Source organism: Serratia montpellierensis (assembly GCF_020858655.1).
Taxonomy (GTDB): Bacteria; Pseudomonadota; Gammaproteobacteria; order Enterobacterales; family Enterobacteriaceae; genus Serratia; species Serratia montpellierensis.
Genome location: NZ_VOSN01000018.1, coordinates 57022 through 113254, shown reverse-complemented (window position 1 = coordinate 113254; position 56233 = coordinate 57022). Strand labels below are relative to the sequence as shown.

Below are 56233 nucleotides of genomic sequence, written 5' to 3'. Positions count from 1 at the left end.
CACCTCCACGATCATCGCGGCCCCTAACCCGCCGGCGGCGCAGGCGGTGGTCAGGCCCAGCCCGCCACCGCGGCGTTTCAGCTCACGCAGCGTCTGGGTGATCATGCGCGCGCCGGTGGCGGCAAACGGGTGGCCATAGGCGATGGAACCGCCCAGGACGTTGAATTTTGCCATGTCCACCTCGCCGATCGCCTGGCTGCGGCCAAGCTTCTCGCGGGCGAACTCTTCGCTGGCGAACATCTTCAGGTTGGCCAGCGTTTGCGCGGCGAAGGCTTCATGCATGTCGATGAGCGTCAGATCGGCCAGACCGATGCCGGCGCGATCCAGCGCCAGCGGCGTAGCGTAGGAAGGCCCCAGCAGCATGTCTTCCCACACGTCGATGGCGGCGAAGGCAAAGCTGCGCAAATAGCCCAGCGGCTGCAGCCCCAGCTCTTTGGCGCGCGACTCGCTCATCATCAATACCGCCGCCGCGCCGTCGGTCAACGGCGTGCTGTTGGCCGCGGTGACGCTGCCGTGCTTGCGATCGAACGCCGGTTTCAGCTTGGCGTAGGACGCCAGGCTGGAGTCTTTGCGGATGTTGTTGTCTTCAGAAAGCTGTGCACGGTACGGTGGTACGTAGGCGGTCATCACCTCATCGCGCAGCCACCCCTCCTGCCAGGCCTTGGCCGCCAGCTCATGCGAACGGTGCGCCAGCGCATCCTGCGCTTCACGGGTGATGCCGTGGCTTTTCGCCATCTGTTCGGCGGTATCGCCCATGCGCAAGCCGGTGGAATACTCCGCCACCGCCGGTGGCACCGGCATCAGATCGCGGAATTTCAGCCGGCTGAACAGTTTGAGACGCTGCGACAGCGTACGCGCCTTGTTGACGTCCACCAGCGTGCGTGCCAGCGCCTTGCTGACGCCGATCGGCAAGACGGAAGACGAGTCCGCCCCGCCGGCGATGCCGACGCTGATGCTACCGGCCATGATGCTCTCCGCCACGTTGGCGATTGCCTGGAAGCTGGTGGCACAGGCGCGCGACACGCTGTAGGCGTCAGTATGGACGCTCATGCCGGTGCCGAGCACGATTTCACGCGCGATGTTCGGCGCCTCGGGCATTTGCACCACCTGGCCGAACACCAGCTGCTCGATAAGCTGCGGATCGATGCCGCTACGCGCCAACAGCTCGCTCACCGCCGTTTTCCCTAAATCCACCGCCGGAATGCCGTGATAGGCAGTCGCCTGTTTGGCAAAGGGGGTACGCAGTCCATTCACAATCGCAATGCGGTCACCATGACGGGTCACCAACGGCAGTGCCTTACTCATAAATGCTCCTGAAGAAAATAACGTCAGCGCAATGGGCAGAAAGAGGTCTGACCTGATGAGGTCATTGTTAACCAAACGGTTACATTTGGCAAACCGGCAGAGATCAAAACTGCGAGCAGGCGCACTTTCTATCGGGGGGCGACGTAGGGAAGGCAATCCCCGGCGCGCGGCAGGCGGCGCCGGGGGTAAAGCGGGGATTAACGCAGGCCGAGCTGGAAGATCAGGGTTTCCGCCTGGCAGGCGAAGGTGAAATCGGCCTCCAACTGCACGCCGCCGTCAACCGGTTTAATGCTACTGCTGATGTCACAAGGGTCGGATTCTACCGCGCGCGCCTTTTCGCTCAGTGCCGCCAGCATCGCTTCCGCATCTTGTTGATTGCTGAACACCTGGCTGTAGGACGCGGTGCAATCGGTGTTATCCATCACGGTGCCGACATCCACGCAGCAACACGCGGCGGTTTCCTGGGCGCTGCATTTATTAATTGCATCTGACATGATTGGTTCTCCTCAAGGGCCTCGGTTATCAGCCCAAATTGCCGTTTTACTCACCGGCACAAAGCCACAAAATTCTGCAGGTATTTTACGCTTCCGCGCCGGCAATCACTAGCACTTACTTTTACTGTGTGTTTTAAGTGATGGAAATCACAAATAAAAATGAGCGCCTGCTAAGGAATGGTAAGAATTTTGTTATTTACCGCTGGCTTTTTGTTAAGCAGATCTCTTTTTTGATATCAGGTTGGAAATATTTCAAAAACAAACTTGCAACATTTTCACAGGTCAGACCTATACTTCAGCCACTGGTCTGATTTGTCTGAATGATAACGGACCCTACAATCCCGCGCTCCTTGTTACCTTGCGTAACATAGTTTAAATAATAAACACATAATGAGGTTTTGGTCATGAGCCAGAAAAACCTATTGACTAAATCAGCTCTCGCAGCTGCAGTGGCAATTATTTCATCAAACGTGTCTGCCGCAGGATTCCAGCTGAATGAGTTCTCAGCAGCTGGTTTAGGACGTTCGTATTCTGGCGAAGGCGCCATGGCGGATACGGCGGCCTCCGCGAGCCGCAACCCGGCATTGTTGATGATGTACACCCGCCCGGAACTTTCCATCGGCGCGGTCTTTATCGACCCGGATGTAGACATCACCGGCAAATCCCCTTCCGGCGCCAGCCTGGATGCGAAAAATATCGCGCCAACCGCCTGGGTGCCGAACCTGCATTATGTTCACCCGATTAACGATCAGTTCGCCGTAGGCGGATCGGTCACCAGCAACTACGGTCTGGCGACCGAATTCAACGACGGCTACACCGCAGGCGCTTATGGCGGCAAAACCGATCTGGAAACCCTGAACCTGAATCTGAGCGGCGCTTACCGCCTGGATCAACACTTCAGCTTCGGTCTGGGCTTCGACGCCGTATACGCCAGAGCCAAACTGGAACGCTACGCCGGCGAATTGCCGAAGCTGCTTGCCGGTCAAGGCCTGCAAACCGGTCAATTAACGCCTCAGCAAGCCGGGATGATCGCTCAAATTCCTGGCGATACTCAGATTTCTCACCTGAAAGGCGATAAGTGGGGCTTCGGTTGGAATGCCGGCCTGCTGTACGAAGTGGACGAAAACAACCGTTACGGCTTCACCTACCGTTCTGAAGTGAAAATCAAGTTCGACGGCGACTACAAAAGCAGCCTGCCTGCACAGTACAACCCAATTACCCAGGCGCTGGGCGTTGGTCTGCCGTGGGGCACCAGCGGCAGCACCATCCCGGGCTCTCTGGATCTGAACCTGCCGGAAATGTGGGAACTGTCCGGCTACAACAAAGTGGCGCCGCAGTGGGCCATCCACTACAGCCTGGCGTACACCAGCTGGAGTCAGTTCCAGGAGCTGAGAGCCACCGGCAGCAACGGCCAGACCCTGTTCCAGAAGCATGAAGGCTTCCGCGATGCCTACCGCATTGCGCTGGGTACCACTTACTTCTACGACGACAACTGGACCTTCCGCGGCGGTGTCGCCTTCGATGACAGCCCGGTGCCGGCACAGAACCGCTCTATCTCCATTCCTGATCAGGACCGCTTCTGGGTCAGCGCAGGTACCTCTTACGCGTTCAACAAAGACGCGTCGGTCGACGTCGGTGTGTCCTACATGCACGGCCAGAAAGTCACCATCAACGAAGGCCCTTACACCTTCAACTCGGTGGGCAAGGCCTGGCTGTACGGTGCCAACTTCAACTACCGCTTCTAATCTCGCTTGAGAAAGAAGCCAAAGCGCCCCTCGGGGCGCTTTTTCTTTGCCTACCGTTTGCCACCGACATAAAAAAACCCGCCTGACGGCGGGTTTTCATTGGCATAACGCCTGTGATTACTGCGAGTCGATCTCGTCCAATTCCCCCTGAATCGCCTTGGCGTTCGGATTCTCTTCCGGCTTGAGCGAGCCGCCGTTGGCGATGAAATCGTGGCGCTGGAAGTAGGCCTCGCGCACCATGACATAAGGATCGGACGAGTTGCGCAGCAGGCCGTCGGAATCCAGCAGCTGAGCGCGGGTTTCGATACCCTCGACCACCCATTTGCCCGCCGACATCCAGAAGGTCAGGTAACTCAGCATCGGATACAGCGTATCCGCAAAGTCGCCGCCGTCTTCACGCAGGGTAAAGCTGCCGTAGCCCGGCAGCATCACGTACGGGCCGTAACCCACATCGTAATGCCCCAATGTGCTGCCGAAGCGATTCGGTTCTTCGCGCGCCAGTTTCGGGTTGGCCATGCCGGCCACGTCGATTAGGCCGCCCATCCCGAGCAGGGTGTTCAGGAAGAAACGGTTAAAGTGGATCATCCCGCGGTAAGGATCGCCCTTCAGGAAGGCGTTGACCATGCTGGCCGGCTCTTCCAGGTTGGAGGTGAAGTTGCTGATGCCGTTACGCGCCGGCATCGGCACGTAGTCGCGCCAGGCCACCGCGACCGGGCGCAGGATATAAGGATCCAGGACGTTGTAGTTGAAATCGAACATCGTCCGGTTAAATCCTTCCAGAGGATCGGAACGCCCTTGCGGATCATTGTCTGGCGCGCTGGCACAGCCCACCAGTAATACCGTTGCGAATGCCACCCCAGTCAGGCGAAAGTTCATATTTTTCTCCATAAAAACACGTTCGGTCTTATTTTTCAGCGACCTGCTTGTTTATCTGAACGCTAACCTGCTCTTTACCGCTGAATGTCTGCAGCGAGCTTTCGCCGAACCAGTCCCCCGGCTGCGGCGTGGCCAATCCGTCCTGTGAGAGGCGCACACGCACCTGCACCTGATGCTGTGCCGAGAGTAAACGCTCGGGCATCATGGCGTTGCTGTCATCCAGCGAGAAAGACAGCGGAAAACGGCTCAGCGGCAATTGTTTTACCGCCACCGGCACCGGGCTGGCGCCGTCGGTGACCGAGATGACCAGCGTCCCCTGCGGCGGCAGGGCTTTCGCCGCCTGCGGTGACAGCGAAACGGTCACATTGAGTTTAACAGTTTCTCCGCCGGCCTGGGCTTTTGCTTGTGCAATGCTGCGCTTTATCACTTCCGCACGCGGATCGTTGGCCGGCAACAGTTGCAACATCACCTGCCAGGCGCCGATCGCCTGCTTGAAATCGCCCTGTTCGAAGGCATTGAACGCCAGCAGGCTCAGCACCCGCGGATCGCCGTGATTTTCCGCGATCATGCGCCGCAACAGCTGCGTCGCCTGCTTGTTATCCTCCGGATCGTTGGAGCGCGTCAAGACCTCGGCATAGCCGAGCCGCACTTCCAGACTATTCGGATCCAATTGATAAGCATGAGCAAACGCCTGCGTGGCGGTAGTGGCATTGTTCAACGCCATGCCGACGCGCCCCAGCATCATCCAGTCGTTGATATTGCGATCGTCCTGCTGCAGCGCGGTACGCAGCCCCAGCCCGAGACGGGCGATCTCTTCCATGCTCAGCGGTTTGGCGCGCTCATTGGCGACGCGCTCGCGCAATTCCGGCATTTGCGCCTGCACCAGACGCCAATCCAGCACCTGCGCCAACCCGCCGGTTTTCAGATAAAAGCCAACGGTCACCGCCAGCAATAACAGCACGCCCGGCACCAGCGCCCAGCGGTTGATCGGCTTCGCCTGCGCCGCCTGCTCGACGGGAATGTCGTTCAGCAGGTTCTGTTGCAGCTCTTTCACCAGCTCGGGGCGCTCGGCCACCACGCCTTGTTGCTCGTCCTGCTCCAGCTCGCTGAGGCGATCCTGATAAAAAGCCTTGTTCAACGCATCGCGCGTGGCGGCGCTCTGCTTGCCGTGGCGCATCGCCGGCACCACCAGCAACGCGGCGGCGCCGGCCAGCAACACGCAAATAATCAGCCAAAAAGCCATTAGGGTTTCTTCCTGTCAGTCTCTTGCAACAGCGCCGCCAGGCGCTGCCGTTCCCGTTCGGAGAATTCATCATCCGCCGCCGCATCGGGCCGCCGACGGGTGCGCAGGATCACCACCGCCCCGCCGATCAGCACGAACAGCAGCGGGCCGATCCACAAGATCAGCGTCGCCGGCGTTACCGGCGGCTCGTAGGTGACGAAGTTGCCGTAACGCGCCACCATGTAATCGATGATCTGCTGCTTGCTTTGCCCCTGCATCATCAGCTCGTACACCTTGGTGCGCATGTCGGCGGCGATGATGGCGTTGGAATCGGCAATGCTGTTGTTTTGGCATTTCGGGCAGCGCAGCTGTTCGGTCAACTCGCGATACTGCTGCTCCTGCTCGACGGAGTTGAAGCGATAGGTATCGATCGCCGCGGCGGCGCTCCAGCTCAGCAGCGCGGCGCACAGCAGGACAATCAGCCTCATGCCTCACCCCCGTACTTTTTATACAGCGGCAGCACTTCCTGCTGCCAGACCCGCTCATTCATGTCGCCGGCGTGGCGATAGCGGATAATCCCCTGGCCGTCGATAAGGAAGGTCTCGGGCGCGCCGTACACCCCGAGATCCAACCCCAGCATGCCGTCGCCGTCGTACAGGCTGAGGGCATAGGGATTGCCGAGGGAATTGAGCCAGGTCACCGCCTTGGCGCGATCGTCTTTATAGTTCAGGCCAACCACCCGCACGCCGCGCGCCGCCAGCGTATTGAGATACTGGTGTTCCGCGCGGCAGGTCGGGCACCAGGTGGCCCAGACGTTGAGCAAGATCGGCTTGCCGTCGCGCAGCACCGCCTGATCGTAGGTTTTGCCGGGCTGATCCAGCGATTCCAGCCTGAAGGTCGGCACCGGTTTGCCGATCAGCGCCGACTCCAGCATGGTCGGATCTTCGCCGCCGGCGTTGCGCGTCAGTTGCACCATCAGCGCCGCCACCAGCAGCAGGAAGAGGACCAACGGGATAAACAGCAGTTTACGCTTCATGGTTGCGCCTCCAGCTTGCCTTCGCGCTTGAGTTTTTTGCTCATGCGGTAACGCGGATCGAGGATGCACAGCAGGCCGCCGATCGCCATAAAGACGCCGCCGAACCAAATCCAGCGCACGAAGGGTTTGTAATACAGGCGCACCGCCCAGGAGCCGTCCTCCAGCTCCTCGCCCAGCGCCGCGTACAGATCGCGGCTGAAACCGCCGTCGATCGCCGCTTCGGTCATCATGCTGCGCGCCACGCTGTAGTAGCGTTTCTCCGCGTGCAGCGTCGCCTCCGGCTTGCCGTTGCGCGTGACGTCGATGATGCCGACGCCGCCGCTGTAGTTCGGGCCGCGGATGTCGTGCACGTCGCGGAACACGAAATGATAGTTGTGGATATCCACGCTGTCGCCGGCCTTCATCCGCACGTCGCGCTCCACGCTGTAGTTCTGGCTGAAGGCGATGCCGATCACCGTCACCGCCACGCCGAGGTGGCCGAGCACCATGCCCCAGTGGCTGCGGGACAGCTGTCGCAGGCCGCGCCAGAAGCCGTGCCGGTGGGTGGCGCGCTCATGCAACTCCATCAGCGTCAGGATGATCACCCACAGCGCCATGATCAGGCCCACCACCGTCATGCCGGCGATGCTGTCCTGCAGCAACCACGGCAGCAGAATCGACAGCACCAGCGTCGCCAGCAGCGCCACGCCGAGGCGCCGCCACAGCTTGCTCGGCTCATCGCGGCGCCAGCGCACCAGCGGCCCGATGCCCAACAGCAGCGCCAGCGGCGCCATCAGCCAGGTGAACATGGTATTGAAGAACGGCTCGCCGATCGAGATGCTGCCCAGCCCCAGCTGTTTGTGCACCAGCGGCAGCAGCGTGCCCAACAGCACCACCAGCATGGCGGCGATCAGCAACACGTTGTTGCCGAGCAGGAAGGTCTCGCGCGAGAAGGTTTCGTGCTGCACCCGGCTGCGCACCTGGCCGCCCTTGACCGCGTACAGCAGCAGCGAACCGCCGATCACGATCACCAGATAGGCGAGAATAAACATGCCGCGCGCCGGATCGGAGGCGAAGGAGTGCACCGAGACCAGCACGCCGGAGCGCACCAGGAAGGTGCCGAGCAGGCACAGCGAGAAGGCGGTGATCGCCAGCAGCACCGTCCAGGCTTTGAACGTGCCGCGTTTCTCGGTCACCGCCAGCGAATGCATCAGCGCGGTGCCGGCCAACCACGGCATAAAGGAGGCGTTTTCTACCGGATCCCAGAACCACCAACCGCCCCAGCCTAACTCATAGTAGGCCCAGGCCGATCCGAGCACGATGCCGAGCGTGAGGAACACCCAGGCGGCGGTGGTCCACGGGCGTGACCAGCGCGCCCAGGCGGTGTCGAGCCGGCCGGCCATCAGCGAGGCAATGGCGAACGCAAAGGCGACCGAGAAGCCGACGTAGCCCATATACAGCAGCGGCGGGTGGAAGATCAGGCCGATATCCTGCAACAGCGGGTTGAGATCGCTGCCGTCGATCGGGAAATTCGGCAGCGTGCGGGTGAACGGGTTGGAGGTCATGATGATGAACAGCAGGAAACCGGCGGTAATCATGCCCATCACCGACAGCACCCGCGCCACCGCATCCTGCGGCATCGCCCGGCTGCACAACGCCACCGCCAGCGACCAACAGCTCAGCAGCAGCACCCACAGCAGCAGCGACCCCTCATGCGCCCCCCAGGTGGCGGCGATGCGGTAATACACCGGCAGTTGGGTATTGGAGTTGGTGGCCACGTAGGCGACGGTAAAGTCGTTGACCACGAAGGCATGCACCAGGCACAGGAACGCCAGCGCAATCGCGGCGAACATGCCGTAGGTCAGCGGGCGGGCCACCGCCATCATGCGGCTGTCCTGCCGCGCCGCGCCCCACTGCGGGTAAATGCTCAGCAGCAGCGCAATCGCCAGCGCCAGGCACAGCAGAAAACTGCCCAGTTCCGGCATCATGACTTAGCGCCCTCCGCCTGCGGCGCGTTATACGCTTCCGCCGGCCCTTGGTGATTCTCTTTCATCGCGTCGGCCACTTCCGGCGGGGTGTATTTCTCGTCGTGTTTGGCCAGCACTTCGCGCGCATTGACCACGTTGCCCTCGCCCAGCACGCCCTGCGCTACCACGCCCTGCCCTTCGCGGAACAGGTCCGGCAGAATGCCGGTGTAGGTCACGCCGATCGCGCCGCGCGCGTCGTAAATCTTGAAGCTGACCTGCAGCGTATTGGGATCGCGTTTCACCGAGCCGGGCATCACCATGCCGCCGATGCGCAGCCGCTGGCCGACCTCGGGCTTCTCATGATTTTCGCCCTTGCCCTGCAGGATTTCACCCGGGGTATAGAACAGATCGATGTTGGAGCGCAGCGCGTACAGCATCAGAGTCGCGGTCAGCGCGATGCCGATCAGCACAACGATCGCCAGATAAAGGCGGCTTTTACGACGTGGATTCACAATGATTTCTCCCGCGGTGCGGCGGATTTTTGTTTTGATTGTTGCGCATGGCGAATGCGCCGCTCGCGCGCCTGACGGCGGCCGATCTCGGCGAGCAACTGCCGCCGCTGCCAGACGGTGTGCGCCACCAGCCCCAACAGCGAAATCAGCGTGGCGGCGACCGCCAGCCAAACATAGAAGGCATAACCGCCCATGGCGAAAAACGCCGACCAGGAATCGAACGCGGCATTCATGACTGACGCTCCTTATTCACCAGCCCGGCGACCCACGGGCGCTGGCGCTCCTGGAACAGGATCAGATTGCGCAGGCGCATCAGCGTCAGCGTGACGAACAGCAGCAGGTAACCGAGGATCGCCCAGCGCAGCGGGGTACGCATGCTGGGTGCGATAGACTGCTGCATATTGGTCGAGCCCTGATGCAGCGTGTTCCACCATTCGACGGAGAAATGGATGATCGGGATATTCACCACGCCCACCAGCACCAGAATTCCGGCGGCGCGGCCCGCCAGGCGGCGGTCTTCAAAGGCGTTATACAGCGCGATGACGCCCATATAGAGGAACAGCAGCACCAACTCGGAGGTCAGACGCGCATCCCACACCCACCAGGTGCCCCACATCGGCTTGCCCCAGGCGGAGCCGGTCACCAGCGCGATAAAGGTGAACACCGCGCCGATCGGCGCCATCGCCGCCACCACGGTATCGGACATTTTCATCTGCCACACCAGGCCGATAAACGCCGCCACCGCCATCGAGGCATAGATGCCCATCGACCACATGGCCGCCGGCACGTGAATATAAATGATGCGGAAGCTGTCGCCCTGCTGATAATCCTTCGGTGCGAAACCAAAGCCCCATGCCCAGCCAAGCAGCAGGCAGACCGCCGCCGCCAGCCCCAGCCAGGGGATAAAGCGGCCGCAGACGTGATACAGCCGTTCAGGCCGCGCCAGTTGATGTAACCATTTCCACATTGTCGTCAGTGCTCACGGTAATTTTTATGCGTCGGCCACTCCGAGCGATCGAAACGGCGCAAATCTTCTACGGGGTACGCTCTTGTCGGCCTTGCCCCGTCGGTTCATTCAATACGTTAGCTAGTGCACGCTCACCCGCAGCGCCGCTGCGGTGGCAAACGGCGCCAATGTCACGCTGCCCGCCAGCATCGCGCCGAGTATCGCCAGGTAGCCGTCGATCGGCATGCCCATCGAGGCAGCGTCGATCGCGCCGGTGGCAAAGATCAGCACCGGGATATACAGCGGCAGCACCAACAGGCTGAGCAGCACGCCCCCTTTGCGCAGGCCGACGGTCAACCCCACGCCGATGGCGCCGATCAGGCTCAGCGTCGGCGTACCGAGCAGCAGCGTCCCCGCCACCGCCAGCCAGGTTGGCATATCGAGCGACAGCAGCAGCGCCACCAGCGGCGACAGGATCAGCAGCGGCAATCCCGTCACGACCCAGTGAGCACACACTTTGCCCAGCACCGTCATCGGCAGCGGCGTCGGCAGCAGCAACAGCTGCTCCAGCGAACCATCGAGGAAGTCGTCGCGAAACAGCCGCTCCAGCGACAGCAGCGAGGCCAACAGCGCCGCCACCCACACGATGCCCGGCGCAATGCGCGCCAGCAACTGCGGCTCCGGGCCAATCCCCAACGGGAACAGCGTGATCACAATCAGGAAAAACCACAGCGGGTTGACGATCTCCGAACCTTTACGGCAGGCGATCTTCAGTTCGCGGCGCACCAGGGTCAAAAACATCACAGGCTCCCCGCGTCATGTTCCGCCAAACGAACTTTCCCCACCGTTTGGCTGACGCCGGCCAAATCCTGATGGGTGGTCAACAATACCATGCCGCCTCGCTGTGCATGTTGTTCAAAAAGGCTAATCAACTCGGCTACGCCCTGTTTGTCGATCGCCGTCAGCGGCTCATCGAGGATCCACAGCGGCGCCGCGCTGAGCCACAGCCGCGCCAGCGCCACGCGCCGCTGCTGCCCGGCGGAAAGCTGCGCCACCGGCAGATCTTCGTAACCCACCAGCCCCACTTGCTCCAGGGCGCGCCAGATGGCCGGATGATCGGTTGTACCGCGCACCGCTTGATAAAACTGCAGATTTTCGAAGGGCGTCAATACGGCTTTGATGCCGGGCTGATGGCCGATAAACAACAAATCTTGCTGGTAACCCGCACGATCGCGCAGCGTGTTGCGCCCGTGCCAGGACACCTCGCCGCCGTCCGGCCGCGCCAGGCCGGCGAGAATGCGCAGCAAACTGGTCTTGCCCGCACCGTTCGGCCCTTCTACCTGAATGATATCGCCCGGCTGAACTGAAAAGCTTAGCTCGCTAAACAGGATGCGCTCATCGCGCACGCAACTCAGACTTTTGGCTTCCAGCATCGGGGAACTCATATTTTTCTTTGGGATAGCGAATCATAGCATAAGCCTTTCCCCACACGCAGCCCGCGGCGGGCGCGCCGGGGGGCCAATATGGCGAGCAGGATCAAGAATGCGTGGAAAAAATCGGCGGATTTTAACTCTTGTTACCTTTTTCTGTATTTCGCCGCATTTAGGCCGGGCAACTACGCTTAATGACGTGACCTCACCCTTATTAAGCAGGAGCGACAGCATGAACGAACAGCAGCACCAGGATCACGAGCAGGATGAGACGATGCAAGTAGAGAGCGAGGAACAGGAACAGGGCAAACGCGAAATCGAAGTCAGGGAAGAGAATCTGCCGTCGCGCGCGGCGGCGGTGCATGAACAGATCCGGATGGAAGGCGAAAAAGAGCTGGAGCGCGACGGGCTGGCGCTGCTGTGGTCGGCGATCGCCGCCGGGCTGTCGATGGGTGCCTCGCTGGCGGCGAAAGGCATTTTCCACGCCCGCCTGCCGGACGATCCCAGCCGTTTTTTCATCGAGAACCTCGGCTACACCTTCGGTTTCATCATTGTCATCATGGCGCGCCAGCAGCTGTTTACCGAAAACACCGTCACGGCGGTATTGCCTATCATGCATAAACCCACGCCGCGCAATCTGCTGATCCTGCTTCGCCTGTGGGGCGTGGTGCTGCTCGGTAACCTGATCGGCACCGGGCTGGCCGCGCTGGCGTTTACCCATATGCCGCTGTTTGACGCCGAAACGCGCCGCGCCTTCATCAGCCTGGGCGAAGAGGTCATACGCCATACGCCGGGCGAAATGTTCGCCAACGGCATCCTGGCCGGCTGGATCATCGCCACCATGGTGTGGATGATCCCGGCCGCCGGCGCGGCAAAAATCTGGGTGATCGTGCTGATGACCTACCTGGTGGCGATTTGCGATCTGACCCATATCGTGGTCGGTTCGGTAGAGATCCTGTATCTGGTGTTCAACGGCGCGATTGGGTGGCAGGAATTCTTTTATCCTTTCGCCCTGCCGACGCTGGCGGGCAACATCATCGGCGGTACCTTTATCTTTGCGCTGATCAGCCACGCGCAGATCCGCAACGATTTGAGCGCCAAAAACCGGGCGGCGCACCGGCAAGAGGAAAAACGGCGCCACGGCGGGGAAAAACCGTGATCGCCGTCGGTTAGCCGAGGAAATTTCGGCGCGAACTGGCGAGGTATTGAGCAAACGCGCCGCTAAGCGCTTATTCTGCGGGTAAAAAAAGGTATAATGCCCCGGCAGCTTCGGTTGCCGGTCCGCAGCGTCCCCGTAGTTAAACGGATATAACAAGCCCCTCCTAAGGGCTAGTTACTGGTTCGATTCCAGTCGGGGACACCATTCTTTCTCATCAAGCCATTCCCCATCATCTGCACCCGCAATTCCCCTTTTCCCCTGTTCAGACCCGGTTTCTCCCGCGCCTTATGATGGGCACTAATTAAAAAACTTAATATCCGTCGGCGTTGAAATCGCCGCCGCTTCACCTCTGGCCTGCAATTCGCCCTTCTCATCATCGAAATCGAACAGCATAACGGTGTTGGTGAACACATTCGTGACATAGAGGTAGCGGCCGCCGCCATCGAAAGCGAGCGCACGCGGCTCAATGCCGCCGGCCTCATAACGCGTAGGCACGCCTGGCAGACCGTCCCTACCTATTTTTAATACCAGCAGGTGGTTATCGGTACCGCGATGGGTGGCAATAAGATATCTGCCGCTCGGGCTCAGGATAATGGCCCCACCGCTTTTCGCCTCCGCCGAATCGAGGCCGCCGTTCAGTTTCACTTTCCCTCTCAGAGTCAATCGATTGTCGTTAACGGCAAACGCCTCGATCTCACCCGCCATTTCAGTGATGACATACGCATATTCGCCTTCTGGCGAGAACACCATGTGCCGTGGACCGGTGCCGGGCGCAAAGCCAACATCGCGCGAAGCATCCGCCTGCAGCGGCTGCGCGTTATCCGGGCGATAACGGTAGGCGTGCAGCTTATCGCCGCCGAGATCCGCCGCGTACAGGTATTGGCCATCGCGGCTGAAGGTGGTGGAGTGCGCATGCCCGCCTTCCTGGCGCCCCTGCACGATGCCGGAGCCGGGTATAAACGGGTAATGCTGCACGCGTTCACCCAGTTTGCCGTCGCTGCGAATCGGCAATACCGTCACCCCCGCGCCGCCTTTAGCAACGGAGTAGTTGGCGACAAACAGAAACTTGCCGTCCGGGCTGAGTGTGGCATGCGTCGGCTGCCGACCCGCGCTGATCACCGTATTCAGCACCCGCAGGCTGCCGTCTTTGTCTATCGCCAACGCAGTGACCGTTCCCGCATCCTCTTCATTGGTGACATAGGCGAAACGGCCATCGCGGGATGTTACGACCCATGACGGGCTTTTCATCTTAATCACATTGAGCAACGTTAACGTGCCGTCGCCATTTACCCTCAGACGATAGAGCCCTTCACTGGGGTGCGCCGGTTTCTGCACCGCAGGCGCATCCGGAATATGGGTCCAGGTGCCGACTAACGCTATTTGATGAGGTTCCCGATTATTTGCCATCGCATTTCCTGAAAACATGAGGAGCGTTAATGCCAGCGCTAATTGAATAGCCTGCCTGCCTAAACCTTTAACGTTCACTCTGCCAAAGGCAGGCAAAGTTAAAGGTAGCATAAAGAGCGCACGGTGGTGTTTATTAATCGAGCCAGAGGGTTTATCTATACTCATGATGCCTCCTTTCCTCAACACTACGCCACAGGAATAAGTATATCGACATTGATGATCTTACTGTTTAAATGCTCGGGCCTGTATAATTCGATAAAAAAGCTCTCCCTCATTTTGACATTAATAGCCGGCAGATGGGCGTCATAGATACCCTCAAAAAAGGCAATATACTCAGGAAGCTCCCCTATAAAGGGAATAACAATATACTTCCCCATAGGTATATAGAAGTTAAATATGGAATGAAAAACCTCTTGCTCCTTGCTGGAGGCATATGCTCTCCCTCCTTTTCTTTTTTCTACGCTATAAGCCCTTCCATTTTTGCCTAGCCATTTATCATTCGTCTGGGTAATTTCACTGGCATCTCTGTACTTCCTTACGGAGTGGAAAATCAATGCTTTGTACTGCTTCAACATCTCGATATCATCCGGCATGACCGTATGATAAAAATAGGGTTTATTGTCGCTGCCATACGGTGGGATCTGGGTGGAGAAATCCCATCCTCGGCTGTTTCTAAAGCTGTTGGGCGTTTCGCCAAAAAAACGTTTGAATGCCCGCGTGTAGCACTGCTGAGAAGCAAAGCCCGATGCCAGAGCGACATCCAATATGTTACCTTGATGCTGTTTGAGCAAGACAGCGGACCGGCTCAGTTTTCTATTCCTGATATACGTCCCTAACGTAATGCCAAAATAGTGTTTAAACAACCGTTGCAAATGCCATTTAGAGTAACCTGAGATTATGGAAACCTTCTCAACGGAAAGCCCCTCTATAATATTTTTCTCCATATACTCCAAGACCTGTACAAGAATATCTTTTCTATAATCCATGAGCGCTCCCTGTCTTTATAAAAGTCGTGTCCTTTTTATTAAAATCGGCAACCTCTCAAATCAAGTCATTAAGATTAATCCTAAAAAAAACCACCTTGTCAATGCAATTTTTTCGGCATAGGAAAAGTCATCATATAAATAACTGAAAATGATCATGTTATATAAATGCGCTTGCGAAAAACCCGTGAATAAAAAATGCCTCATGCAAAGTGCATCCATTAAAGATGCACTTGCTCGGCCAAGGCGAATCACACTTTATGTTAATTGTTTTATCTTAAAGTGTTTTTTCACACCCCCGCGGCATGACCAAATAGGAATTTCATCATTACAAATTAAAATGCATTTTATAATCAGACCGATTGATGAAATTTATTGAGACTAATGAGTAAAAACATGCGCCGTGGTTGAAAAAAGATAGAGGTAGACCCATTGCCTGAACATCAGGCCAGATAATCACAGTTCGTAATGGCGCGTTGCTTTTATCTCTTTTCCAACACTGCGAGGGACCGATATTTTAACATATCTTGCTCAATGCCCTATTTTACCCTCCACGCCAATTGGGAGCGCCACTTATGCCCCGCTCTTCCCTCGTAACAGTGCCGTGTCTGATTGCGCTGTGCTTTGTTGCCACAGCACAGCAAAAAGCCCGGCTTTACGAGCCGGGCTTTTCATCAACGGACTGATTAATCCGCCAGGTTGTCGATCTCTGCGGACCTGTGCTTACGCAACAGATACAGCAGCAAAGACACCCGCCGCTCGGTGCGTTCCGGGGTATCCGGCGGCAGGTTGTAGCGCAGGGTATAGCGCTCGTTGTTCTCATTGCAAAAATCGATGACGAGCACGGGAGCAGAGGCTCCCGCCACTTTTCGATAATTCAGCGAGATACACGACAGATTTTTTTTCATCTCAACTCACCGCGACAGTGCGGCGGGTTGATTCGGCAATCCGCCCCACGCCGGCGCTCAGCGCGGCGCCCAACAGCAGCACCAACAGTGAACCCCACGCGGCGCGAGACAGCTGTCTGGCCGCTTCATCGGCCGCTTCACGCGCTTTCTGCTCGGCCTCGGCCTTGAGTTTTTCCACTTTCTGCACCGCCTGCTGGTAAGCCTGAGCGTAGTTATCGACGATTTGGCTCGCTTCATCGCGGCTCTTGCCGGTACGCGCCGCAACGATATTCACCAACGCATCCTTGTCGGCCGCGCTCAGCGTCGGCTCACCGGACTGCTTGACGCGGTCGAACCACTGCTTAAGCTCGGATGCGGCCTGCTCCGGATCGGCAGCCGCGTCCATGGCTGATTGTTTGCCGTCGGCGGTCGCTCTATCGGCCTTCTGTTCTAACCGAGCCGGATCCAGTTCCGGCTTACCGGTCTGCTTGAGCGTGGCGTTCAACTGATTTTCCAGGCTTCCCCAGTCAAGGCTAATGCCCTTTTTATCCAGCTGTTGCTTGAGGCCTTCACCCACGTTTGGCGCTGCCGCCGCCAGGCCGCTGCCCGCCAGCGAAAGCCCTTTGCCCACCGCGCTGCCCGCCAGCCCTACCACGCCACTCGCCAATGAAACCATCAGCCAGGTGGTCAGCAAGGTGGTGATCGCCCAACTCAGCAGGCCATGCAAACCGCCGCGGTTCGGCGCGGTGCGTCCGGCGACGAACGCGCCGGCGGCCAGCGATGCCAACGAGGAAACCAGCAGCCAGATCCCGGTGCCGGTGCCAAAGCCGCTCAGCGGATTGCCCTTTTGCATCATATCCACGGCCTGGGCGCCAATAGCCGTGCCCAGCACGCTGAAGATCAGATAAGTCACCAGCGCCACGGCACTCCCGGCCAATATCGAGCCCCATGACACCTGAAACGCAAAGCGATTTGATTCATAGACAGTGGTCATCGTTGTTCCTTATATTTTCTGGACAAGTGATTGCACGCACGGTGGATCACCGCGCAGACAAATTCAGTCTGCCGCGCGGCGTCATCGGCCGTCCCGGTTCATTTGCGCCAGAATGACTAGTGCATTCACACCCTGCGAATACGCACGTTATGCACTAAGCTGCTCAGCGAGTAGCGTAACCCGCGGCCCCGTCAGAGGTCGCTCCCCTTCTGTCTAGCGGAGAGCACATGAACCCATCCGTCCTGGCCAGCGAAACCCACCGCGGCCACCTGCAGCAAATCATCTCCGGCTTGTCCGACGGCGTGATCCTGACGGATACCGATCAAACGCTGCTCTGGGCCAACGAGGCCGCGTTGGCGATGCACGGCGTGAGCCACCAGAAAGCCCTGGGGGCCAATGCCGACGAGTACGCGGCGCGTTTTGCCCTGCGTTATCGCAACAATCACCCGCTGGCGCTGAAACAGTACCCGCTGAACCGGGTTGCCGATGGCGAAACCTTCACCGACGTGGTGGTGGAGGTTCGGCAGGTCGACGATCCGGAGAGTTTCTGGGTGCACCGCCTGCGGAGCCTGATTATCACCGATGCGCAGGGGCAGCCGGAGCTGCTGGCGCTGATCCTGAGCGACGCGACGGAGTGGGCCAGCGCCGAACAGCGCTTTGAAAAAACCTTCAACGCCAATCCGGCGCCGGCGGTCATTTGTCGGCTCAGCGATCTGCGTTACGTCAAGGTCAACCAAGGGTTCCTTGATATGACCGGTTACCAGCGTGAACAGGTTATGGGACGTTCGGTTTATGAACTCGACGTTTTGGAACAGGCAGAGCGCAAAGAGCTGGCGGTTCAGCGCCTGGGGGAAGGCGCCACTATTCCGCAGATGGAGGCCGAGCTGAAACTGCCCGGCGGAGGAAGCAAGCTGGTGGTGGTTGCCGGTCAACCGCTGGATATCAATGAAGACGACTGCATGCTGTTCACTTTTACCGATCTCGAGCCCCGGCGCCTGGCGGAATCGGCGCTGCGAGAAAGTGAAGAGCGGTTCGCCAAGGCATTTCGCCTGAGCCCGGTGCCGACGCTGGTGTGTACCGCGCACGAGCGGCGCGTGCTGGACGTCAACGAAGCATTCACCCGCACTACCGAGTACGACGCCGAAGCGTTAATCGGCAAAACGGTCGGTGAGATCCAGTTTATTGACGATCCCGAGGCGAACCGCCGTTTGTTTGCCGCACTGGAAAAAAGCGGCAACGTTGAAGGGCTGGACATCCAAGTGCGAAAGAAAGGGAACGAGTTAATCGACTGCGTGGCCTCGGCGGATGCCGTCAGTATCCATAATGCGCCCTGCTACCTGCTGGTGCTCATGGACATTACCGAACGCAAACGCTCGGAGCTGGAGCTGGTCAATGCCATCGAAGAAGTAATGCAGGATGCCTCGTGGTTCAGCCAAACCCTGATCGAAAAACTGGCCAACGTGAAAAGCATCAACCGGCCCGACCAGGCCGGGTTTGCCGCCAGCGATCTCACGCCGCGCGAGCGCGATGTGCTGGAATTGATTTGCGAGGGGCTGCCGGACAAGAAAATCGCGGCGCGTCTCAATCTGGCGCTCAACACCATCCGCAATCATGTCGCGACGGTCTATTCCAAACTCGGCGTGCACAGCCGCAGCGAAGCCATCGTCTGGGCCAGAGAGCGCGGGCTGTTTACCGGCGGAGCAGCCTCCAGGAACGGCAAATAACCTGCAAATGCACTATCCGCACCAATGCAAACGCCCCTTATGAGCGCAGAGTGAAGTGCATAACATGGAGGTGCAAATGCAGGCTTTCGCCCTGTGCGAGAGCCAAACGGATCGAACCTTAGGAGCGCATCATAATGAACAGCGAAAAAGCCAATGGCATGATGGAAAAAGTGGCAGGCAAAGCGCAGGAAATGGCGGGCGATGTCACCGGAAACGAACGTTTGCAGGCCGAAGGCGCCACGCGCTATGCAGCGGGCGCGCTGCAAGAAAAATTCGGTGACGCCCTGGGCTGTGCCGGCAGCATGATGAAGAAAAACCCCCTCGCCGCATTAGCCCTCATTGCCGGCGCAGGTCTGTTGACCGGCCTGCTGCTGCGCCGCCGTTGATGCGCGCCGACCAGCACACCGCTTTTCACTGAATGTCGCGCCCGGCAGGTCACCACCGGGCGCGGTTCTTTTCGGCCAAAGAGCGAACATGCGATCTTATCGATTTATTCATCCGTTGCGCCGGCAATGATGACTAACGGGTACTCCGCGTCGTCACGACGGAGAATTATTGTGACTAAGCCGTTATATCCCTTATTAAATACGAGCCTTTATCGTTCAGGCTGTCGCATACCGTCATTACTCGCCGTTTAACAATGCGTCATTTTATTATATTCATCCTATTCCTGATTATCATCAGCGTCTCAATCAAAGCGCCCACCGGCTGTTATTTCCGGTTTTTATACGCTTCATCGGCCTATCATCAACATCGCTAAAACCGTCAGTTTAAAAACCGACTCTATCAGTCAATCTGGGTTTATCCCTCTCTTCATTAGATGTTAATATTGGCGCATTGCGCGCACGGAGAAATAGCATGTTCCCCAGTAAAAAACATTCACAGCGGGCCACCCCGCTCACCAGCTATCAATTTTCTCGGCTGCATACTTTCGAATGCGTCGCCCGCCATTTATCTTTTGCGCTGGCGGCGCAAGAATTGTCGATCACCCCGAGCGCCGTAAGCCACCGCATTAATTTGCTCGAAAAAGAATTGGGCTTTCTGCTATTCCAGCGCTTTCATCGCAGAATTACCCTGACGCCGGAGGGCGAGCGCATGCAATGGGCGCTGAACAGCTCGTTCAACACCTTGAACCAGGAAATTCTGGACATCAAAAATCGCGAGTTGACGGGGACATTGACCCTCTACTCGCACCCGTCTCTGGTGCAATGTCTGTTGTTGCCGCGCATCGGCGACTTTATCGCCCAGCACCCCACCATTCACCTCAACATTTTGACCGGGCAGGAAATCATCAACCTGGCCAACCGCGGCGTGGATCTGGCGATGTACTTCGGCAAACTGCCCTCGGGGCGGCATCTGGACGAGGCCTTTATGCAGGAATCGATGGTGCCGATTTGCACGCCGCAGTACGCCGCCGCACATAACCTGTACGATGCGCCGGAAAACCTGGTCCACTGCACGCTGCTGCACGATCGCTACAACTCCGGCGAAGATGAGTGGCAAACCTGGTCGCAACACTTTGCGCTGGGGCTGGATACCGACAGTAAAAGCATGGAGTTCGACCGTTCCGATCTCGCGGTGCTGGCCGCCACGCGGCACCTTGGCGTCGCCATGGGGCGGCTTAATCTGGTGCAGGACTGGATCAAAAGCGGCGAGCTGATCATTCCGTTCACCGATATGACCGTGCCCTGCGAGCACTGCTATTTTACCTCGACCATTTCCGAGCGGCAGTGGCCCAAGATCCTCGCATTTAAGCAGTGGATCATGAAAATCTCCCCTCTGGTCTGATGGCCAGAGGGTTAGCGCTCTACTTTGGGGGAATAAGAAAAATGCAGCGCGCAGGCGTAGAGCCGGCCGGCCTTTGAATAAGAGATGTATTTGCGGCTTTTATCCCAAGCCAGCAGGGAGTTATTGGCAAAATAATAAACCTCCAATTGCATCCCATTCGCCAACCTCGACCAGCCTCGGCTTCTTATCACGGTAAAATCACCGTTATCGCTGAGCGTAATCAGCGGCACGCCCCAGGCATAGCGGGATATTTGCAACTGAATAATGAATTGGCTTTCGCAGCTTATTTGGTAGTTCTGTACATCAACATCCATAATTTATATTTTTGGTGCCACCCTTCGGTCAAAATAAATAAGATATGAACAACTCACCACGATTAACCCCAGCACGATCAGCACGGCCCCCAATACAAACTCAATTTGCAGCGGTTCGCCGAGAATGACGACCCCCGCCAGGATGCCGAATACCGGCGTCATAAAGGTGAGAATGCCCAGCGAGGAGGCCTGATAACGGCGCAGCAGTGAAAACCAGATCAGGTAGCTGAAAAACGACACGATCACCGTTTGGAACAGCAGGCTGCTCCAGGCCACCGGGCTCAGGACGACGTGCAAATTGTCCGTCGCTATCGCCAACAGCGACAGCAGTACACTGGCGCCCATCAACTGGAACAGCAGCGTCTGTTTGGCCGGGCACTCCGCCAGGCGCGTGGTACGGATCACCAGGGTAGAACCACCCCAGGCGATCCCCGCCAACAGGCCATAGAAATCGCCTTTCAGCCGATCGGCTCCGCCGCTTCCCTCAGCCATGCCCGATATGGCCAGCACCACGCCGCCAAAGGCGATGAGCATGCCCAGCCACTGCACCGGTGACAGGCGCTCCTGAGGAAGGCGAAAATGCAGGCCGAGGGCAGAAAACAGCGGCGCGGTGTACAAAAACACCGCCATATGCGAGGCGCTGGTGTAGCGCAGCCCTTCGGAGACAAAAAAGAACTCCAGCGCGAACAATGCCCCTACGCTCAAACCGGCGCTCAGCGTGGCGCGATCCCAGGTGAAACACTCACCGCGGCAACGCGCCAACAGGTATACCCCCAGCGCGGCAAGGCCCGAGCGAATGGCAATTTGCAGCACCGCCGACACATCCTGCTCGGCGGCCTTGATCGCCACCTGCTGCATCCCCCAGATGGCGCAAAGCATCACCATGGCGGCGGCGGCCCTGCCGTCAATACCGACTCTTGCATTCATAATAGGATTCTCGCCGTCGTTGAAATAATAACAGGCTACCGTCGAATTATTCTTTATACACCACGATTTCCTGATAAAGCTTAATAACCTCACCATCGCTGTCTACGGAGTCGGTATATTCAGTTTGCTGCGCTAAATGAATCACCCTCCATCCTTTACGCGCCAGTTCCGGGATCGTCAGGCGCCCCACGCCGCGGCAGGTAAACAGGGTGTCGTCAGATAGCCTGAGTTTACTAACCTCCGCATAATCATAGGCTTGAGAATGGCAAACGTGCGACTCCGCCGCCATCGCCGGCAGTGAAAATAGCCCCACTAACAACATTAACAGGTTTCTCATGGCGACCTCCCAATCGCTTATTCCTGCCGGCCGATTACGCAGAAATGGCTAACGTTAATACGGTGGTGACAGGTTGAAATTAATTATCTCTTGCAAGACTGAAATTACAGGCAGGTGCCGGTGACTGACAAATGAAAAATATAAACCTTAGCGTTAAATGAATTCATCCGAATCGAAAGACATAAATAATGCCCCTTTTCACCGCACGAAATGGTCAAAAACCGGCCAATAATTAGCAAGAAAAGTAATTATTTATCTCACCGTTTATGTTACAAATGCCGCCCGCCGCTAAAACACCAAAAAAAACCGTCAAAATGCGTGAAAACGCAGCGTTCTGCGCAAAACATCGGCATGGCGGCGCTGATGGGACGGTCATACATAAAACAGGGATAACATATGGCAATGAAATTGCGCGTAGTGACTCAAGCGGTGGCGCTGGGTCTGGCGATCGGCAGCGCGTCGTTCGCCGCTCAGGCAGAAATCACTCTGCTGAAGCAAGATCCACAGGCCGGCGATCCGCTCAGCCGCCTGAACTTCACCGTTGGCGGCAGCATCCGTCCGCAGTTCAACAACATGACGGGCGACGGTGACAAGGGCTCCTACAAGCGTAACGGCTTCGATGGCGGCACCCGTTTCCGTTTCGCAGCGGACTACTACCTGTTCGACGATATCAGCTGGATCAGCTACTACGAGCTGGGTGTGAACATTCCGGCGCTGTTTGACTGGGATCACCACTATGCCGACGGCGCGAGAAACACCAGCCGCCGTATGCTGTATACCGGCCTGAAAAGCAACACCTGGGGCCAGATGACCTTCGGTCAGCAAAACAGCGTTTACTATGACGTGGTTGGCGCCAAGACCGATATCTGGGACTACGACATGCTGGCCCAGGCACCGGGCAACGGCATCAACGGCGACTACGACGGCTCTTACCGTTCACGCAAAATGCTGAAGTACAAGAACCGCTTCGGCGATGCGGACGTTTACGCCTCGTACCTGTTCAGCGACAGCGACTACCTGCCGGGCAACGGCCTGCGTTATAAGCGCAAAGGCGGCGGCTCACTGGGCGTGGATTACCACATTACGCAGGATCTGACCTGGGGTACCGCCTGGAACTACACCCGCGCCGAAATGCGCAACCCGTCCACCAGCGGCAGCAAGAGTTATGACCAGAACATTTTCGGTACCGCCATCAGCTGGAAACCGGACAACTGGACGCTCACCTTCGGCGGCGGTTACTACAACGACTTCCTGACCACCAAGAAAGCCGACGTCAATAATTACTTCGCCGGCGATGCGTGGGGTATCGAATACCTGGCCGGTTATACCGTGCCGGTGGGTCAGTATGCCGTGAAATCGGTGATGCCGTACTTCATGGGCGACCGCCTGGAATACATCAGCGGCCGCAACTATCAGCGCATCGACAACGGCCTCGGGGTTACCGTACAGTTTGACTACGGCTTCCGCGTTGACGTAGAGCACGTGCTGACATCGAGCACCGACAACCTCGGTGATATGACCGTGGTGCGTCTGCGTTACGATTTCTGATTGCTCAGAACGTAAAAAAGGCCGCGTAAGCGGCCTTTTTCGTTGATTGAAGCAGCGTCAGAAGCCGCCGCGCGCCGAGCGCCCTACCGCTTCGCCCAGTTGCCACACCGCCATGGCGTAGTGGGTACTGTGGTTGTAGCGGGTGATGGTGTAGAAGTTCGGCAGGCCGTACCAATACTGGTAGCCGGTGCCGACGTCCAGCCGCAGCAGACTGGCTTCCTGATTATCACCGAGCGATCCCTGCGGGCTTAGGCCGGCTTCAGCCAGTGCGGCGACCGAGTAGCGAGTCTTGAAGCCGTTTTCCAATCCCGGCGCCTGGCCGTTGGCCTGAATGGCGACCGGCTCGCCTTTAGACCAGCCGTGCGCCTTGAAGTAATTGGCCACGCTGCCGATGGCATCGACCGGATCCCACAGGTTGATATGCCCATCGCCGTTGAAGTCTACCGCATAGCTTTTGAAGGAAGAAGGCATGAACTGCCCATAGCCCATTGCACCGGCGAAAGAGCCGCGCAGCTCGAGCGGATCGTCACCTTCGGTGCGCGACATCAGCAGGAAGGTTTCCAGCTCACCGGCGAAGTAATCGGCGCGGCGCGGGTAGTCGAAGGCCAGCGTCGCCAATGCGTCGATAATACGGGTTTTACCCATTACGCGGCCCCAGCGGGTCTCCACGCCGATAATCCCCACAATGATCTCCGGCGGCACGCCGTACACCTGCCAGGCACGCTGCAGCGCATCCTGATATTGATTCCAGAACACCACGCCGTTTTGCACGTTATCCGGGGTGATGAACTTGTTGCGGTAGCGCAGCCAGGAGCCGTTCGGCCCGGTTGGCCCCTGGGTAGACGGCGTCGGCGCCTGCCTGTCCATCAGCCGCAGCACCGAATCCAATCGCCGAGCCTGCGCCAGCACGTCGTGCAGCTGCTGCCGGTCAAACCCGTGTTCCTGCACCATCTTATCGATAAAGCGTGCGGTATTCGGGTTATTGGCGAAATCCCCTCCCAGCGGTGCGCCGCTGTGCGCCGGGCTCAGCAAAAAGCCGCCCTTTACCGAGGTGCCCTGCGGCGTAGCGGTGGGACTGGGTTTCGGCGTGCTGCTACAGGCAGCAAGCAAGGTAATCAGCGGTAAAAGCGCAACCAGGTGACGCATCGGATATCCATATAGCCATGCAAGAGATAAGTGGGAGTTATGTTAATGCATTGTTCAATGCGAACAAACAGGATTATGCCGCCAATTACCGCGTCAGGTAGCCAAACGTGCCAAATTGTGACGTTTTGCACGGTGAAAGGACGCCCGGTGCGGCCACGCAGAATCTTAACCGCAACTAAATGAGAAAAATTATCACCTTGACGCCCCCGTTTACCCCGCTAAAATGCCCGGCTGCTTGCCATTCGGCCACCGCCGGGCGGCCAATGATGACGACAACGGACTGTGATGGAATCTCTCGGACAACTCGCCAAAGACCTATACCATGGGCGCATCTCGCGCAAACCCTTTGTTTTCTCGCTGGCGATCTTCGCCGTCGGCATCGTGTTGCTGTCGTTTCTGTCGACCTACCTGGATAAAAACCATTTTCGCGCCCATGCGCACGGCGATACCGAAGAATTCGTCTCGGTGTTGCTGTACCTGCTGTGCATCATGGTGTGGGCGCTGTTCTGTTTTGGCCTGGTGACGTGGTTTATGGCCAAAACCGCGTTTCGGCTCAACGATATCGGTCTGCCCGGTTGGGCGCTGGCCGTGGCGTGCTATGTGTGCTCGGTGCTCAACAACTACTCCCCCGGCCCGGTGGCGCGCTGGCTGCCGCTGTTCAGCCTGGCCGTCATGATCTGCGCCCTGCTGTTGCCGCCGGGCGGGCTGCGCCGCAAGCCGGACGGCAACGCTGGCGATTAACGCAGCTGCACCACCTTGTTCGCTGCCGGTTCGGCCGCCGTCAGCCTGCCGCTGACCTGGCTGATGCCGCCGCCGCTGTTATGGGACACCACGGCGATCGGCAAACGCCGCAGCTGCCGGGTCAGCTCCGGTGTGATATAGCCGATGTGGGTGTTCTGTTGCTGTTTCCGCCAGCGGCCGGCCGCCCTGCGGCGGGAGAAATACTGGTTGTATTTGGCCCAGGCGATCAACGTGACGGCATTGAACAACGCCACAATGATATACAGCGAGATCACCTCCAGCAGCGACAGGGCGGAACCCACCCCGTGCTGATCCATCACCGACATCAAGCCGCGGCTGAACAGATAAAGGAAGCCGCACCAGGCGAAAAGCGTCAGCAGGCTGTCTACCACGCGCGGCAGCAGGCCGCGTTCGGAATAAATCAGGACGTCCGTCATTCTTTGATCCTCCCAATGCCCCGATCGGGGCTGATCCAGCGCGCACGCCCGCGCCGAGCTTTCAACATCACTTTGGAAAACGCCACCAGCGTGGTCAGCAGGCTGAGCAGCCAATACACCAGCGGATACCAGATGATCCAGAACAGCGAGCGGCCGAAGCCCTTCTCATAGCGCTTCTCCAGCAGCAGGCTGACGGTGAACTGCAGCAAGCACACCACGCCCAGCACCAGGCCGGTAAACGCCGGCGTCAGCAACGAGTGAATGCGGATGCCCTCCGGCAGCGGCACCGCCAGCCCGACCAGGAAAATCAGCACGCTGACCAGGTAAGTGAACGCCCACAACGTGGAGAGGCAATACTCGGCGAACAGCAGCCACATATGCCGGTGCTCCCAGGCCCACAGGTTGCGCAGATTCTTTAAAAACACCTCGGCGCCGCCCTGCGCCCAGCGCAGACGCTGCTTCCACAACCCGCGCAGGGTCTCCGGCATCAGGATCCAGCACAGCGCCCGCGGTTCGAAGAAAATAGCCCAGTGCTTGAGCTGCAGCTTCCAGCTGATGTCGATGTCTTCGGTGATCATGTCCTGGCTCCAGTAGCCGACATCGGTAAGCGCTTGCTTACGAAACGCGGCCACCACGCCGGAGATGGTGAACAGGCGGCCATAGACGCGCTGCGTGCGCTTGATGAGGCCGATGATCGACGAGAACTCACCGACCTGGATGCGGCCGATCAGCGTGGAGCGCGTGCGGATGCGCGGGTTGCCGGTCACGGCGCCGACGTGCGGATTGGCCAACAGCGGCGCCACCAAATAGGCTGCCGCATCGCGATCCAGCAGCGCATCGCCGTCGATGCACACCAGATACTCGCTGCGCGCCGCCGCCGCGCCCGCCTGCAGCGCGATCGCCTTGCCCTGATTTTGCGCCAGATGGATCACCCGCAGACGGGGGAACTCCAGCGTCAACTGGTCCAGCACCTCGGCGGTGTCATCGCTGGAGCCGTCATTGATGGCGATCACTTCGATATTTTCATAGCGCTGCGCCATCGCCGCCGAAATGGTTTCACGCGCGTTCAACCCTTCGTTGAAACAGGGGATCAGCACGCTGATCGACGGGTTGCCCGGCAGCGCCGGCGCGGGCATGTCCGGGCTCCAGCGCCAGTGGCGCTCGCGGTGCAGCCAGAAATAGATGCCGCCGGCGATCCAGATACCGGACATGAACAGCGGCCAGAAGAACACAAAGTTGAGCAGCATTTCGCCGGTAAACAGCAGGACGATGCCGAAAGGCACGCTCAACACCAGACACAGGATAAATAAGGCAATTAAACGATCGGTCATGGCAGTGGGAACCAGGCTGAGGACAACACCGGGCGAACGGCATCCAGCTTAGGCCGATCGTCGAGGAAGTTGTCGGGGTAATAACCAAAGCTCTGAGCGCCATTGCGCTGCAGGCGACGCATCCATTCGGCCAGCAGTTGACCGTCATCCAGGCTGATCCGGCGCTCCTTGCGCCAGTCGACAGCCTGCAACTCAAACACCGTTTTATCGAGCGCGCCGGGGTAAGCGGCCACTTTACCCACCAGTTGATCCAGCCAGCGACCGCTGTCGGCGCGCGGCACGTTTTCCATCAGCGGCATCGCCATCGGTGCTACCCAGTCGTAGGCCTGCAGGAAATCCGCTAAATTCTGGCCGAACCAGGCTTCGCTGGCGGGATCGAGGACCGGCATCGCATAGATGTTGCGCGCGGTTTGCACCTGCGGGCCGCGGATCGCCCGCACTCGCTCGGTCAGCGACTGGGTAAACGCGATCAGTGCCCGGCTCTTGAAGCGTGTCCAGCGCGCCATCGCCTGCGGATCCTGACGTATCGCCGCCACCGAATCGGCGAAGCCGGCCTGGCGGTAGGCCGCAACGGCGTCGGGGCCGGCGTCCTCGAAGTCCGACAGCAGGGCATCGTCGTGGAACAGGATCCCTTTAAAGGTGGCGTGGGCCGCCAGATCCTCGTAGATCTCACCGATGCGCTGGCGCGCCACCGGGCTGAACGGCGACAGGCGGCGGTACTGCTTGTCGTCTACCGACAGCTGCCCGCTTTGCGGATCGAGGCGCTGTACGCGCGGCACGTCAGATCCCAGTTCGAACGCCAGCACCGGCATCCAGGCATATACGGCCACGCCGGTGCGCGAAGAGAGCTGCCAGGAGACCCGGTTGAACAGGTCGGCCTTCATCGGCAGCCAGCGGTTGGGGAAATAGAGCTCACGCACGTTGCCGTCGCCTTTTGGATCGGCGAACGCCTGCAAGAAAACGGTATTGATGCGCAGGTCGTAGATGCGCTGGATCAGCTTGTCGAGGTTTTTGGCCTGCTGCTGTGGATCGGGATCGTAGAGGTAGTCGAGATCGACGTGCGCCACCCGCATGATCTGCCGATTCTGTATTTGCGTCAGTTGCTGAGCGAAGCTCGTCAACGACGGGTTGCCGGCCACCAGCATGCGCGGCACGTTCTCAGGCGCGTTGACGTCTCCCAGCCCGTTCTCCAGCGTCAGCGCCATGCGGTAACCGTGCTTGCGCGCGATGTCCAGCGCCACCCCGCCGGCCGCACCGTACGGCCAGACCCACACGCGCGGCGCCTTGCCGGTGGTGGCGGTGATACGCTGGGTGATCAGCGCCACGTCCTTCTCGATGCGTTGGCGGTATTCCGCCTCACTTTCGTAGCGGCCCTGTTTGGCGTCGTACAGCCGATTGGCGACCGCCGGTTCGGTATTGCCCTGCGGGTTGGCGATGCCGCCGTAATGCGAAGCGTAGGTGTGCGCGCCGATCTCCACCAATCCGGAGTCCGACACTTCCCGCACCTGCTGCCAGGTGAGGAAGCGATCGCGCGGCGTCATCAGGCCGCCGAAATCGACCGGCTTGCCGGCCGGTGCATCCAGCCAGACGCCGACCGGCGCCAGCACCGCCGGCCAGTTGTAAGCCTTCAGCAGCGGGAAGACCCGGCTGTAGAAGCTGCGGTAGCCGTCGTCGAAGGTCAGCAGCACCGCCTTGTTCGGCAACGCCGGTCCGCCGTTTTGCGCCTGCAGGATCTGCTCGACCGACACCGGCTGGTAGCCGTTTTGCTTCAGCCAGGCGAACTGTTCGTTAAGCGCGCTGGTGCGCACCGACATGTAGCGCTGGTCCGCCGCGCCGTCTTCCACGTCGTGATACGCCAGCACCGCGTAACGGTTGGCCGGCCACGGGCGTTCCATCGGCCCCACGGGGCGCTCCGCCGGTGGCGTGAAGCGCGGCACATCCGCCTGGCTGCAGGCGGTGGTCAGCAACGCGGCCAGCACTAAAAGCGAGGATCGAATAAGCATGATGATTCCTTTAAAAACGATAATTCAGATCAAACGTCACGCCGATGTTTCGCTCGCGTTTGCCGTCGTAAGGATGCTTCTCAAACTGCAGCATCGCGCCGGCGTCCAACACCCCGTTCCAGCTGACACGCTGGCCGTAACCCAGCTGAGTGATCGGCTTGCGCGCATAGTCCCGCTGCCAATAGCTGCCGGCGCCGGCCTGGAACTGCTGGCTCCACTCGGTCTGATAATGGCGATACAGGGTGTGATCGAGCGTTAACGATGGCAGCAGCGTGAAGTCGCGCTTCGGGTTGTAATACGGCACGTTCTCCTGGCTGTTGCGGCTGCCGGACAGCGTCAGGTTCATGTCCAGCCGATAACGGGCGCCGGCGAGCAGCCGCTGCCGCCCTTCCAGGCCGTATTCCAGCCGGTTGTTGCCGTCCGAAAAGTGCGAAGGCGCCACGCTGGCGCGCAGCTCGCGGCTTTCGTTCTGCTGCCAACGCAGCCACAGGTTGCCGCCGTTGGCGCTGATGCCGTTGGTTAACGCACGCAGCGGCGTCTCGGCCGACAGCCGCGCCACCGAACCGCCGAGGCGCCATTGATCATTCAGGTCATACCAGGATGAGAGGCGCAGGCCGAGCTCATTGCCATGGCCGTAGTTGCGGTTGGCCACCTCGGCCTCCAGCCACAGATCGCGCGACCGCCACTCGGCGCCGGCGCTGAGATCGCGGTTGATGCCCTTGCCCTCCTCGAACTGGCCGGTGCTGAATCCCCAGCCGGTGAACAGTCGCCAGTTGTCGTCGATCGGCGGTGAATAAAGCGCGGTGTGGATACCGAAATCGTGGCTGCCGCTGACCGGCCCGTCGGAGTCGATGCCCTGATTGCCGCTGATGCGCAGTTCAGACATGTGGTGAATGCGGCGCGAACGTTCAAGCTGCTGAGCGGCGACGCTTTCCGGCGCGCGCTGGATGACGTCGTCGGCCAGCAAATCCAGCTGACGCCACTCCTGCAACTCCTGCGCGACATAGCCCTGTTGGATCTCCAACGGCAGGCTGCGCGGCTCCAGCCCTTCCACCTGCTTCAGCTCATCCTCGGCACGGCGCGGCCAGCCACGCGCCAAATAAACGCTGGCCAATGAGATACGCAGCCCCTGATTGCCCGGCGCCGTGCGCGCCAGAGGGGTCAGTTGCCGTTCGGCCTCGGCCAGATCGCGTTGATAAACCCGCGACTGCGCCAACAGCGATTGGCCGACCAGCCAGTCATCGTTGTAGGCCAGCGTCGGCAGCTGGTACAGGCGGGTCGCGTAGGGATAGCGCTGGCTGACGCGCTGCGCCAGCAACGCCGCCTGATCGATGCGTTCGTTCTCCGCCTGCGCGTAAAACAGATCGGTTTCGTCTTCGGCGGTCACCGCCTTCGGCGCGGCGGCGTTCAGCCGGCCGAAAATGGCCTGCGCCTTGTCCGGCTGCTGCAGATAGAGGTAGGCGGACGCCGCCCAGCGCTGGGCATAATCCGGCACCGTACGCCCTTCCGCCTGCAAGGTTTGATACTCGCTCACCACGTCGGCCATTCGATAACGCGCCAGCAGCGCACCCAGGCGATCGATACGTGCCTGTTGGTAGCTGTCCTGCGCCTCCGGCAGCGGCCGCCACTGCGTCAGCAGTTGGTCATAGCGCACCAGCGCGCGGTCGGCAATGACGAAGCGTTCCTGTTCGCCGCGAGCATCGATAAACGACAGCCGCACCAGCTCGGCGGCTTCATCCGCCTGCAGGCGCCGCTGCTGCGCGGGCGGCAATGCCAGCCCTTGGCTTTCACGCAGCGCCGGATCCGCGACCCGATTCGCCGCCAGCAGCGTCACGTAATAAGCCTGAATACCGGTGTCAGACGGCGCCAGCGCACGGGCGTGGGTAACGTTTTCCAGCGCCGCCCAGCTGCGGCCGGCGGCCTGGTCCACATAGGCGCGCGTCAGATACCACGTCGCCGGCTCCAGCAGCTTCTCCGCTTTGGCCACTTCCGTTTGCGCCTGCGCATCCCGTCCGGCATCCGCCAGCGTCATCACATAGCCGCGCTGCAGACCGCCGTCGGCGGGAGCGAGCTGCAACGCCGCACGCCACAGGCGCAGCGATGGCTGCCACTGTTTCAGGTTGCGATAGGCGCGAGCCGCCGTCGCCAGACTGGCGCTATCCCGCTGCAGCGCGGCGCCGTCAGCACGCCAAAGCGCGACCACCTCTTCGTCGTGGCCGGCCCAACCGGCCACCTGGATATAATCGGCTCGCTGCTGCAGGCTCAACCCCACCTGAGCACGCCGCTGCGATAAATACGCCAGCACCGGCGCGGTATCGCCCGATCTGGCCTGACGGATCAGCGCGTCATAGCGTTCATCCGCCAGCGCGGCGGCCGGCAGGGATAAACCGATAAGCAGCAATGACGCTGCATATTTGATAGCGCGGCGTTCGGTAAAGCGTAATGAACGCGAGTTAACTTTAGGCACGAGGTATTCCTTTAATCCGTGAGCAGCTGTCCTGGCAAAGTGGAAATGCGAGCAGGCACCCGAAAAATCGGCTAAGGCCGTCGGGTAATAAGCATGGAGTAATGAATATTTCAGTCTGGCGCACGCTTAAATAGAATCGAATGCGCCTTTGCCTAAAAAGAGTATTTTATAAAGCTGCCAATGAATACCGCAGCCAGGTGATATCTGCCTGAAACTGTAATTTCACAATTGTTAATAAGTGAAATGAAAAAAATTAAATCAATAAAAATCAACCATATGTATTTTTATCATGATCAATATTCTTATCCCTCCCCTTCCATGTGAAATTGTATAAAAACCGGGGTGATATTTGATTTTAATTCTCATTATCACCCATCAACAGAGATATTAATCCAAGCGCGTAATTAAATAATCTTTCTTCCCGGAAAAAATAATAAGAATATTGCTCACAATAAAATTAAATTTGCCTGCTAATAATTATTACTTTCAATTTAAATTCCCCCACGGCTACGTTCATGCTGGCTATCTCTCGGGCATGCCGTCACAATAGCGCCTCATTCAGGTTTCAATCAGGGATTGCCATGTACAGCCACTACCCCGCCCATTACACCTTCGACAGCGACACCGACGCCTGGCAGATCGGTTTCCACGACTTCCCCGAGTGGCAATCTGCCTGCTATAAACGCGAAGACATCGAGCTGGAAGCGCAGGAAAGCCTGCTGGCCGCCATCGCCGCCACGATGGATGAAGGCCTGCCTCTGCCCGCCCCTTCTCCTGCGCAAACCGATGACTTGAAAGTACACCTGCCGGCGCTGGTGGCGCTGAAGATCGAGCTGCACAACGCCATGCTGCGCAAAAACACCGGCAAAGCAGAGCTGGCACGCAAGCTAGGATTCAACGGCGGGCAAATGGAGCGGTTGCTCGATATCGGCTACGCCTCGAAGGTTGAAGCGTTGGAGCAGGCGCTGTATCTGCTGGGCTACGAAGTGCGCGTGACAATAAGTGAAGTTTGCCAATAAGTTAGCGGCAGGTAAGCGAAATATTATCCGATGGGGCTAAATCTTCCCCATTTTGCGCCGATATGATCGATACCTAATCACTTGTCGCAACAACGAAGGCTAAAAATGGAGTGGAGTCGCCGTCATATCTGGGCCGTTATTCTGCTGTCTTGTCTCGTTTTTTGGGTCATTTTGGCGACCGGCATCAACGCCGTCGCTTGAGCGCCTGCACCGCATTGAATACCCCGATTTTAAAACCCCGCAGCGGCAGGCTACTTCCTGTCGCTTGCCCATAAAAAGCGTTATAAAACAGTCCGCGCTGTGCAAAAAACAGCCGAAAATTGTGATCAAAAACACAGTATTGAAATCAGACCAGTATTGAGAGTACATTAGCGCCGATCCTGTCGCGGTTCGGATTTTACCTCACGGAGCATGAGGCGCGACAACCGGACAACCTGTACGTAGGGCCGTTGTTCTTTCATTTGGAAGAATCCGCCCGACAAGCAGGTTGCCCATAAAATACTCAGCACAACAATCGGGATCATTGCTGGCGAGGACTCCAGACAGGAGTTGTTCAGTGAAATATTTTTTGATGGGCGTGTCATTCATGCTGGTTGCCTGGGTTGGCACCTTCATGTTGATGGTTGCCTGACGGTAGCCAGACCAGGAACACAGCCAAAGGGACGCGCAAGCGTCCCTTTGTCGTTTCTGCTGACGATCATTTGCCCGGCATCATGCGGCGCAGGGTGTCGTCTTTACGCAGGTAGTGATGATACAGCGCCGCCAGCGCATGTGCGCCAATGATAAAGTAGCCGATGTTCGCCAGCGTCTCATGAACCGTTTTAACCAGCTTGCGCATCACCGGATCCGGCGTCACCCATTGCGGCACCGGCCAGCCCAGCAAAGACCACGATTTCCCGCCGTAGGCCAGGGTTAACATGCCCAGCAGCGGCAACATCAGGAAGACCACGTACAGCAGCCAATGGAAGATCTTGGCGCCTACCTCCTGCCACTCCTCCAGCGGCGGCGTGGTCGGCGGCGTCGCGTGGAAAGCGCGCACCGCCAACCGAATCAGCATCAGGGCAAAAACCGAAGCCCCAAAATTAAAGTGCAGATTTTTGACCATCGGCGCCCACGCTTCCGGCACCGAATCTTTCAGCAACATCGCCGCATAGGTGAGGATCACCATCAGCAAAGTCAGCCAATGTAAAACGATTTGCGATCGCGCGTAGCGGTTGCTCATACACTCTATCCAAAAAATAAAATTCAGCGTAATTGAGCATAATGGGGAAATGATGAAGAAAACCTTGGGACGGAAAAAATAAGGCCGGGCGAACGCCCGGCCTGACAGGATTATTTGGCGCTGCCGGCCTTGCCCGGTTTCAGCAGCCCGTCCGCGCGGAACATCGCCTTGATGCCGCGCACCGCCTGGCGGATGCGATCCTGATTCTCGATCAGCGCGAAACGCACATGGGTATCGCCGTAGTCGCCGAAGCCGATGCCCGGCGAGACGCAGACCTTGGCTTCCGCCAGCAGGCGTTTGGCAAACTCCAGCGAACCGAGGTGGGCATAAGGCTCAGGAATTTTCGCCCATACGTACATCGACGCCTTCGGGTTTTCCACCATCCAGCCGGCCTCGTGCAGCCCCTTCACCAACACGTTGCGGCGCTGCCGATACTGCTCGGCGATATCGCGCACGCACTGCTGATCGCCTTCCAGCGCGGCGATGGCCGCCACCTGCAGCGGCGTAAAGGTGCCGTAGTCGTGATAGCTCTTGATGCGCGCCAGCGCGCTGACCAGTTCAGGGTTACCGACCATGAAACCGATACGCCAGCCGGCCATGTTGTAGCTTTTCGACAGGGTGAAGAACTCCACTGCAATGTCTTTCGCCCCCGGCACCTGCATGATCGACGGTGCTTTCCAGCCGTCATAGACGATATCGGCATAGGCCAGATCGTGGATCACCAGCACGTTGTACTGCTTGGCCAGTGCCACCACCCGCTCGAAGAAATCCAGCTCTACGCACTGGGCGGTCGGGTTGGACGGGAAGCCGAGGATCATCATTTTCGGACGCGGAATGGTTTCCCGAATGGCGCGCTCCAGCTCACCGAAGAAATCCACGCCGTCCACCAGCGGCACCGAGCGCACCTGGGCGCCGGCGATCACCGCGCCGTAAATGTGGATCGGGTAGCTGGGGTTCGGCACCAACACGGTGTCGCCGTGATCGAGGGTCGCCAGCATCAGATGCGCCAGCCCCTCTTTCGAACCGATAGTGACGATGGCTTCGCTTTCCGGATCGATATCCACCTGATAACGATCGGCATACCAGCGCGAAATCGCGCGGCGCAGGCGCGGAATGCCGCGCGAGGTGGAGTAACCGTGGGTGTCGTCGCGCTGGGCGACGGCGCACAGTTTTTCCACGATGTGCGGCGGCGTCGGGCCGTCGGGGTTACCCATGCTGAAGTCGATAATATCCTCGCCGCGACGGCGTGCGGCCATCTTCAGTTCGGCGGTGATGTTGAATACATAAGGGGGAAGGCGTTCAATGCGCGTGAAACGGCGCTGTGGACTGTTATCAGCCATAGGGGATTCCTCGATAGACGTTAGCGCCCGGACCGTCCGAGCGACGCAGGCCAGCGAACTGACCGAATATCGAACATAGCGCAGCGCCGACGAGCTTGTCGATACCCGGCGCGATATTTTTATTTGCCGCCCTGAAACTCCGCCGCCAACAGCCCGAACAGCCAGTCGTCACACCACTGCCCCGCCAGACGGTAGTTGTCGCGCAGCGTGCCTTCCAGCTGAAAGCCGCACGATTCCAGCAGCCCGCGCGAAGCGAGATTGCCCGCGGTCACGGTGGCGGTCAGCTTATGAAAGCCGCAGGCGTTCACCGCAAAATCCAGCACCGCCCGCAGCGACTCCTTGCCATAGCCCTTGCCCTGCCCGGCAGGCAGACTCCCGTATCCCACTTCCGCCTGCCGATACGGCACCCACTGCGGGCGAAAACCGGTAATGCCCACCGCCTCTCCGCAGTGCTTCTCACGCATCACCAGACACAACCACTGCTCGCCGTGTTTGTCCCAGGCCGGCAGCCGAGCCTCAAACCGCTCGCGGATCGCCGCTTCGCTGAGCGGATCGGCGATATAGCGGATCACATCAGGATCCTGGTAAAGGCGCAGAAACATCGGCCAGTCCTCGGCGGTTATCGACTGCAAGATCAGGCGTTCAGTGACCAGCTTCATAAAATCTCCGAAAAACGAAAAAGAGGAACTTACGAATGAAAGATATCTCTTTATTTTCCCCGATGGGTTGCCGATAATCATTCACGTTAAAACCACAAAACCATAACGTCTTGCCCGATTCCCTACAACTGCCCGCCGCCGTTATCCACGCGGCACCAGGAGAACACCATGGCCTCTTTAGTCATCGACGATATTCCGCAGGCGATCGTTAACGTCAAACGCCAGCTGCGCCAGGCATTGCCGAACTACCGCGACGTATTTCTGGCGCTGGAAGAGAACATCCGCGGCCAGGTCGAACAGATCCGCCGCGAGCTGGCCGCCGGCCACAATCCGGTGCCGCAGATCGACGCGGAAGATATCCTGCAGCAGCGCGTCAGCGAACAGCAAATAGCGCTGATCAAACAGCGCGGCGCCTGCGCCATTCGCGGCGTGTTTCCCCGCGCCAAGGCCGAGGACTGGAACCGGGAAATCGGCGACTACCTTGAGCGTAACAACTTCGTCGAGCGGTTGAAAAACGCCGCTGAAGACAACTATTTCGGCAAGCTGGCCGCCAGCAAACCGCAGATCTACGGCATCTATTGGTCGAAACCGCAGGTCGAGGCGCGGCAGGATGCGCGCATGCATGCGGTACAGGTGTTCCTCAACAGCCTGTGGGCCACCGAGAGCAACGGCAAACAGCATTTCGATCCGACCCGCGTCGCCACCTACGCCGATCGCACCCGCCGCCGCCCGCCGAACTCCTCGTCGCTGGGCCTGTCGCCGCACGTCGACAGCGGCACCATTGAGCGCTGGCTGGACGAAAACTTCCGCTATGTCTATCGCCACGTTTTCTCCGGCGACTGGCAGCAGTACGATCCCTTTGCCGCCGACGGCCGCACCGAGGTGCGCGAGATAGCCTCCCCGGCGGTCTGCTCGATGTTCCGCACCTTCCAGGGCTGGACGGCGCTGACGCCGCAGCGCACCAACGCCGGTACGCTGAACCTGGTGCCGATCGCCAACGCCATGGCCTATGTGCTGCTGCGCGCGCTGCAGGACGACGTCGCCGACGACGATCTGTGCGATGCGGCGCCGGGCCGCGCGCTGTCGATCTCGGAAAAGTGGCATCCCCTTTTATTAAGTGGGATTTCCCCTATTCCCGATCTGGAGCCGGGCGACACGGTCTTTTGGCACTGCGACGTGATCCACGCGGTGGAGAACGAGCATAACGGCGAGTTCGACAGCAACGTGATGTACATCGCCGCCGCACCGGGCTGCGCGAAAAACGACGCCTATCTGCAGCGCCAGCTGCCGAGCTTTATCGACGGCAGAACGCCGCCGGACTTCGCCCCCGACGACTTCGAGGTGGATTTCGACGGCCGCGCCACCGTCGACCTGCTGACGCCGCTGGGCAAAGCGCAGCTCGGCATAGGCTGATCCCCCGCCCGTGGCGCACGCCACGGGCCCCTTTCGCTGTGGTATACTGCCGCCATCCGTAGGCCGCAGCGAGAACCCGTCGTGCACCCTTTTTTTGAAATGCTGTTGGCGGTGTTTGATCGCGCCGCGCTGATGTTGATCTGTCTGTTTTTCCTGACCCGCACCCGGCTGTTCCGCCAACTGCTGCAAAAAGAAGACCATACGCCGCTCGAGCTCGGCATCGTAACGGCGATCTTCTCGCTGTTCGCGCTGTTCAGCACCTACTCCGGCATCAACGTCGAAGGATCGCTGGTTAACGTGCGCGTCATCGCCATCATGGCCGGCGGCATCCTGTTCGGCCCCTGGGTGGGGATCGTCACCGGCATCGTCGCCGGCGTGCACCGCTATCTGATCGATATCGGCGGCATCACGTCGGTGCCCTGTCTTATCACCAGCATCATCGCCGGCATCAGCGCCGGTTACATCAACCTCAAGGTGAAAAAAGAGCAGCGCTGGCGTGCCGGCATCGTCGGCGGCATGCTGTGCGAATCCCTCACCATGCTGCTGATCGTGCTGTGGGCCAAGCCGACCGAGCTTGGGCTGGACATCGTGTCGCAGATCGCCCTGCCGATGATCCTCGGCACGGTGTGCATCGGCCTGATCGTGCTGCTGGTGCAGAGCGTCGAGGATGAGAAAGAAGTGATCGCCGCGCGCCAGGCCAAGCTGGCGCTGGATATCGCCCACAAGACGCTGCCCTATTTCCGCAACATCAACAGCGAATCGCTGGCCACCATCTGCGATATCATTCGCCAGGACATCCGCGCCGACGCGGTAGCGATCACCGATACCCATCAGGTGCTGGCCTACGTCGGCGTAGGGCGCGAAGCCTACCCGATCGGCCGCGAAGGGCTGAGCCGCGTCACCCGCGAAAGCATTCGCCACGGCAAAATCATCATCAAGAACAACCTGGAAAACCCGGCGGCGCCGCAGATCCATTCGCAGCTGGTGGTGCCGCTGTGGGAAAAAGGCGAAGTGACCGGCGCGCTGAAAATCTACTACTGCCACGCCCACCAGATCACCAACACGCTGAAGGTGATGGCGGTCGGGCTGTCGCAGATCATCTCCACGCAGATGGAAGTGTCCCGCATCGAGCACCTGCGCCAGATGGCGGACAAGGCCGAAATGCGCGCGCTGCAGAGCAAGATTAACCCGCACTTCCTGTTCAACGCGCTGAACGCCATCTCTTCCTCTATTCGCCTGAATCCGGACACCGCGCGCCAGCTGATCATTAACCTGTCGCGCTACCTGCGCTACAACCTGGAGCTGAACGACGAACTGATCGATATCCGCAAGGAGTTACATCAGATTCAGGACTATATCGCCATCGAACAGGCCCGCTTCGGCGCCAAGCTGACGGTGATCTACGACATCGACGACGATGTCTCGGTGCGCATTCCGAGCCTGCTGATCCAGCCGCTGGTGGAGAACGCCATCGTGCACGGCATCCAGCCCTGTAAGGGGAAAGGGGTGGTGGTGATCGCGGTGAAGGATCAGGGTGATCGGGTGAAAATTTCGGTGAAGGATACCGGTAACGGCATCAACCAGGACACCATCGACCGGGTGGCGCGCAACGAAATGCCGGGCCACAATATCGGCCTGCTCAACGTGCATCACCGCGTGTCGCTGCTGTACGGTGAGGGGTTGCATATCCGCCGCCTGGAGCCGGGCACCGAAATCGCGTTCTACATCAGCAAAAACGGCGGCAAACTGCATCAGGAACCGAGCGCGCCGCCGGTCGGGGAGGCCTCATGAAAGCCATCATCGTGGAAGACGAATTCCTCGCGCAGGAAGAACTCAGCTACCTGATCAAGAAACACAGCAATATCGATATCGTCGCCACCTTCGAGGACGGCCTCGACGTCCTGAAATACCTGCAAACCCACCAGGTCGACGCCATTTTCCTCGACATCAACATCCCGTCATTGGACGGCGTGCTGCTGGCGCAAAACATCAGCAAGTTCGCGCATCGCCCGTCTATCGTGTTTATCACCGCCTATAAAGAGCACGCGGTGGAAGCGTTCGAGATCGAGGCGTTCGACTATATCCTCAAGCCCTATCACGAGGCGCGCATCGTCACCATGCTGCAAAAGCTGGAGGCGCTGCATCAGCGTCCCGCCGGCGCGGCGGAACCGACCAGCGCGCCGAGCCGCGGCAGCCACAGCATCAACCTGATCAAAGACGAGCGGATCATCGTTACCGACATCAACGACATCTACTACGCCGCCGCCGATGAAAAGGTGACGCGGGTCTATACCCGCCGGGAAGAGTTCGTGATGCCGATGAACATCACCGAGTTTTACGGCCGGCTGCCGGAAGCGCACTTCTTCCGCTGCCACCGCTCTTACTGCGTAAACCTGGCGAAGATCCGCGAGATCGTGCCCTGGTTCAACAATACCTACATTCTGCGGCTGAGCGATCTTGAGTTTGAAGTGCCGGTCAGCCGCAGCAAGGTGAAAGAGTTTCGCCAGCTGATGCGCCTGTAAGCGCTTACCAGCGCGGGCCTGGACGGTAGTAATAGCCGGGCGGCGGCGGTGGCGGCATGCGGTAATGCGGCCGGTCACGCCAGTCGCGCGGCGGAGGCCCGTAGTAAATCACCCGTGGCGGCGGGCCGTAGTAGTACCCGCGCGGGCGTTCATACCGGTGGTGATCGGCCCACCAGCGCGGATCGCGCCAGCGATAGCCGTCCCAGTAGTGGCCGCGATTGTCGCGATCGCCGATATGCAACGACAGGCCCGGCACGTTCACGCCGATGGACACGTCGGCCTGGCTCGCCAGCGGCAGCGCCAGCAGCGCGGCCAGTAACAACAGCGTTTTTTTCATTTCATGGACTCCTGCAGAGCGGACCTCGTCCGATCGCAGATAACATAGTCCCGCGCTCATCGCCGCTCTATAGGCGCAATGCCGATTTACGCCTTTCAGACGCATCCTTCACAATTTCACCACAATCGTTCACCGCCGATTAACAATAAATCGTTGATATCTTTGATGTAGATCACGTGTCACCCCCGGCATTTCACGCGCTTTTCGGCGCAAAAACGGCAACTCACGCCGCATAACATGCATTTCATTCCTTCCGTCGTGCAACTCATTCCCGATCCGCCGCCCGCCGGGGGTGCCGGCCATATAATAAGCCCATACCGCGGGAACACAGATTCACCCCGCAAATTTCAGCCAGCGGCTCACGCCCGGCAACGCACACACAGGAAGGAGACCGGCCATGAACACCAAACCGGCAAATCGCAGCTTAATCGTTCTCGGCACCATCATCTGCCAGATGGGTCTGGGCACCATCTACACCTGGAGCCTGTTCAACCAGCCGCTGGTCGACAAGTTCCACTGGGGGCTGGCGGACGTTGCCACCACCTTCTCCATCACCAGCTTCTTCCTGGCCTTCGCCACGCTGTTCGCCGGCAAGCTGCAAGAACGCTTCGGCATCCGCAATCTGACGCTGTGTTCCGGCATCCTGGTCGGCCTGGGTCTCATCGCCAGCGCCCACGTCAGCTCGCTCGACATGATCTACCTGCTGGCCGGCGTGGTGGTGGGCTTTGCGGTCGGTATCGCCTACATCTCCACCCTGTCCAACCTGATTAAGTGGTTTCCCGCCAACAAAGGCCTGATTTCCGGCATCTCCGTCGGCGCCTTCGGCAGCGGCAGCCTGCTGTTCAAATACGTCAACGCCGCCCTGATCGCCGACGTCGGCGTTTCCGGCGCCTTCTTCTACTGGGGTGCCATCGTGATGGGTCTGATCGTCGTCGGCTCCCTGTTGCTGAAAGAGCCGGTGCTGGCGACCAACGCCGCGCAGCAAGGCGCCAACGGTCTGGGCAACGACTACAGCGTGCGTCAGATGCTGGCCACCAAAGAAGCCTACCTGCTGTTCACCATCTTCTTCGCTGCCTGCATGAGCGGTCTGTACCTGATTGGCATCGTGAAAGACATGGGCGTTCAACTGGCCGGGATGGATTTGGCCACCGCCGCCAACACCGTGTCCGCCGTCGCCATCTTCAACACCGCCGGCCGCATCATCCTGGGTACGCTGTCCGATAAAGTGGGCCGCATGCGCGTCATCAGCTTCACCATGCTGGTTACCGTGCTGGCGATTGTCGCCCTGAGCTTCATGACTCTGAACCACACGCTGTTCTTCATCTGCGTCGGCGCGGTGGCCTTCTGCTTCGGCGGCAACATCACCGTGTTCCCGGCGATTGTCGGCGACTTCTTCGGCCTGAAAAACCACAGCAAGAACTACGGCATCATCTACCAGGGTTTCGGCCTGGGCGCGCTGGCCGGTTCGTTCGTCGCCAAATACTTCGGCGGCTTCCACGCCACCTTCATGGTGATTGGCGTCCTGTCCGCCGCTTCTCTGCTGATTACGCTGTTCATCAAAGCGCCGAAAGCGGTGGAAGCGGAAACGGCGGAAACCGCCCAGACGGCGGAGCTGGCCAAAGCCTGATACCCCGCGGAAACGACAAGGGGCGCAACCTGCGGGTTGCGCCCCTTTTTTATTGTCCCGCCTCCAGGCTTACAGATGCATGCCCAGCGTCTGGCGCAGATGCGCGCCGGCCCCCAACAGGCCCGGTTGGCCATGGGTTATCATGAACACCGGGATTTCGCGCACATAGTCGCGGAAGCGCCCCTTGTCTTCGAAAGCGGCGCGGAAGCCCGAGGCTTTGAAGAATTCCATAAAGCGCGGCACGATGCCGCCGGCGATGTACACGCCGCCGAAGGTGCCCAGATTCAACGCCAGGTTACCGCCGAAGCGCCCCATGATCACGCAAAACAGCGACAGCGCGCGGCGGCAATCGATGCAGCTGTCAGCCAGCGCCCGCTCGGTGATGTCCTTCGGCTCCCATTTCTCCGGCAGGCGATTGTCCGCCTTGACGATAGCGCGATACAGGTTGACCAGGCCCGGCCCGGACAGCACGCGCTCGGCAGAAACGTGCCCCACTTCACCGCGCAGCACCTCCAGAATAATGTCCTCTTCTTCGCTGTTCGGCGCGAAATCGACATGGCCGCCCTCGCCCGGTAGGCTGACCCAGCGGCGATCGACGTGCACCAGGTGGGCGACGCCCAGCCCGGTGCCGGCGCCGTACACCGCGATCGGCTTGCCCGGTTGCGCATCGCCGCCGCCAAACTGCAGCACGTCGTCCGGCGAGAGCATCGGGATCGCCATCGAGACGGCGGTGAAATCGTTGATCACTTCCAGATGGCTCAGCCCCAGGCTGGCCTTCATTTCTTTGATCGAGAACGCCCAGCTGTGGTTGGTCATCGCCACCCAGTCTTCGGTCACCGGGCAGGCGATCGCGATACAGGCGTCCTGCACCTCAATATCGCACGCTTTCAGGTAGTGGCGGATCACCGCCTCCAGGCTGTCGAACTCCAGGCCGGAATAGGTTTTCGCCTGGGTAATCTCACCCGTCGCAACAGTGCACAACGCCAGGCGGGCATTGGTGCCGCCAACATCACCCACGAGGGCATAGGTCATTGATTTCGTCTCCGCAAAATGAAAAATAAAACGCTGCCCACACTGTAAAATCCTGCTGCAAAAACAACAATCACCCGCCTCGTATCTGCACCCCAATAGCGATCCGGATCACAAAAAACGTTTCAGCTGGCCCGCGACGCCGCGCTTTGAAACAAATTGCGGCAAAAAACGCCCCTCGGCGACTGTTAACCGTCATCGACGCCGGGCAATATCAATGCGTGCCTGCGCGCCGATAGTCTGGCAAGCTGTGGCCACTGTCCAACCACCCGCTCTCCCTGCCCTGCCGGGAGGCATCGACAAGGGATTATCCATGCTGCATCCGCGCGCCAATGCCATGTTGGCCTTTGCTTTGCCTGCGCTGATTATCGGTTCCGCCTCCAGTCTGGTGCTGTTGTTGGTGATGAAAGTCGCCGCCGCACTGCAGCAGTTACTGTGGGTGACGCTGCCCGATGCGCTGAGCCTGGACGCCCAGTCGCCCTGGTGGCCGGTCGCAATGCTGACGCTGACCGGTGTGGCGGTCGGCCTTATCGTGCGCTATATGCCGGGCCATGCCGGACCGGATCCGGCGACAGAATCGCTGATCGGCATGCCCCTGCCGCTCTCCGCCCTGCCGGGGCTGGGGTTGGCGCTGATCGTCGGCCTGGCCGGCGGCGTCAGCCTGGGGCCGGAAAACCCGATCACCGCCATCAATATCGCGCTGGTAGCGGCGGCTGGGGCTCGCCTGCTGCCGAAAGTGCCGCGCATGGACTGGATTATCCTGGCGGCGGCGGGCACCATCGGCGCGATGTTCGGCACACCGGTCGCCGCCGCGCTGATCTTCTCGCAAACCCTGGCAGGCAATAACGAAACGCCGTTGTGGGATCGGCTGTTCGCCCCGCTGGTGGCCGCCGCTGCCGGCGCGGTCACCACCCAGATATTCTTCGTGCCCAACTTCGCCCTGCAGCTCGACGCCTATGACGTGACGCGGCTGCCGGACATCTTCAGCGGCGCCATTGTGGCGCTGATCGCCATCGCGCTCGGCATGGTGGCGCTGTGGTGCTTCCCGCACGTTCACCGCCTGTTCCATTCGATGAAGAATCCGGTGTTGATGCTAGGACTGGGGGGCTTTGTACTGGGCCTGCTGGCGCTGGTGGGCGGAGAGATTACCCTGTTCAAAGGGCTGGATGAAATGAAGCGCCTCGCGGCAGACGGCAGCTATTCGGTGCCCGCGCTGTTGACCATTACCCTGACCAAGCTGGCAGCGCTGGTGATCGCCGCCGCCAGCGGCTTTCGCGGCGGGCGCATCTTCCCGGCAGTGTTCGTCGGCGTGGCGCTGGGGCTGATGCTGCACCAGCACGTTCCGGCGGTGCCGGCGGCGATCACCGTCTCCTGCGCCATCATGGGGCTGGTGCTGGTGGTCACGCGCGACGGCTGGCTCAGCCTGTTCATGGCGGTAGCGGTAGTGCCGGATCTGCACCTGCTGCCGGTGCTGTGCATCGTGATGCTGCCCGCCTGGCTGGCGCTGGCGGGCAAACCGCTGATGCTGGTGAACCGCCGGCAACCGCCGCACGACGATTAGGCCAGCGCGAACGCCGCAGCGGCGCGGGCGTGGATCGCGGTGGTGTCGAACACCGGCACCGACGCATCCCGCTCGCTCACCAGCAAGCCTATCTCGGTGCAGCCGAAAATAATCCCCTGCGCTCCCTGCTGCTCCAGATCGCTGATGATCCGGCGATACTCATCGCGCGAGGCGTCGCGAATGTTACCGAGGCACAGTTCGTCATAGATGATGCGGTGTACGATGTCGCGATCGGCGCTGACCGGCGTCACCACGTCGATGCCGTGCAATTCCTGCAGGCGGCCGCGATAGAAGGTCTGCTCCATGGTAAAGCGCGTGCCCAGCAGCCCGACGCGGCGAATGTTTTTTTCCCGCACCTGCAGCGCCGTGGCGTCGGCGATGTGAATCAACGGCAGGCCGCTGGCCTGCTCGACCGCCTCCGCCACCTTGTGCATGGTGTTGGTGCAGATCACGATAGCTTCGGCGCCGGCGGCGCGCAAAGCCACCGCGGCGGCGGCCAGCAGCCGGCCGGCGCCGTCCCAATCGCCCTGGTGCTGCAAGCGTTCAACCTCCTGAAAATCGACGCTGTAGAGCACGATTTTGGCCGAATGCAGCCCGCCGAGGCGCGCCTTTACCTGCTCGTTGATGGTGCGGTAATACGGAATGGTGGATTCCCAACTCATGCCGCCCAGCAAACCCAACACTTTCATCCTTCGTTCCTCAGCATTTCCGACGATCCTCTGACATTACCTGAGAATCGCCGGGCTGACGACGCCTTATTTGGCGCCGGAGTTGATCGGCTGGCGCGCTTCGAACCAGCGCTGGCGCAGCGTGTCGTACAGCCAGTTATAGGCCATGGTGTACGGCAGGAAGAACAGGAAGAAACCGATTTCCAGCATAAACGCCTGCGCCCAGGAAATGCTCAGCATCCAGGCGGCGATCGGCACGCCGATCAGGATAAAACCGGCTTCAAAGCCGACGGCGTGCAGCGCACGCACTTTCAGGTTACGCACCACCCGGCTGACCGGCCACAGGCGGTCGAACACCGTGTTATAAACCATGTTCCACAGCATCGCGACGGTGGAGAGCATCACCGCCAACGCACCGACCTGCACCATTGAGCGGTTCAACAACCACGCGCCCAGCGGGGCGCAAACCATCACGGCGATGGCCTCGAAACCGACGGCGTGGACGATACGTTCAATGAGAGACTTGTTTTGCAGTTGCATACATCACCTTTTTTTCAACAGTTGTTGCGAAAGCCAGGTGATTATCATCGTTTTTTTGGGTAGATTAAAAATAGGTTCCATCGATAAAGTAGATACATATGCACTATTCACCGGAAGCGTTACAGGCGTTCGTGGAAGCCGCCGCCCTCGGCTCATTTTCCGCCGCCGCGCGCAAGCTGCGTAAAAGCCAATCCACCGTAAGCACCGCCATCGCCAATCTGGAGGCCGACCTGGCATTGACGCTGTTCGATCGCAGCGCGCGCCAACCGGTGCTCACCGCCGCCGGCCGCAAAGTACTGGGGCACGTGCAGGCGATCCTCGCGGCCAGCGAACGGCTCGACGCCCTGAGCATTCAACTGGCGGGCGAGGTTGAACCGCGCCTGAGCATGGTGTTTTCCGATACCTACCAGCCCAAACATCACGATCGGTTGATGCAACTGTTCGAACAGCGCTACCCGGAAATTGAGCTGGAATGGATGATCGCCGAGGAAGGCGACGTTATCGATCTGCTGCAAAGCGGCCGCGCGCATTTGGGCATGGTGGAAGTGCAAAAAAGCTATCCACCGGATATCGCCTTCTCCCGGCTGCCTGAGCAGACCGAAATGGGGCTGTTCGTCGCCCATCAGCATCCGCTGGCGCAGGTCGCCGCGCCGACGCCGGAGCAGTTGTCCAGCACCCGCCAGCTGATCCTGAATACCTACACCGGCGCCGAAGCGGCCAGACAGGGTGGCCTGGTCTGGTCGGCGCCCAGCTATCTGCTGTTGCTGGAGATGGCGGAACAAGGATTCGGTTGGGCGGTGTTGCCGCACTGGCTGGTGCAGCAATACGGCCACGGCAGGCTCACCCAGCTGCGGCCGCGCGGCTGGCCAAAACTGATTTCGGTGGATGCGGTATGGTCCAAACTGACCCCGCCGGGCCCGGCGGGGTTCTGGATGCTGGAGCGCCTGCTGGGCGATACCCTGCCTTAAGCGGCGGCGTTGCGTGCCTGAATGGCGCGTGAGACGGTATCGAGCAGTTCCGGCATGTCCATCTTCGGCAGCATCACTTCAATAAAGGCCAGCCGATCGTCGTCCGCTACCTCACGCAGCGCCTGGCGCAATCCGTCCGGATCGCTAACCCGCAACGCCTTCACCGGCCGCTCACCGGCCAGCGCCGGCGGCAACTGCGTCCAGTTCCAGTGCGCGATGTCGTTATAACTTTGCTCCGGCCCGTGGATCGCACGCTCGATCGTGTAGCCCTGATTATTCAGCACGAAGATCACCGGCTTAAGCCCGTCGCGCAGCATCGATCCCAATTCCTGTACGGTCAGCTGCGCGGCGCCGTCGCCGATCAGCAATACTGCCCGCCGCTGCGGTTCGGCGATCTGTACGCCAAACGTCGCCGGCAGGGTATAGCCTATCGATCCCCAGAGCGCCTGCACGATCAGGCGGCAGCCACGCGGCAACGTCAGCGCCGCCGCGCCGAAACAGGCGGTGCCCTGATCGGCCAGCACGATATCCCCGGGCCGCAGGAAATCCTGTATCTGCCGCCAGAAGGCGTGCTGAACCAGCCCTTCCCCATCGGCTTCCGGCAGCGTTGGGCGGACGATCGGCGGCAACGGCCAGCGTGACGCCAGAGACAGGCTCAGGCGGTGCAGCGCCTGCACCGCCTCGCGCATTGGAATGCGGCTAAAGCGCTGCCGCCCAACCCAGGCTTCGAACGGCTGAATATCGATGCATTTTTCCACCGGCAAATGATGCGTGAAACCGGCAGTGATGGTGTCGGTCAAACGCACGCCGACGTTGATCACCACATCGGCGTTTTCGATAAGCTGTTTCACCGCCGGATCGCTGGCGCCGCCGCAGTAAGTCCCGACAAATCCGGCTCGGTTCTCATCCAGCACGCCTTTGCCGAGCAGCAGCGTAGCATGCGGAATGTCGACCTCCTGCATCCACTCGTCCAGCGCCGCTTCGGCGCCGAAGCGATCGGCCAGGAAGTCCGCCAGCAGCGATACCCGCCGCGCCGACAGCAGCTTTTCGCGCGCTGCGGCGATAAATGCCTGCAATGCGCTGCGCGACAGTCTGGCCTGACGCAACATCAACGGCGCCGGTTTGGCCGACAGCGGCGCTTGTGCGACGTCGCTGGGCAACATCAGGTAAACCGGGCGATGTTCCAGCAAGGCGACGCCCATCAGGCGGTCTATCTCCACGGCGGCGTTATCGGCGGTCAGGTTAGCCTGTGCGACGGTCACCTCTTTGGCTATCCGGGCGAAGTGGGTAAAATCGCCATCCCCCAATGAATGGTGCAGCAAATCACCGGCGCGCTGGGCTCGCTGCGCCGGCGTGCCGACCACGTGGATCACCGGCAGGTATTCGGCGTAGCTGCCGGCCACCCCATTCAACGCGCTCAGTTCCCCCACGCCAAAGGTGGTGAGCAGCGCCGCCGCCGGTTTGCAGCGCGCATAGCCGTCGGCGGCGTAGGCGGCGTTCAGCTCGTTGGCGCAGCCTACCCAGGTGATTTGCGGATGAGCGAGGACGTGGTCGAGGAATTGCAGGTTGTAATCCCCCGGCACACCGAAGAAATGACGGATGCCGATTTGGGCCAGACGATCGAGCAGATAATCGGCCACCGTATAGGTCTGAGTCATGATCATCACCTGTCTGCACTGGAGCGATTATCTTAAGTATCGAAGATGCCGTTCAAATTTCGAACAAATGCTTCTGCATCGATCGGCAACCTGGCGTTACATGCCGGCGCTGTGATCGCTCCCCCGGCAGCACGGTGTGGAAACGTATACACTCAAAACACTTCACCTCTCGCCGACAAGGATAACTATGTCCTACCAAGCCTCCCCTACGCGTTATCAAGATATGGAATACCGGCGCTGTGGCCGCAGCGGGCTGAAGCTGCCCGCCGTCTCGCTCGGGCTGTGGCACAACTTCGGCGACGCCACGCTGTACGACAACGCCCGCGGCCTGATCCGCTGCGCCTTCGATCGCGGCATTACCCATTTCGATTTGGCCAATAACTACGGCCCACCGCCCGGCGCCGCCGAGGAGAACTTTGGCCGCATTCTCAACGCCGATCTGCGGGCCTGGCGCGATGAGCTGATCGTCTCATCCAAAGCCGGTTACACCATGTGGCCCGGCCCCTATGGTGACTGGGGTTCGAAAAAGTACCTGGTCGCCAGCCTCGATCAGAGCCTGAAGCGCATGGGGTTGGAGTATGTGGATATCTTTTATCACCACCGGCCGGATCCGGATACGCCGCTGGAAGAAACCATGGCGGCGCTGGATTTGTTGGTGCGCCAGGGCAAAGCGCTGTATGTCGGCCTGTCCAACTACCCGGCCGAGCGCGCGCGGCAGGCGTTCGACATTCTGCAGCGGCTCGGTACGCCGTGCGTGATCCACCAGCCCAAGTATTCGATGTTGGAACGCACGCCGGAGGCGGGATTGCTGGATACATTGGCGGAGCATGGCGTGGGGTCGATCGCCTTCTCGCCGCTGGCGGGCGGCCTGCTGACCGACCGCTACCTGCACGGCGTGCCGCAAGATTCCCGCGCCGCCAGCGGCAGCCGCTTCCTGCAGCCGGAGCAACTGACCGACGAGCGGCTGGACAAGGTGCGCCGCCTCGATGCGCTGGCGCGGCAACGCGGGCAGAAGCTGTCGCAGATGGCGCTGGCCTGGGTGCTGCGCGGCGATCGCGTTACCTCGGTGCTGATCGGCGCCAGCAAGAATGCGCAGATAGAAGACGCGGTGGGCATGCTGGCCAATCGTCACTTCAGTGAAGAAGAACTCGCGCAGATCGAGAGAATCTTATTGTAATCGCTTACAAATTCCGCCGCTCAATCGAGCGGCGATACTCCAGAAAAATCTCAAATCTTGAACTCCCGCACCGTTTTCAGAATGGCTCTCAGATTCAACCCTATGCGCCGGCGCTATGATGCCGATATTGCAGCAAAAATAACGATAAGGCCGCTTTTTAAACTGATGAACGCGCTTCATAAAGTGATTAACGGCCAGGCCGCGCAAGCGGAAAGGAGAAGTCATGTTTAAACCTCTGTTCTTGGCCGCCATCTTGGCGGCGACGGTGCTGCCCGCCGCACAGCAGGCTCACGCCGAAGGGCTCAGCATCGATCTGATGCCGGGCGTTTCGTTGCGCATCGGCGATCAGGACAATCGCGGCCGTTACTGGGACGGTTACGACTGGCGCGATCGCGACTGGTGGCAAGGCCATCAGGGCCGCTATCTCGGCGACCGCAGCCCGCGTGGTTATTACTGGGACGGCTATCGCTGGCGCGACCGCGACTATTGGCGCAAATACTACTACTCGCGCGATGGCCGTTATTACAAGTGCGACCGCCGTTACGACAAGCATTACTGGAAGAAAGAGAAAAAGCACCACCACGATCATGATCGCGATCGCTGGCGCCGCCACGGCGATGACGACCGCGATTAACGACGACGGGCCGGCACCATGCCGGCCCGCGCTTTTTTTGCCTACAACACGCTGCCGATCAGCAGGTAGCCGTTCAATCCCACCACCACCAGCACGATCAGCTTGCCCAGGTTTTGTACCACAGGACCGTTAACCATCTCCCCCATCAGCGCCCGATTGCCGGTGAAAGCCAGCAGCGGCACCAGCGCCAACGCAATGCCGAAGCTGAGCAGCACCTGGCTCAACACCAGAATCCGCGTCGCGTCCATCCCGAGCATGATGACGATAAACGACGGCAGCATGGTCACCGCGCGCCGCAGCCACAGCGGAATATGGAAATGCACGAACCCCTGCATCACCACCTGCCCCGCCAGCGTGCCCACTACGGTAGAAGAGAGGCCGGCGGCCACCAGGCTCAGACCAAACACGGTGGCGGCGGCTTGCCCGAGCAGCGGTTGCAGCGTCAGGTAAGCCACGTCGAGATCGGCAATGCCGCTGTGGCCGCTGAAATGAAACGCGGCAGCGGCGGTGGCCATCATCGCCAGGTTGACGAAGCCGGCGATGGTCATGGCCACGGCAACGTCGACTTTGGTGGCGGCATAGCGCTCCGCCTTGTCGTGCTCGCCGCCGATTTGGGTGAGCGACGAATGCAGGTAGATCACGTGCGGCATGATGGTGGCGCCCAATACCCCGGCGGCGAGAAATACCGCATCGCCGTTAGGCAGATCGGGCAGCGCCATGCCCTTCAGCAGCGGCGCGAGCTGCGGCTGGGAGAATGCCAACTCGACGATATAAGCGGCGGCGACGAACAGCAGCAGGCCACCAATCACCAGTTCCAGCGGCTTTTGCCCGCGTTTTTGCAGCATCAAAATTAAAAAGGTGGCGATGCCGGTCAGCACCGCGCCCTGCAACAGGGACACGCCGAGCAGCAGCTTGAAGCCGATCGCCGCGCCGATAAATTCGGCCAGATCGGTCGCCATGGCGATGATCTCCGCCTGCACCCAATAGGCCCATACCGCCGGCCGCGGGAAACGATCGCGAATATGCTCGGCCAGGTTTTTCCCGGTGGCGATGCCCAGCTTGGCAGACAGCAGTTGGATCAGCATCGCCATCACGTTGGCCCAGACCACGACCCACAGCAAACTGTAGCCGAACGAGGCGCCGGCCTGGATGTTGGTGGCGAAGTTGCCGGGGTCGATATAGCCGATAGCGGCGATGAAGGCGGGCCCCATCAGCGAGAGTTTGATTTTTCTGGCGGAGCGACCGGAGGTGGTTTCAACCACGCGACTGTTCAGCATATGTTGAACCCTTACTGAAATTACGTTTATCTCCACTCTATATAAATGATAATAATTATCAAGCGCATTTAGAGCGGTAAAACTTATCTCTGTAATAGCCAACATTAATGGTTTTATCGAAGGGTTCAGCGCGGAGCTTGCCGATTTCCATGCTTTTCTGATGGGATTTTGGCTGCAATACCCCTGAAAGAAAGGTTAGCACAAGAATACGAATTTCCTATTTCTGCTTTAACATCTTGATTTTTTATGCTTTTGCGCAACACTTTAGGAGAATTCCCGCTATGATTTTCCATATTTGCAATAGAAGTCTCGTTTTTAAACGTAGCGTTACATAAAATGACAGCCGAAATTCAGCCTGCCTCAAATTTGGAGCAAACATGTCCCATATTGCGCACTTTGCGTTGGCGATAGTGGTGGTGGCGATCCTGGCCCTGTTGGTGTGCCGCGATCGTAAAAGCATCCGCATTCGCTATGTTATTCAACTACTGGTTATCGAAGTACTGCTGGCCTACTTTTTCCTGCATTCGGAAGCGGGTTTGGGCTTCGTAAAAGGATTTGCCGCGCTGTTTGACAAACTGCTCGGGTTTGCGGGACAAGGGACTGATTTCGTATTCGGCGGCATGGGCGACAAAGGCCTGGCGTTCTTCTTCCTGAAGGTGCTGTGCCCGATCGTCTTCATTTCGGCGCTGATCGGTATTCTGCAGTACATCAAGGTGCTGCCGTTCATCATCCGTATTATCGGTACCGTGCTGTCGAAAGTGAACGGCATGGGCAAGCTGGAGTCGTTCAACGCCGTCAGCTCGCTGATCCTGGGCCAATCCGAAAACTTCATCGCCTACAAGGATATCCTGGGCAAGATGTCGGAAAAGCGTATGTACACCATGGCGGCGACCGCGATGTCTACGGTCTCCATGTCCATCGTCGGCGCCTACATGACCATGCTGGACGCCAAGTTCGTGGTGGCGGCGCTGGTATTGAACATGTTCAGCACCTTTATCGTGCTGTCGCTGGTCAACCCGTACGACACCAATAAAGAAGAAGAGCTGCACCTCGGCAACCTGCACGAAGGCCAGAGCTTCTTCGAAATGCTGGGTGAATATATCCTGGCCGGCTTCAAAGTAGCGATTATCGTCGCCGCGATGCTGATTGGCTTCATCGCCCTGATCGCCGCGCTCAACGGTGTGTTCAGCGCTATCTTCGGCCTGAGCTTCCAGGAAATCCTTGGCTACTTCTTCTATCCGTTCGCCTGGATCATGGGCATTCCTAAGCACGAAGCCCTGCAGGTCGGCAGCATCATGGCCACCAAGCTGGTTTCCAACGAGTTCGTGGCAATGATGGAGCTGCAGAAAGTGTCTGCCGAACTGTCGCCGCGCAGCCTGGGGATCCTGTCGGTGTTCCTGGTGTCCTTCGCCAACTTCTCTTCCATCGGCATCGTGGCCGGTGCGATCAAGGGCCTGAACGAACACCAGGGCAACGTGGTGTCGCGCTTTGGCCTGAAGCTGGTGTACGGCTCTACGCTGGTCAGCATCCTGTCCGCTTCCATCGCGGGTCTGGTGCTGGGCTAAGCCTCGAACCGAGTACGATAACAAGGCGCCTGCGGGCGCCTTTTTTGTTGGCCGGCATTCGGCGAAGGTGAAATGACGCAAAGCAAAAAGCCGACCCTGAGGTCGGCTTTTTAAATGGTGGTGGAGCTAGACGGGATCGAACCGTCGACCTCTTGCATGCCATGCAAGCGCTCTCCCAGCTGAGCTATAGCCCCACAAAAATGGTACGCATTGACCGGCGTTACGGTATTCCCCAACCTCTCTGAGAAGAAGGTTGGTGGAGCTAGACGGGATCGAACCGTCGACCTCTTGCATGCCATGCAAGCGCTCTCCCAGCTGAGCTATAGCCCCGTTCCACAATCACTTTGTGCTGTGAACGGGGCGCATAATATGAAACCCGCTCAAAGCTGTCAACGGCTAAATTGAATTCCTGAATCAAGCGTTGAAAAAGCCGCCAAATCAGCATGTTTGGCGCCAAAAAATCATCACTTTGTGCAGAGTTCATCCATTTTGCGCGCTACATCTCAAAATGGCAAAAGACCCTGCATATCACGTTGATTTTTAATTAACGGAATGTTAGCGAAATGCGCTTGAGTCGGACTCCCGAGCGGCATAGACTGCCCGCGCCATAAACTTCATTACTATAAACCGAGTCCGTCATGTCTTTGCATTCACCAAAAGAAATCGCCGCCCTCGCCGTTCAGGCCGGGGTAAACAAAAGCCGCGCCCCTCTCGCTAATCTGTTGATTCTGGGCTTTCTCGCCGGCGCCTTTATTGCCACCGGCTTTCTGCTAGATATTCACGTCATCGGCACCCTGCCGGCCGAATGGGGCTCTTTCGGCGCCCTGTTGGGTGCCGCGGTCTTTCCTATCGGTTTGATCCTGACTATTTTGGCCGGCGGTGAACTGCTGACCGGCAACATGATGACCTTGCCGATGGCCTGGTTTGCCCGCGAAATCCCCGCCCTCGCCGTGCTGCGCAACTGGTTTTGGGTCACTCTGGCCAACCTCGCCGGCAGCGTAGCCGTCGCCTACTTCTTCGGCCATTTGCTGGGCCTGACCGAAGGCGCGTTCTTGCATAAGACGCTGGCGATCGCACAGGCCAAAGTGGATGCGGACTTCCTGCACGCCTTCATTTCCGGCGTCGGCTGCAACTGGCTGGTGTGCCTGGCGGTGTGGTTAGCCTTCGCCAGCAAGGATGTGCCGGGTAAAGTGATCGGCATGTGGTTCCCGGTCATGGCTTTTGTCGCCATCGGCTTCCAGCACGTGGTGGCAAATATGTTCATCATTCCGGCGGCTATCTTTGCCGGCGGCATGGGCTGGGAGCACTACCTGCCCAACTTCGTTGCGGTATTTCTCGGCAACGCGCTGGGCGGCGCCGGCTTTGTCGGGTTGATGTATTTCCTCGCCTACCGTCCGGGTTTGCCGGCCGGCGAGCAAGCCTGACAGCAAGCAATAAAAAAAGCCCCGGGATCGCTCCACGGGGCTTTTTCATTATGGCGTATCAGCCTAATCAGGCTTGCGCTTCGCGCTCGGCGATGTAAGCCAGCGCCATGTCGATACGCTGCAGCGAACGCTTCTGGCCGATCGCATGCACGGTCACGTCCATGCCCGGCGACTGGCCGGCGCCGGTCACCGCGACGCGCAGCGGCATGCCGACTTTGCCCATGCCGACACCCAGCTCATCCGCCGTGCCCTGAATGGCGTCGTGCACATTTTCCGGCGTCCAGACGGTGATGGCGGCCAGCTTGGCGCGCACCGCTTCCAGTGGCTGACGCGCGACCGGGCGCAGGTGCTTCTTGGCGGCGTCGGCGTCGAACTCGCTGAAATCTGCGTAGAAGTAACGGCAAGACTCCGCCATCTCTTTCAGCGTTTTGCAACGCTCGCCCAGCAGCTTGACGATGTCTTTCAGTTCCGGGCCGTTGCGGGTTTCAATGCCCAGTTGCTCAACGTGCCATGCCAGATGCACCGCCACTTCTTCCGCCGGCATATGGTTGATGTAGTGGTGGTTCAGCCACTGCAGCTTCTCGGTGTTGAACGCGCTGGCGGATTTGTTGATCGCTTCCAGCGTGAAGAACTCTTTCATCTCATCGATGGAGAAGATCTCCTGATCGCCGTGGGACCAGCCCAGACGCACCAGGTAGTTCAGCAGCGCCTGCGGCAGATAGCCGTCGTCGCGGTACTGCATAACGCCCACGGCGCCGTGACGCTTGGACAGCTTTTTACCGTCGTCGCCGAGGATCATCGACACGTGCGCGTATTCCGGCACCGGCGCGCCCAGCGCTTTGAGAATGTTGATCTGGCGCGGGGTGTTGTTGATGTGGTCTTCGCCGCGGATCACATGGGTGATTTCCATGTCCCAGTCATCGACGACGACGCAGAAGTTATAGGTTGGCGAACCGTCGGTGCGGCGGATGATCAGATCGTCCAGCTCCTGGTTGCTGAATTCGATCGGGCCGCGAATTTTGTCGTCGAAGATCACCGAGCCTTCCTGCGGGTTGCGGAAGCGCACCACGTGCGGCTCGTCGTCGGTGTGGCTGCACTGGCTGTCGCGGCAGTGGCCGTCGTAACGCGGCTTCTCGCCGTTTTCCATCTGCTTCTCGCGCAGCGCTTCCAGACGTTCCTTGGAGCAATAGCATTTATAGGCCGTGCCCTGCTCCAGCATCTCGTCGATGACCGCGTTGTAACGATCGAAACGCTTGGTCTGGAAATACGGGCCTTCATCCCAATCCAGGTTCAACCAGTTCATGCCATCCATAATTGCGTCGATCGCGTCCTGGGTAGAACGTTCCAGATCGGTATCTTCGATACGCAGAACGAACTCACCGCCCGCATGGCGGCTGAACAGCCAGGAGTAAAGTGCGGTACGCGCGCCGCCGACGTGGAGATAGCCGGTCGGGCTCGGTGCAAAACGGGTTTTGATTTTCATTGGGTTCACTGCCTTATTACGCAACGCGTGTCGGCGATGGCCGACGATTGCTCGGAATTGAAAAAAGAGTGGACGACATTGTATCACCACGCGCTAATTCCTCAACGCCGACACGATATTGCGCCGGTCGATTTCGCGCGTTTTGCGGCGAGTTTCGCAGAGCGTTGCGCAAAGAATCGGCGCCGTTGGCGATAATTATCGCGCCCTGCCTAAATTTGCGGCGAACGATTGAAATCATTTTAAAAACCGTTGACTCACTTTGAACTATCCCTATAATGCGACTCCAACAAGACGGGGTGATTAGCTCAGTTGGTAGAGCATCTCCTTTACACGGAGGGGGTCGGCGGTTCGAGCCCGTCATCACCCACCATCATTCTCTCGTTTAGCAGTACCTGGAAGTCCTGA

General features: G+C 59.3%; 54 protein-coding genes and 4 tRNA genes (1 of these 58 cut by a window edge). 21 read left to right on the top strand and 37 right to left on the bottom strand.

The features are described from left to right. Together fadI and FUU19_RS18880 are read right to left on the bottom strand one after the other, a co-directional pair. On the bottom strand, positions 1 to 1305 hold the 5' portion of the coding sequence (gene fadI, locus FUU19_RS18885; protein WP_141967509.1) for an acetyl-CoA C-acyltransferase FadI. 6 nt of this gene lie to the left of the window's left edge; the window shows 1305 of its 1311 coding nt (coding positions 1-1305); the start codon lies at positions 1303 to 1305; its stop codon lies beyond the left edge, outside the window. Between the two features lie 197 nt (positions 1306 to 1502). Then, entirely contained in the window at positions 1503 to 1799 is a 297-nt protein-coding gene (locus FUU19_RS18880; RefSeq protein ID WP_072145088.1) for a YfcZ/YiiS family protein, read from the bottom strand. 404 nt (positions 1800 to 2203) lie between these two features. On the opposite strand from FUU19_RS18880, the gene fadL reads away from it, so the two are divergent. Beyond that, a complete protein-coding gene (gene fadL, locus FUU19_RS18875; RefSeq protein ID WP_087763423.1) occupies positions 2204 to 3544 on the top strand; it encodes a long-chain fatty acid transporter FadL in 1341 nt (446 codons plus the stop codon). A gap of 117 nt (positions 3545 to 3661) precedes the next feature. On the opposite strand, the gene mlaA is transcribed toward fadL, so the two are convergent. The 10 genes from mlaA to ccmA all read right to left on the bottom strand — a co-directional run bounded on the left by mlaA (position 3662) and on the right by ccmA (position 11515). Continuing rightward, positions 3662 to 4420 carry a phospholipid-binding lipoprotein MlaA gene (gene mlaA, locus FUU19_RS18870; protein ID WP_086580243.1) on the bottom strand — a complete coding sequence of 253 codons (759 nt, stop codon included), beginning with the start codon at positions 4418 to 4420 and terminating at the stop codon, positions 3662 to 3664. Positions 4421 to 4448: 28 nt separating this feature from the next. Next, positions 4449 to 5663: a c-type cytochrome biogenesis protein CcmI gene (ccmI, locus tag FUU19_RS18865; RefSeq protein WP_202669924.1), complete on the bottom strand. Its 1215-nt coding sequence runs from the start codon at positions 5661 to 5663 to the stop codon at positions 4449 to 4451. Beyond that, positions 5663 to 6130, bottom strand: a complete 468-nt coding sequence (locus tag FUU19_RS18860; protein ID WP_197834044.1) for a cytochrome c-type biogenesis protein — start codon at positions 6128 to 6130, stop codon at positions 5663 to 5665. Before FUU19_RS18860 ends, ccmI begins: the two co-directional genes overlap by 1 nt. After that, a complete protein-coding gene (locus tag FUU19_RS18855) occupies positions 6127 to 6678 on the bottom strand; it encodes a DsbE family thiol:disulfide interchange protein (protein ID WP_015378623.1) in 552 nt (183 codons plus the stop codon). Before FUU19_RS18855 ends, FUU19_RS18860 begins: the two co-directional genes overlap by 4 nt. Then, the gene (locus tag FUU19_RS18850; RefSeq protein WP_039564915.1) at positions 6675 to 8645 is read right to left on the bottom strand and encodes a heme lyase CcmF/NrfE family subunit; all 1971 of its coding nucleotides are present in this window, start codon (positions 8643 to 8645) and stop codon (positions 6675 to 6677) included. Before FUU19_RS18850 ends, FUU19_RS18855 begins: the two co-directional genes overlap by 4 nt. Further along, positions 8642 to 9136, bottom strand: a complete 495-nt coding sequence (gene ccmE, locus FUU19_RS18845; RefSeq protein WP_046687569.1) for a cytochrome c maturation protein CcmE — start codon at positions 9134 to 9136, stop codon at positions 8642 to 8644. Before ccmE ends, FUU19_RS18850 begins: the two co-directional genes overlap by 4 nt. Continuing rightward, entirely contained in the window at positions 9133 to 9369 is a 237-nt protein-coding gene (gene ccmD / locus FUU19_RS18840) for a heme exporter protein CcmD (RefSeq protein ID WP_004936267.1), read from the bottom strand. Before ccmD ends, ccmE begins: the two co-directional genes overlap by 4 nt. Beyond that, positions 9366 to 10103, bottom strand: a complete 738-nt coding sequence (locus tag FUU19_RS18835; protein WP_019453789.1) for a heme ABC transporter permease — start codon at positions 10101 to 10103, stop codon at positions 9366 to 9368. The genes ccmD and FUU19_RS18835 overlap by 4 nt, the downstream gene beginning before the upstream one ends. Positions 10104 to 10223: 120 nt before the next feature. Beyond that, positions 10224 to 10883 (bottom strand): heme exporter protein CcmB, encoded by a 660-nt coding sequence (gene ccmB / locus FUU19_RS18830; RefSeq protein ID WP_103682053.1) that lies wholly within the window; start codon positions 10881 to 10883, stop codon positions 10224 to 10226. Then, positions 10883 to 11515: a cytochrome c biogenesis heme-transporting ATPase CcmA gene (gene ccmA / locus FUU19_RS18825; RefSeq protein ID WP_141967501.1), complete on the bottom strand. Its 633-nt coding sequence runs from the start codon at positions 11513 to 11515 to the stop codon at positions 10883 to 10885. The genes ccmB and ccmA overlap by 1 nt, the downstream gene beginning before the upstream one ends. 229 nt (positions 11516 to 11744) lie before the next feature. Between ccmA and FUU19_RS18820 the strand changes: the two genes are divergently transcribed. Together FUU19_RS18820 and FUU19_RS18815 are read left to right on the top strand one after the other, a co-directional pair. Beyond that, positions 11745 to 12671: a formate/nitrite transporter family protein gene (locus FUU19_RS18820; RefSeq protein ID WP_230490627.1), complete on the top strand. Its 927-nt coding sequence runs from the start codon at positions 11745 to 11747 to the stop codon at positions 12669 to 12671. Between the two features lie 129 nt (positions 12672 to 12800). Then, positions 12801 to 12875 (top strand) — tRNA-Arg (locus FUU19_RS18815). 93 nt (positions 12876 to 12968) lie between these two features. Here the strand turns inward: FUU19_RS18815 and FUU19_RS18810 are convergent. The 4 genes from FUU19_RS18810 to FUU19_RS18795 all read right to left on the bottom strand — a co-directional run bounded on the left by FUU19_RS18810 (position 12969) and on the right by FUU19_RS18795 (position 16942). Continuing rightward, positions 12969 to 14243: a lactonase family protein gene (locus FUU19_RS18810; RefSeq protein ID WP_230490626.1), complete on the bottom strand. Its 1275-nt coding sequence runs from the start codon at positions 14241 to 14243 to the stop codon at positions 12969 to 12971. A 20-nt stretch (positions 14244 to 14263) separates the two neighbouring features. Further along, the gene (locus FUU19_RS18805) at positions 14264 to 15064 is read right to left on the bottom strand and encodes a helix-turn-helix domain-containing protein (protein WP_230490625.1); all 801 of its coding nucleotides are present in this window, start codon (positions 15062 to 15064) and stop codon (positions 14264 to 14266) included. 683 nt (positions 15065 to 15747) lie between these two features. Further along, positions 15748 to 15906: a hypothetical protein gene (locus FUU19_RS18800; RefSeq protein WP_230201404.1), complete on the bottom strand. Its 159-nt coding sequence runs from the start codon at positions 15904 to 15906 to the stop codon at positions 15748 to 15750. A 64-nt stretch (positions 15907 to 15970) separates the two neighbouring features. Further along, positions 15971 to 16942: a TIGR04086 family membrane protein gene (locus FUU19_RS18795; protein WP_230490624.1), complete on the bottom strand. Its 972-nt coding sequence runs from the start codon at positions 16940 to 16942 to the stop codon at positions 15971 to 15973. A gap of 227 nt (positions 16943 to 17169) precedes the next feature. On the opposite strand from FUU19_RS18795, the gene FUU19_RS18790 reads away from it, so the two are divergent. The 3 genes from FUU19_RS18790 to dsdC all read left to right on the top strand — a co-directional run bounded on the left by FUU19_RS18790 (position 17170) and on the right by dsdC (position 20454). Beyond that, complete coding sequence (locus FUU19_RS18790; protein WP_230490623.1) at positions 17170 to 18666, top strand: helix-turn-helix transcriptional regulator; 1497 nt, start codon at positions 17170 to 17172, stop codon at positions 18664 to 18666. 134 nt (positions 18667 to 18800) lie between these two features. Then, entirely contained in the window at positions 18801 to 19052 is a 252-nt protein-coding gene (locus tag FUU19_RS18785; RefSeq protein ID WP_141967490.1) for a CsbD family protein, read from the top strand. Between the two features lie 472 nt (positions 19053 to 19524). Next, positions 19525 to 20454 (top strand): DNA-binding transcriptional regulator DsdC, encoded by a 930-nt coding sequence (gene dsdC, locus FUU19_RS18780; protein ID WP_141967488.1) that lies wholly within the window; start codon positions 19525 to 19527, stop codon positions 20452 to 20454. 11 nt (positions 20455 to 20465) lie between these two features. Here dsdC and FUU19_RS18775 read toward each other — a convergent pair whose 3' ends face one another. From FUU19_RS18775 to FUU19_RS18765, 3 genes are read right to left on the bottom strand one after another with little or no spacing between them, the layout of a single operon-like run. Then, the gene (locus tag FUU19_RS18775; protein ID WP_141967486.1) at positions 20466 to 20768 is read right to left on the bottom strand and encodes a hypothetical protein; all 303 of its coding nucleotides are present in this window, start codon (positions 20766 to 20768) and stop codon (positions 20466 to 20468) included. A 3-nt stretch (positions 20769 to 20771) separates the two neighbouring features. Continuing rightward, a complete protein-coding gene (locus FUU19_RS18770; RefSeq protein ID WP_141967484.1) occupies positions 20772 to 21695 on the bottom strand; it encodes a DMT family transporter in 924 nt (307 codons plus the stop codon). A 46-nt stretch (positions 21696 to 21741) separates the two neighbouring features. Next, positions 21742 to 22032, bottom strand: a complete 291-nt coding sequence (locus tag FUU19_RS18765) for a hypothetical protein (protein ID WP_049200124.1) — start codon at positions 22030 to 22032, stop codon at positions 21742 to 21744. 396 nt (positions 22033 to 22428) lie between these two features. Here FUU19_RS18765 and FUU19_RS18760 point away from each other — a divergent pair, with 396 nt between their 5' ends. Then, entirely contained in the window at positions 22429 to 23580 is a 1152-nt protein-coding gene (locus FUU19_RS18760; protein ID WP_025303743.1) for a porin, read from the top strand. 57 nt (positions 23581 to 23637) lie between these two features. On the opposite strand, the gene mltB is transcribed toward FUU19_RS18760, so the two are convergent. Next, complete coding sequence (gene mltB / locus FUU19_RS18755) at positions 23638 to 24726, bottom strand: lytic murein transglycosylase B (RefSeq protein ID WP_141967480.1); 1089 nt, start codon at positions 24724 to 24726, stop codon at positions 23638 to 23640. Positions 24727 to 25011: 285 nt separating this feature from the next. Here mltB and FUU19_RS18750 point away from each other — a divergent pair, with 285 nt between their 5' ends. Next, positions 25012 to 25467: a DUF805 domain-containing protein gene (locus tag FUU19_RS18750; RefSeq protein ID WP_141967478.1), complete on the top strand. Its 456-nt coding sequence runs from the start codon at positions 25012 to 25014 to the stop codon at positions 25465 to 25467. Here the strand turns inward: FUU19_RS18750 and pgaD are convergent. From pgaD to pgaA, 4 genes are read right to left on the bottom strand one after another with little or no spacing between them, the layout of a single operon-like run. Beyond that, a complete protein-coding gene (gene pgaD / locus FUU19_RS18745; protein ID WP_019453806.1) occupies positions 25464 to 25904 on the bottom strand; it encodes a poly-beta-1,6-N-acetyl-D-glucosamine biosynthesis protein PgaD in 441 nt (146 codons plus the stop codon). The genes FUU19_RS18750 and pgaD overlap by 4 nt on opposite strands. Continuing rightward, complete coding sequence (gene pgaC / locus FUU19_RS18740) at positions 25901 to 27235, bottom strand: poly-beta-1,6-N-acetyl-D-glucosamine synthase (RefSeq protein WP_141967474.1); 1335 nt, start codon at positions 27233 to 27235, stop codon at positions 25901 to 25903. The genes pgaD and pgaC overlap by 4 nt, the downstream gene beginning before the upstream one ends. Continuing rightward, a complete protein-coding gene (gene pgaB, locus FUU19_RS18735; protein ID WP_197834038.1) occupies positions 27232 to 29238 on the bottom strand; it encodes a poly-beta-1,6-N-acetyl-D-glucosamine N-deacetylase PgaB in 2007 nt (668 codons plus the stop codon). The genes pgaC and pgaB overlap by 4 nt, the downstream gene beginning before the upstream one ends. Positions 29239 to 29248: 10 nt before the next feature. Further along, entirely contained in the window at positions 29249 to 31705 is a 2457-nt protein-coding gene (gene pgaA, locus FUU19_RS18730) for a poly-beta-1,6 N-acetyl-D-glucosamine export porin PgaA (RefSeq protein WP_230490622.1), read from the bottom strand. Between the two features lie 581 nt (positions 31706 to 32286). On the opposite strand from pgaA, the gene FUU19_RS18725 reads away from it, so the two are divergent. Beyond that, positions 32287 to 32724: a type II toxin-antitoxin system HicB family antitoxin gene (locus FUU19_RS18725; protein WP_230490621.1), complete on the top strand. Its 438-nt coding sequence runs from the start codon at positions 32287 to 32289 to the stop codon at positions 32722 to 32724. Positions 32725 to 33280: 556 nt separating this feature from the next. Then, a complete protein-coding gene (gene ypdK, locus FUU19_RS18720; protein WP_099782600.1) occupies positions 33281 to 33355 on the top strand; it encodes a membrane protein YpdK in 75 nt (24 codons plus the stop codon). Positions 33356 to 33421: 66 nt separating this feature from the next. Here the strand turns inward: ypdK and FUU19_RS18715 are convergent, their stop codons facing one another. The 3 genes from FUU19_RS18715 to FUU19_RS18705 all read right to left on the bottom strand — a co-directional run bounded on the left by FUU19_RS18715 (position 33422) and on the right by FUU19_RS18705 (position 35945). Further along, entirely contained in the window at positions 33422 to 33946 is a 525-nt protein-coding gene (locus tag FUU19_RS18715) for a cytochrome b (protein WP_197834036.1), read from the bottom strand. Positions 33947 to 34056: 110 nt separating this feature from the next. Continuing rightward, complete coding sequence (alaC, locus tag FUU19_RS18710; RefSeq protein ID WP_016926818.1) at positions 34057 to 35286, bottom strand: alanine transaminase; 1230 nt, start codon at positions 35284 to 35286, stop codon at positions 34057 to 34059. 119 nt (positions 35287 to 35405) lie between these two features. Beyond that, positions 35406 to 35945 (bottom strand): GNAT family N-acetyltransferase, encoded by a 540-nt coding sequence (locus FUU19_RS18705; RefSeq protein ID WP_230490620.1) that lies wholly within the window; start codon positions 35943 to 35945, stop codon positions 35406 to 35408. 168 nt (positions 35946 to 36113) lie between these two features. On the opposite strand from FUU19_RS18705, the gene FUU19_RS18700 reads away from it, so the two are divergent. The 3 genes from FUU19_RS18700 to FUU19_RS18690 all read left to right on the top strand — a co-directional run bounded on the left by FUU19_RS18700 (position 36114) and on the right by FUU19_RS18690 (position 39880). Continuing rightward, entirely contained in the window at positions 36114 to 37358 is a 1245-nt protein-coding gene (locus tag FUU19_RS18700) for a DUF1479 domain-containing protein (protein ID WP_141967462.1), read from the top strand. 99 nt (positions 37359 to 37457) lie between these two features. Then, positions 37458 to 39149: a sensor histidine kinase gene (locus FUU19_RS18695; protein ID WP_141972831.1), complete on the top strand. Its 1692-nt coding sequence runs from the start codon at positions 37458 to 37460 to the stop codon at positions 39147 to 39149. Further along, positions 39146 to 39880 carry a LytR/AlgR family response regulator transcription factor gene (locus FUU19_RS18690; protein ID WP_141967460.1) on the top strand — a complete coding sequence of 245 codons (735 nt, stop codon included), beginning with the start codon at positions 39146 to 39148 and terminating at the stop codon, positions 39878 to 39880. The genes FUU19_RS18695 and FUU19_RS18690 overlap by 4 nt, the downstream gene beginning before the upstream one ends. Positions 39881 to 39884: 4 nt before the next feature. Here FUU19_RS18690 and FUU19_RS18685 read toward each other — a convergent pair whose 3' ends face one another. Further along, positions 39885 to 40217, bottom strand: a complete 333-nt coding sequence (locus FUU19_RS18685; protein WP_019453817.1) for a DUF2502 domain-containing protein — start codon at positions 40215 to 40217, stop codon at positions 39885 to 39887. A 397-nt stretch (positions 40218 to 40614) separates the two neighbouring features. Between FUU19_RS18685 and FUU19_RS18680 the strand changes: the two genes are divergently transcribed. Then, the gene (locus tag FUU19_RS18680) at positions 40615 to 41844 is read left to right on the top strand and encodes an L-lactate MFS transporter (protein WP_202669938.1); all 1230 of its coding nucleotides are present in this window, start codon (positions 40615 to 40617) and stop codon (positions 41842 to 41844) included. 69 nt (positions 41845 to 41913) lie between these two features. Here the strand turns inward: FUU19_RS18680 and glk are convergent, their stop codons facing one another. After that, positions 41914 to 42876, bottom strand: coding sequence for a glucokinase (gene glk / locus FUU19_RS18675; protein WP_197834033.1), 963 nt, complete (start codon positions 42874 to 42876; stop codon positions 41914 to 41916). A gap of 310 nt (positions 42877 to 43186) precedes the next feature. Here glk and FUU19_RS18670 point away from each other — a divergent pair, with 310 nt between their 5' ends. Continuing rightward, complete coding sequence (locus FUU19_RS18670; RefSeq protein ID WP_230490619.1) at positions 43187 to 44434, top strand: ion channel protein; 1248 nt, start codon at positions 43187 to 43189, stop codon at positions 44432 to 44434. Here the strand turns inward: FUU19_RS18670 and FUU19_RS18665 are convergent. Beyond that, positions 44431 to 45123 carry an aspartate/glutamate racemase family protein gene (locus FUU19_RS18665; protein ID WP_141967451.1) on the bottom strand — a complete coding sequence of 231 codons (693 nt, stop codon included), beginning with the start codon at positions 45121 to 45123 and terminating at the stop codon, positions 44431 to 44433. The two genes, FUU19_RS18670 and FUU19_RS18665, sit on opposite strands and share 4 nt — an antisense overlap. Before the next feature lie 66 nt (positions 45124 to 45189). Continuing rightward, complete coding sequence (locus FUU19_RS18660; protein ID WP_016926809.1) at positions 45190 to 45642, bottom strand: multidrug/biocide efflux PACE transporter; 453 nt, start codon at positions 45640 to 45642, stop codon at positions 45190 to 45192. 98 nt (positions 45643 to 45740) lie between these two features. Between FUU19_RS18660 and FUU19_RS18655 the strand changes: the two genes are divergently transcribed. Next, positions 45741 to 46610: a LysR family transcriptional regulator gene (locus FUU19_RS18655; protein WP_016926808.1), complete on the top strand. Its 870-nt coding sequence runs from the start codon at positions 45741 to 45743 to the stop codon at positions 46608 to 46610. On the opposite strand, the gene FUU19_RS18650 is transcribed toward FUU19_RS18655, so the two are convergent. Further along, complete coding sequence (locus FUU19_RS18650; protein ID WP_141967449.1) at positions 46607 to 48268, bottom strand: alpha-keto acid decarboxylase family protein; 1662 nt, start codon at positions 48266 to 48268, stop codon at positions 46607 to 46609. The two genes, FUU19_RS18655 and FUU19_RS18650, sit on opposite strands and share 4 nt — an antisense overlap. 187 nt (positions 48269 to 48455) lie before the next feature. Between FUU19_RS18650 and mgrA the strand changes: the two genes are divergently transcribed. After that, positions 48456 to 49445 (top strand): L-glyceraldehyde 3-phosphate reductase, encoded by a 990-nt coding sequence (gene mgrA, locus FUU19_RS18645; protein WP_230490617.1) that lies wholly within the window; start codon positions 48456 to 48458, stop codon positions 49443 to 49445. Here mgrA and FUU19_RS18640 read toward each other — a convergent pair. After that, complete coding sequence (locus tag FUU19_RS18640) at positions 49437 to 49670, bottom strand: hypothetical protein (protein WP_197834029.1); 234 nt, start codon at positions 49668 to 49670, stop codon at positions 49437 to 49439. The two genes, mgrA and FUU19_RS18640, sit on opposite strands and share 9 nt — an antisense overlap. Between FUU19_RS18640 and FUU19_RS18635 the strand changes: the two genes are divergently transcribed. Continuing rightward, complete coding sequence (locus FUU19_RS18635; RefSeq protein ID WP_230490616.1) at positions 49669 to 50079, top strand: DUF2502 domain-containing protein; 411 nt, start codon at positions 49669 to 49671, stop codon at positions 50077 to 50079. The two genes, FUU19_RS18640 and FUU19_RS18635, sit on opposite strands and share 2 nt — an antisense overlap. Before the next feature lie 41 nt (positions 50080 to 50120). On the opposite strand, the gene FUU19_RS18630 is transcribed toward FUU19_RS18635, so the two are convergent. After that, on the bottom strand, positions 50121 to 51356 hold the full coding sequence (locus FUU19_RS18630) for an Nramp family divalent metal transporter (RefSeq protein ID WP_033635427.1): 1236 nt from the start codon (positions 51354 to 51356) through the stop codon (positions 50121 to 50123). A 377-nt stretch (positions 51357 to 51733) separates the two neighbouring features. Here FUU19_RS18630 and FUU19_RS18625 point away from each other — a divergent pair, with 377 nt between their 5' ends. After that, on the top strand, positions 51734 to 52921 hold the full coding sequence (locus tag FUU19_RS18625) for a NupC/NupG family nucleoside CNT transporter (RefSeq protein ID WP_004936373.1): 1188 nt from the start codon (positions 51734 to 51736) through the stop codon (positions 52919 to 52921). Between the two features lie 118 nt (positions 52922 to 53039). Here the strand turns inward: FUU19_RS18625 and FUU19_RS18620 are convergent. Together FUU19_RS18620 and FUU19_RS18615 are read right to left on the bottom strand one after the other, a co-directional pair. Then, positions 53040 to 53115, bottom strand: a tRNA-Ala gene (locus FUU19_RS18620). 60 nt (positions 53116 to 53175) lie between these two features. Then, a tRNA-Ala gene (locus FUU19_RS18615) sits at positions 53176 to 53251 on the bottom strand. A 308-nt stretch (positions 53252 to 53559) separates the two neighbouring features. Between FUU19_RS18615 and FUU19_RS18610 the strand changes: the two genes are divergently transcribed. Next, entirely contained in the window at positions 53560 to 54345 is a 786-nt protein-coding gene (locus FUU19_RS18610; protein WP_033643944.1) for a formate/nitrite transporter family protein, read from the top strand. A gap of 67 nt (positions 54346 to 54412) precedes the next feature. Here FUU19_RS18610 and gltX read toward each other — a convergent pair whose 3' ends face one another. Beyond that, entirely contained in the window at positions 54413 to 55828 is a 1416-nt protein-coding gene (gene gltX / locus FUU19_RS18605; protein ID WP_016926803.1) for a glutamate--tRNA ligase, read from the bottom strand. Between the two features lie 294 nt (positions 55829 to 56122). On the opposite strand from gltX, the gene FUU19_RS18600 reads away from it, so the two are divergent. After that, a tRNA-Val gene (locus tag FUU19_RS18600) sits at positions 56123 to 56198 on the top strand. Positions 56199 to 56233 lie beyond the last annotated feature (35 nt).

Coding starts and splice junctions, on each gene's coding strand:
- FUU19_RS18880 (WP_072145088.1), bottom strand. CDS start 1,799: ATGTCAGATGCAATTAATAAATGCAGCGCCCAGGAAACCGCCGCGTGT.
- fadL (WP_087763423.1), top strand. CDS start 2,204: ATGAGCCAGAAAAACCTATTGACTAAATCAGCTCTCGCAGCTGCAGTG.
- mlaA (WP_086580243.1), bottom strand. CDS start 4,420: ATGAACTTTCGCCTGACTGGGGTGGCATTCGCAACGGTATTACTGGTG.
- ccmI (WP_202669924.1), bottom strand. CDS start 5,663: ATGGCTTTTTGGCTGATTATTTGCGTGTTGCTGGCCGGCGCCGCCGCG.
- FUU19_RS18860 (WP_197834044.1), bottom strand. CDS start 6,130: ATGAGGCTGATTGTCCTGCTGTGCGCCGCGCTGCTGAGCTGGAGCGCC.
- FUU19_RS18855 (WP_015378623.1), bottom strand. CDS start 6,678: ATGAAGCGTAAACTGCTGTTTATCCCGTTGGTCCTCTTCCTGCTGCTG.
- FUU19_RS18850 (WP_039564915.1), bottom strand. CDS start 8,645: ATGATGCCGGAACTGGGCAGTTTTCTGCTGTGCCTGGCGCTGGCGATT.
- ccmD (WP_004936267.1), bottom strand. CDS start 9,369: ATGAATGCCGCGTTCGATTCCTGGTCGGCGTTTTTCGCCATGGGCGGT.
- FUU19_RS18835 (WP_019453789.1), bottom strand. CDS start 10,103: ATGTGGAAATGGTTACATCAACTGGCGCGGCCTGAACGGCTGTATCAC.
- ccmB (WP_103682053.1), bottom strand. CDS start 10,883: ATGTTTTTGACCCTGGTGCGCCGCGAACTGAAGATCGCCTGCCGTAAA.
- ccmA (WP_141967501.1), bottom strand. CDS start 11,515: ATGCTGGAAGCCAAAAGTCTGAGTTGCGTGCGCGATGAGCGCATCCTG.
- FUU19_RS18820 (WP_230490627.1), top strand. CDS start 11,745: ATGAACGAACAGCAGCACCAGGATCACGAGCAGGATGAGACGATGCAA.
- FUU19_RS18810 (WP_230490626.1), bottom strand. CDS start 14,243: ATGAGTATAGATAAACCCTCTGGCTCGATTAATAAACACCACCGTGCG.
- FUU19_RS18805 (WP_230490625.1), bottom strand. CDS start 15,064: ATGGATTATAGAAAAGATATTCTTGTACAGGTCTTGGAGTATATGGAG.
- FUU19_RS18795 (WP_230490624.1), bottom strand. CDS start 16,942: ATGACCACTGTCTATGAATCAAATCGCTTTGCGTTTCAGGTGTCATGG.
- FUU19_RS18790 (WP_230490623.1), top strand. CDS start 17,170: ATGAACCCATCCGTCCTGGCCAGCGAAACCCACCGCGGCCACCTGCAG.
- FUU19_RS18785 (WP_141967490.1), top strand. CDS start 18,801: ATGAACAGCGAAAAAGCCAATGGCATGATGGAAAAAGTGGCAGGCAAA.
- dsdC (WP_141967488.1), top strand. CDS start 19,525: ATGTTCCCCAGTAAAAAACATTCACAGCGGGCCACCCCGCTCACCAGC.
- FUU19_RS18775 (WP_141967486.1), bottom strand. CDS start 20,768: ATGGATGTTGATGTACAGAACTACCAAATAAGCTGCGAAAGCCAATTC.
- FUU19_RS18770 (WP_141967484.1), bottom strand. CDS start 21,695: ATGAATGCAAGAGTCGGTATTGACGGCAGGGCCGCCGCCGCCATGGTG.
- FUU19_RS18765 (WP_049200124.1), bottom strand. CDS start 22,032: ATGAGAAACCTGTTAATGTTGTTAGTGGGGCTATTTTCACTGCCGGCG.
- FUU19_RS18760 (WP_025303743.1), top strand. CDS start 22,429: ATGGCAATGAAATTGCGCGTAGTGACTCAAGCGGTGGCGCTGGGTCTG.
- mltB (WP_141967480.1), bottom strand. CDS start 24,726: ATGCGTCACCTGGTTGCGCTTTTACCGCTGATTACCTTGCTTGCTGCC.
- FUU19_RS18750 (WP_141967478.1), top strand. CDS start 25,012: ATGGAATCTCTCGGACAACTCGCCAAAGACCTATACCATGGGCGCATC.
- pgaD (WP_019453806.1), bottom strand. CDS start 25,904: ATGACGGACGTCCTGATTTATTCCGAACGCGGCCTGCTGCCGCGCGTG.
- pgaC (WP_141967474.1), bottom strand. CDS start 27,235: ATGACCGATCGTTTAATTGCCTTATTTATCCTGTGTCTGGTGTTGAGC.
- pgaB (WP_197834038.1), bottom strand. CDS start 29,238: ATGCTTATTCGATCCTCGCTTTTAGTGCTGGCCGCGTTGCTGACCACC.
- FUU19_RS18725 (WP_230490621.1), top strand. CDS start 32,287: ATGTACAGCCACTACCCCGCCCATTACACCTTCGACAGCGACACCGAC.
- FUU19_RS18715 (WP_197834036.1), bottom strand. CDS start 33,946: ATGAGCAACCGCTACGCGCGATCGCAAATCGTTTTACATTGGCTGACT.
- alaC (WP_016926818.1), bottom strand. CDS start 35,286: ATGGCTGATAACAGTCCACAGCGCCGTTTCACGCGCATTGAACGCCTT.
- FUU19_RS18705 (WP_230490620.1), bottom strand. CDS start 35,945: ATGAAGCTGGTCACTGAACGCCTGATCTTGCAGTCGATAACCGCCGAG.
- FUU19_RS18700 (WP_141967462.1), top strand. CDS start 36,114: ATGGCCTCTTTAGTCATCGACGATATTCCGCAGGCGATCGTTAACGTC.
- FUU19_RS18695 (WP_141972831.1), top strand. CDS start 37,458: ATGCTGTTGGCGGTGTTTGATCGCGCCGCGCTGATGTTGATCTGTCTG.
- FUU19_RS18690 (WP_141967460.1), top strand. CDS start 39,146: ATGAAAGCCATCATCGTGGAAGACGAATTCCTCGCGCAGGAAGAACTC.
- FUU19_RS18685 (WP_019453817.1), bottom strand. CDS start 40,217: ATGAAAAAAACGCTGTTGTTACTGGCCGCGCTGCTGGCGCTGCCGCTG.
- FUU19_RS18680 (WP_202669938.1), top strand. CDS start 40,615: ATGAACACCAAACCGGCAAATCGCAGCTTAATCGTTCTCGGCACCATC.
- glk (WP_197834033.1), bottom strand. CDS start 42,876: ATGACCTATGCCCTCGTGGGTGATGTTGGCGGCACCAATGCCCGCCTG.
- FUU19_RS18670 (WP_230490619.1), top strand. CDS start 43,187: ATGCTGCATCCGCGCGCCAATGCCATGTTGGCCTTTGCTTTGCCTGCG.
- FUU19_RS18665 (WP_141967451.1), bottom strand. CDS start 45,123: ATGAAAGTGTTGGGTTTGCTGGGCGGCATGAGTTGGGAATCCACCATT.
- FUU19_RS18660 (WP_016926809.1), bottom strand. CDS start 45,642: ATGCAACTGCAAAACAAGTCTCTCATTGAACGTATCGTCCACGCCGTC.
- FUU19_RS18655 (WP_016926808.1), top strand. CDS start 45,741: ATGCACTATTCACCGGAAGCGTTACAGGCGTTCGTGGAAGCCGCCGCC.
- FUU19_RS18650 (WP_141967449.1), bottom strand. CDS start 48,268: ATGACTCAGACCTATACGGTGGCCGATTATCTGCTCGATCGTCTGGCC.
- mgrA (WP_230490617.1), top strand. CDS start 48,456: ATGTCCTACCAAGCCTCCCCTACGCGTTATCAAGATATGGAATACCGG.
- FUU19_RS18635 (WP_230490616.1), top strand. CDS start 49,669: ATGTTTAAACCTCTGTTCTTGGCCGCCATCTTGGCGGCGACGGTGCTG.
- FUU19_RS18640 (WP_197834029.1), bottom strand. CDS start 49,670: ATGACTTCTCCTTTCCGCTTGCGCGGCCTGGCCGTTAATCACTTTATG.
- FUU19_RS18630 (WP_033635427.1), bottom strand. CDS start 51,356: ATGCTGAACAGTCGCGTGGTTGAAACCACCTCCGGTCGCTCCGCCAGA.
- FUU19_RS18625 (WP_004936373.1), top strand. CDS start 51,734: ATGTCCCATATTGCGCACTTTGCGTTGGCGATAGTGGTGGTGGCGATC.
- FUU19_RS18610 (WP_033643944.1), top strand. CDS start 53,560: ATGTCTTTGCATTCACCAAAAGAAATCGCCGCCCTCGCCGTTCAGGCC.
- gltX (WP_016926803.1), bottom strand. CDS start 55,828: ATGAAAATCAAAACCCGTTTTGCACCGAGCCCGACCGGCTATCTCCAC.